Raw genomic sequence first — 55,682 nt, forward strand, 5'->3', positions numbered from 1 at the left:
CTAATGCTGAAACACGGAGAAACTGTTTTAAATGGTGAGATAAAAGATATTTACAAAGATTTTATTAGGGAATATCTTACAATTAATGGAATTAAAAATATAGATTTTTTCAAAAAATACAACGGTGTTTCTGACATTCAACAAATGAAAAATGGAAATATAAAAATGAAATTGGTCAACGAACAAGTAGGAAAAGTAATTTTTAGAGATATTGTTAAAGAATATGGTTATATCCCATTATTCAATCAATCATATCCTTCGTTAGAGGAAATCTTTAAAAGAAAAGCTATTGATTAATCAGATACATTAAGGGGAAATACTATGTTACTTGTTTTGCTTTGTGAAGATAAACCGATTCAACTAAAAGAATACTGTACGATTATTCAGAATCATATCATGATAAATGAATTCAATAGTAAGTTACAAATCGCAACGTCTAATCCAATCGATATCATTGATTTCTTAACAAGAGAAGCTATTGAAATCTTTGATAAGAATATTTTAGTATTTATTGATATTGATTTAAAAAATGAAATTACAGGCCTTGAGCTTGGAAAGTGGGTTCGAACTTCTTTTCCGCTTGCCCAAATTGTGTTTATTACCACTGACATAAAATATCTGTTCTTGGCAGTTGAAGCACGAATTTCTCCGCTTGATTATATTGTTCAAAATCATTCGAATTACAATATAAAAGGCCGAATTGAAGAAGATCTTCGATATGCGTATGACTATTATTTACAATGTTTAAATTTAAAAAAAGAATTATTCAAATTTAAACTAGGGCATGAAATCAAAATTTTGCCATTAAATGATATTCTTGCAATCGAGGCTTCGACTAATCCTCACAAAGTAATCTTATCTACTCTTAGCGAAAAAATAGAATTCTCAAGTAGCAGTAAAGATATTCATCGGCAACACATAAAGCTATTAAAAATTAACCGTGGAATCCTAGTTAATCCTGAAAATATTATTCATTTTAATGTAAGTAAAAGATTGGTTACATTAACTAATTCATGCAGATATGAAGTTTCATTTCGCCATATAAAAGATGTTAAAAGGGCAATTAAAGCTCCTTGATTAAAGGTAAAATAAAAGGGCTAAGTTCTCTTTAAAATGAAACTTAGTCCTTAATTTGTTAGATTATAACTTTTAAATTTTATTTCTTCGGTTGATAATTCAATCCAATCACCGCAATAATAATCAAAATCGAGCCAATAATTTCGGCAACACTAAGCGTTAATCCCATCAAAATAACCGAGCCAAAGGTGGCAGTAATTGGTTCAAAGGCATCCAGTAAACTCATAATTGTCGGGTTGACGTATTTCAAGGCTACCGAGAATAACAAGAACGGAATGATTGTTCCGATTAAAATTACACCAATGATTTCAATAAAGTTTATGGGCATTAAATTTACTTTTGGAACTACCGGATAAATGATCGATAACGCAATTCCAGCAATCAAAATTCCCCAACCGGTGACCGTAAGCGCGTCATATTTTTGAAGTAACTGGCGAGGACTAACAGTCGTTGTCATTACTCCGACAGCTGATAAGATTCCAAAAAGCAAAACTGCTGGTGTAATTGCAAGATGGGTAAATTTTCCGTTTGTCGCAACCGTTGCAACTCCAATAAAAGCAACGACCGCGCTGATGATTTCGATTCGGCGTGGAAGTTGATGATGAACCAACGCCATGTAAAGCATTACAAAAAATGGGCCGACAAATTGAAGAATCGTCGCAATCGACGCGTTGCCGTAATTTACCGTAATAAAATAAAACAGTTGATCAGGAATCATTCCAATCACGCCGTAAACCAAAAGTTGCAGGACCGCATGCCAGTCGCGAAAGACGGCAAAAGGGTGACAATCGCAAAGCGCAGCTAACAACACCATGATTCCTCCAGCACAAATCATTCGGATCTGAGTAAGAAACACGGGGGTCATTTGCGGAACTTCAAACAAAAACTTAGCAATGATTCCTGACAATCCCCAAAAGATCGAAGCGACCGCGCCAAAAACGATCCATCGGCGCTGATTATTAACTTGCAATCCAATTCTCCTTCTTTCCATAAAGAAAGCCGTGACGTTCAGCCACAGCTCATTCTCTTTCCACTTACGAAATTTTATTCAAAATCATCTTCAGTTGCAGTGATTTTTACAATTTTCAATCCTAAGCGATTAGCTAATTGAACTGGGTACCAACTATCATCTTTATCACCGTCAAAGTCCATAAATGGTTTGGCATCCATCCAAAAATCACTGTAAGTTACTTTTTCGTGGCCTTCTTCACCACTGACTGAACTAACGTAACCTTTTTCTTCACTTTTAAGTACGAATACACTATCTAAATTCATGGTTAAAATCTCCTTTACTACCTTTATTGTAAAAGATAATTCGTTAATATCCAAGAATTTTCATGTACTATTTTTCAGCAGTATATTCCTTTTTTCCAATCAAAATAATTAAGATAATTCCAACAAGGGTAAGAGCACCAATGTACCACCAGCGCATTGCAAGGTGGGTTCCGCCAAGATAGAAGCTGCCGATCATTGCAACTAGCAAGACACTGATCATTCCGATCCATTGCGGCTTCGTGAAGGCTTCGCCAATTGAACTGCGTTGTTCGCGTCGCGTTACGTATGGCATGATCGCACCTAAGCCAATCAAAACGATGATTGCGATGATATTGATTGCCAATTCATACCACCATGTTCCTGAGAATTGACTGACATCTTGCGGAGCAATTCCTAAAATCGTAGCAACTGCAGTAACAATCAACATCCACCAGCCAACTGCTAATGCAAATTTGCGGTTTTTAATAAAGACATATTCTGATGGAAATTGATCTTCTTTTTGACGAATTTTAATAAATGCATAGAAAATCCAGCATGTAACCCCTGGAGAAACGATGCCGTTAAGATTCAGCAACCAGTTGAAGATATCATTCATATCAGGAAGGAAAATTCCTAGTCCAATAATAAAGGCACTTAAAACGCAGGTCAAGATATAACCGTTGATCGGCAAACCATTGGCATTTGTTTTCCGTAAGAACTTCGGCATGTATTTTGAACCGGTGTCGGAAATCAAGATCCGTGTCATTGCATCCAATAAAACAGCTAACAAAGCACACATGTAAAAGACTTCCGTCCATGCAAAGCAATACATGAAAAAGTTTCCGACATGGAATTGACGGCCAAGCGCTTGGAATGCGTAGTACGAACCATTCATCTTAAGATCATTTGGCAAATGGTGAGCATTAAAGAATACTCCAAGTGAAAACGAACCAAAGATCGTTAAAAAGGCTGTCATCACGGCTAACATAATCATTGCTTTAGGAAAGTCGGACTTCGGCTTTTTCATGCGGGTTACAAACGGAGCAACCAGTTCTGCACCATTCATGGCATAAATCAACATTCCGATTGTTGCGAAATATTTAAAATTAAAAGTTGGAAGAATTGCATGTAAGTTAAATGGTTGAGTTGCAATATGCCGGCCCTCAGCTAAGGCGCCAAACGTCATAATTACAAAGAGAACCGTCATTCCAAACATTGCAACCCCGCCAATCGTACTTAAAACTTCAAGGGAGTTTTTAAAGCGTGATTGAATAAAAATAAAAATTACAAAAACTAATAAACTTAATAATGCAAATTTGGCGTTTGAAAGATGATTTTCAAGGGAATCACTGCCATTAAAACACCATCCAAGCCCAACAACAACTGAATTTGCCGTATCAACAACGTATGGAATCGACGCAGCCCAGTAAGTCCACGCAGTAAAGTAACCGAGGAATTCACCACTCGTTCCGCGGACCCATGAACTTAAACCGCCACCTTCTTTACTGAATGCCGATCCTAACTGACCGACCATTAATGAGTAGGGAATTACATAAACAAATAACATAATTACCCAACTCGAAATTACACTTAATCCTTGATTTTGAAAGTTATAAATCAAGTCATCAAAGCCAATGACGGTTACAAAATCCATTAACGCCAACACTGGCCAGGTAATATATGATTTCTTCGATTGATTAACATCCTCCATCATATTTGAATTCGCTCCTTTAATTTAAAGTATCAAATTAATTCTACCTTAAATTTGAAACAAAGAGAATAAAAAATTGATTTCACCGGCGATTTTGAAAAGTTTTCTTTATCAAAATCGAATATAAACTTCAGAATATTTTAAAAATAATTCTTATTTTAGTCTTTTTTTTCATTGATATCTTTTGGTATCATTAGTTATAAAGTGAAAATATATAATAAAGGGTGTTGCTGAATGACAAAGAAAGAAATTTTACTTGTCACCAACAAAAAAGGATTAAGCGACTCATTAGTTTCAGTATCAACTGATTTAGAGGTTTTATGGACTGGGGATCATGAACAAGCAATTGCAATTTATCAACGTGAACGTAATACCATTCAAGCAGTGATCATTGACTGGGATGATCCGGCAATTAACGCTGCCGATGTGATTGAACAAATTCAACATGAAAGTAATGTTCCGGTAATTGCAATGGTCAGCAAGGAGAACGTTGACGCCGTAGTTGGCAATCCTGCCGTTAATGACTACGTAACGAAACCATTTGGAACAGAAGAGCTATTAGCACGGACACAAGTTGTGATTCGACGGAATAAGACTAAGACAACGGTTAATGACAGTATTTATCGAATTCAGGATTTAACTTTGAATTTAAAAACTAGTCAAGTATATCGGAATGGTGAAAGTATCCGGTTAACTCACCGCGAATTTCAAATGTTACTGCTTTTGTTTGAACACCAAGGTGATGTTCTTTCACGGGAAATGCTTTTAGATCAGATTTGGGGTAAAGATTTTAAGGGACAACAAAATATCGTTGACGTATATGTCCGGCTACTGCGGCAAAAGATTCATGACGATGACAGGTCAAATCGGCTTATTCGAACAATTCGCGGTGTGGGATATGGACTAGCTACCAAGTAATTTGGTACTTTCACATATTTTTCTTAAATATCAAAAATCTTTCATAAAAAAACTAAGACTTAGTAACTGATTAACCTAATTATCCTTCTATAATTTTATTCGTTAAGTTATGGGAGGTAATTCGAATGAAGAAAAATAATAAGTTAGTTCTTTTAGGCGCTGCATTAACAATGACTGCAGGCTTAAGCATGGTAAGTGCAAGTGTTAATGCTGATCAAGTAATTAATGCAGGTCAATATACTGAAAGTGCACAACAATTACAACAAATCTTTACAAACAAGAACAAGAACTTCTCATTAAAGGAAGTTTCTGTTGAAAATCATAACGATAACAAGCAAGAACCAGTATATGAATTAGAAGGATTCAATGCTAAGAAGACTCAAAGTGCAAAGATGGTCGTTAACGCTGAAAAGACAAACGAAGTCATCAAGAACAAGACAAAGAAGATGTCTTCAAGCGATAAAAAAGACGCAAATGCATTAAACGTTAATGATGTAAAGAAGAGTCCAGTTGACGCAATCAACTTGGCTAAGAAGTACGCTAACGTAACCGGCAACCCAACATCATGGAAACTTGAAATGACAAAGGTTAACGGTAACGAAACACCAGTTTATGAAATTGAATTTAATGGTACAGCAACCGCCGCAAGCTCATCTTCAACTTCATCAGCTAAGAGCTCAAGCGTTAAGAGTACAAAAGCCAAGAAGAGTTCAAAGGCTTCATCAAAGAAAGCCATCAAGAACGCCAAGAAAGTTACCGTTAAGTTAAATGCAACAAATGGTAACAAGATTGCCGTTGAAAATGACGACTAATTATTATCACTAAAGGTTAAATTTATACGATTTAAGAAGCTATGGCTATTACGGCCGTAGCTTTTTTAGTACTTAGAAAATTAATTTCCAGTAAATTAGTATCTTTTCATATTTGATTAATGTAAAATTAAACTAAGTTTTTTAATAAAATTAGTCATTTGTTGCTTTAATTTTAGATAAATCCGAGCATTAAAAAGGAGAATAAATGAAGAAAAGGCTATTAGCATCGCGCGTATTTAACGATACGGGGGATTGGTTTTATTATTTTGTGATTGTTGTTATTATTTATACAATGTCGAGGAACCCGATCACGATGGGAATATTATCAGCTTCCTACACTTTACCAGGAATCTTGGTTAGTAAAAAATTAGCGAATATTATTAATAAGCTAAATGACCGAACATCTTTAATTATGTTTGATTTATTAAGAGTTATTGTCTTAATAGGAATTGTTCTTACGAGTAATGTATGGGTTGCACTAATCTGTGTATTCTTGGAACAAGTTTTTGCGATTGGAAGTAATCTATCTTTCCAAAGAGTAACCGTGGATGTAGTCCAAGATAAAGAGGAACTTTTAAAGTTCAACCGTCAGCTTAAAGCGTTTTCTAATATAAGTCGCTTGTTAGTTATTCCGTCCTATTTATTGCTACACCGGTTTGTTTCTAATAAGTCCGTTTTAGGATTAGATATTTTATTTACAATAGTTTCGCTTTTTGAAACTTTTAGAATTGAAACTACACATTATAAATCTTCAGTGGAAGACATAGGACCGTTAGAACTGAAAAAATTTCATTTTGGAAAAATAACAAAAATGATTTTGGCTTTTTCATTATTGAATGTTTTTAGATCATTTGTCGATGCTTACGGAATTATGTATATTGGCAAAATATCGAAAAACGTTAGTATAGGCTATACAGCACTTGTTTTTATACTAAGTATTGCTGATTTGTTGGGAAGTCTTATGTCCAAAAACGTCATTAAAATCGAAAACCTTAGTCAAAATAAAATATTAATTTGGTCATTTACTAGTATTTTGGTGTTGTTTACTATTCCTTCAGTGATCCATAATGTGTGTTGTTTTATTATAACAATCTTTTTGATTCGACTCGTATTATCGATTTTAGAGCTTTTTGCACTTTATAATATGCAATCGAGCGTGCCAGAAAAGATCCACCAGTATACTGCTTTGCAAACGATGGCAGTTGATGGTGTATCACTTGTAAATTCAATTGCAGGTGGATTTGTTATTCAGAAAATTGACATATTTAATTATATGAAAATAGTTATTTTAACCGTTTTGATTTTGGAAATCATAATAAAAAATATCAATACCTCAAACGCCACTTAAAAACTTTTAACGCAGATGCGGAAATTAATAGCTTGATTATCGTTGGATAATTTAATTAAAAAACAAAAATATAGTGAATACGGAGAACTTACTTGTCTTTCATTTTCACTATATTTTTTATTTTCATTTTTTACGAACCATTTTTAATAAATTAAGTAGTAAATCCGTAATAACTATAAATGTTAAATTTTAAAACCCTGTTTCGATACAAAATTCCAAACATTAATTCTTATATCAGGGCCATCACTGAACGTCATCCTATTTTAGTTATTGTTCGTTTATACCAAAATAAACAACTAAATAATTTATTTTTCAATTTATTTATAGAATAAATGCGTATATTTATATTTAATATAGAAATATCGTATGTTATTATTTTGAACATAAAGGAAGGAGTTGTTGTAAATGGAAAATACAGTTGAAAATGCCGTTCAATTTTTAAAGGACGGAAAGTTTATTATTTTGGCAGATAATGAATCACGCGAAAATGAAGGAGATTTAGTTGCTTTCGGCGATCGAATCACTCCTGAGGTCGTATACAAGATGTTAAATCTTGCTAATAGCTTAATGTGCGTGCCGATCAATTCAAAGATTGCCAATCGTCTTGGCTTTGAAGTAATGGTTAAAAACAGCACCGATCCAAACGGAACTCCGTTTATGGTGACAACCGACGCAACCCATGAAGCAGCTGGGGTTACGACCGGGGTATCTGCTTATGATCGGGCAGCAACCATTAAGTTAATTGCTGATCCAACTTCAAAACCGGAACAATTTAATCATCCTGGTCATATTCAACCATTGATTACCCAAGATAAAGGAATTCGGGTTCGGAAAGGGCACACTGAAGCAACTGTCGATTTAACTTATATCGCAGGGGCTGAACCCGTTACCGTAATTATCGAAGTTTTAAACCAAGACGGAAAAATGGCCCTTACACGCATTAGCCGAAAAGGAACAAATTCCGATGATCACAGTTGAACAAATCGAAAAATATCTTGATGATCATCAAATCAAATATGCGTCTGAGTTGACGAAATAGGGTAAATCAGAAATAATTAACGTCCATCGCAAATTTTGGAGGAAAGAAATTGAAAAAGAATCGAAATGTTGTTGCATTTGCAGGAGTTATGTTTCATTTAATGATCGGATCAGTTTATGCATGGAGTGTTTTCTCAAAACCAATCATTGCGCAAACCCATTGGAGTGAAGCATCCGTATCATTCGCATTTAGTTTAGCAATTTTTTGTCTAGGGATGTCAGCTGCCTTTATGGGAAAGGCCGTTGAAAAGTTCGGACCAACCGTTACCGGAACGATTTCAAGTATTTTGTTCGGTTCAGGAATTGCCTTGACCGGATTAGCAATTCATTTACATTCACTCATTTTACTTTATTTAGGTTACGGGGTGATCGGCGGAATTGGTTTAGGTGCCGGTTACGTTACCCCCGTATCAACGATTATCAAATGGTTTCCTGATCGCCGCGGATTAGCAACCGGACTTGCAATCATGGGATTTGGTTTCGCCGCATTGTTGACCAGTCCAATTGCCCAAGCTTTAATTAAGGCCGTTGGAATCGTTAAGACCTTTTATATTCTAGGATTAGTATATTTCATTGTAATGATCATTTCGGCTCAATTTATCAAGCGACCAAATGAAAATGAAATTCCAAAGGTTGAAAATGCCAAGACAACGATCAAATCAACGTTCCTTGATGGTAAACAATTTACCGCCAACGAAGCGGTTAAAACCCGTTCATTCCGGCTATTATGGTTAATGTTCTTTATCAACATTACATGCGGAATCGGCCTTGTTTCAGCTGCCTCACCAATGGCTCAATCAATGACTGGAATGTCCGTTGCCAAGGCCGCCGTTATGGTTGGAATCATCGGATTATTTAATGGTTTCGGACGTCTCGTCTGGGCAACGTTGTCAGATTACATTGGGCGGCCAAACACGTTCTCACTGATTTTCATCGTCGATATTTTAATGTTAGGTTTAATGTTGATTTTCAAATTACCATTCGTCTTTACCATTGCGCTTTGCTTATTGCTTTCATGCTATGGTGCAGGATTCTCCGTTATTCCAGCATATCTCGGCGACGTTTTTGGAACCAAGGAGCTCGGGGCAATCCACGGTTACGTGTTGACTGCCTGGGCCGTTGCCGGAATGGTTGGACCAGTGTTATTATCCGTAACGCATGAACTATTACATACATATACCGTTACGATCATTGCGTTTATTATCATTGATGTAATTGCTTTGTTCTTCTCATATCGCATTCGAAAAGACTTCGTTCGTGAAATTCGGAATTTGAAGCAAGAAGCATAAACCTTTTAAAGGTTAAATAATAAGGAGCCTGTGTCTGGAAAGATGCAGGTTTTTTCATTAATTAGAAAGATTGATAGTATATTCCAATTTTCCGTTGTTTGCCGTAACAATTAATTCCATATTCGGATCGTCGGCATTAAAATATATCTTTGAATGAGTTTGCATGCTTACTTCTTGAGTTACAGGGATAATCACACTTTTTAAAAATCCATTCTTATCATTATCTCGAATATCTTGAAGTAAAGATTGATTTTTTAAATGAACAGAATATCCATCATTAAAAGAATGAATATCAATAGACAAATTATGGTTCTGATAATCATTTACGATTTCATTCATTGTCATTTTTTGTTGCGGAGAATCCTGTTTTATTGTAAATCGATGTTCAACAGATGACGATGTTGAATGTCGATGCGTAACTACTTGTTTATTTTGAGAACACGCAGTTAATAATATTATTAAAGGTAAACAAATGAAGAATTTCTTCAAAAAAATCACACCCAGTCTTGCATGTTTACATACTTTATAGTTATTATACACTCCAAGGATAATCAATATGGTTTCATGCTGTATTTAACACTAGAAGAACAAAAAGATTTTCAACAAAATTAGGAGAGTTTTATGGATTTTAAATTTGGAAAATTCATTAGAAATATTAACCATATGGAATAATAATGAATTGATTGGTTTGATCCGTGTGATTGGAGATGGGGAGACAATTCTCTACATTCAGGATTTGCTGATAAGACCTGACTATCAAAATCAAGGATTAGGATCAATCTTACTGCAGAAAATGTGTGATCGTTATCAAAACGTTCGCCAAAAAGTGCTGATAACGGATAACACTAATAAAATTAATTCTTTTTATGAGAAAAATGGTTTTGTAAAGAGTGATTATTTAAATCTTAATTGTTATTATTTTAAACAAAAATAGCAATAAAAAATGCATAAAAAACACCCTAAATCTTGGATTTATTTTGTCCAAGATTTGGGGTGCATATCAATTGGCTCTTTTTATTTATCAAGATTTAATTCGAGTGTGCTGTAATGTAATCCAATAACTGGAACATAATTTGCTTATTTTCTTTTGGAACAGCCTTATTAATAATTCGTTCTTTACTTTGATTTAATACTGAACCATCTATGTACGGATAATCATTTACAACAATTTCTTTGACGTTATTATCTAAAGGTTCAAAGTGAAATTGTAATCCAATTACATTTTTTTGATAAAGATACCCTTGATTTTTAACGTGATCACTTGAAAACAATAATTGAGCTTTTGGAGGAATTTCAAACATATCTTCATGCCAATGTAAAACCGTTGCTTTTTCAGGAATATCAGGAATCAGGTGACTTTGTAAGTATACTGGAGCCCATCCAACTTCCTTAAATGGCGCCTTTACAATTTTGCCGCCTAAAATTTTAGCAATTAATTGAGCACCAAAGCAAACCCCTAAGATCGGAATGTTTTTGCTTAATAATGATGATACTAATTTGTACTCCTGATGAATCCATGGCAAATCATCATTGGGACTCATCGGCCCGCCTAAAATGACTAACATATCAGTATCATTGTCCGTGGGCAATTTACCGAACTGGTATGGATGATAGGTATATACATCATGATGGTGCAACTTAGCCCATTCTAAAATGGAACCGGCCTTTTCATTGGGAGTATGCTGTAAAATATTAATTTTCATGAAATTCCTTTCTACACTAAAAAAGTGAAATGATTCTCAAAATTACTTTCAACAAGGTCATTATATTATAAAAGATAAATTTAAAGATAGTATTGCTTATTCTTGAATCAACGTCTCAAATAAAAGTTCCTAAATTAAATCTCATTCATCGTAATATACTCCTTATATATTAGCTATATCGTAACTAAAACCATACAAAAAATCAATATTAGATTTTATTATATGGATATTAATCAATTACTTTGTTAATTTTTAGCCAAAAAAAGAATATCCGTTAATTTTAATGTTACAATATCTAACATAAAATCAAGAAGGAGTAATTTTATGATTAGTATGTCAAATGCCATCTTTGTTTTATTCGCAAGCATTCTCGTATTTTCAATGATCCCGGGATTAGCATTCTTTTATGGAGGATTGGTATCGGCCAAAAACGTCGTCAATACGATGATTTCAATTTTTTCGATTTGCGGAATTGGAATTTTACTGTTTATCAGCTGCGGATATGGGCTGTGCTTCAGCGGGAATCATTTTGGAATTATCGGAAATTTCCATCATCTCTTTTTATCAGGCGTTAATTTAATGAAACCATTTGGGACGACCCATATTCCGTTAGGCGTCGATATTATTTTTCAGTTGATGTTTGCTTTAGTAACACCAGCGCTGTTTGTTGGGGCAACATTTGGTCGAATGAAATTTAGTTATTTGATCACCTTCGTATGCATCTGGACCCTCGTTGTTTACTATCCGCTGGTTCATATCATATGGTCGCCAGCCGGTCTTTTAGCTCAATATGGCTTATTAGACTTTGCCGGTGGAACAGTCGTCCATATCAATGCGGGGATTACGGCTTTAGTTCTCTCAATCTTACTTGGAAAACGGAGCCGACCGTCAAAGGACGATGATCACTATAATCTTCCATGGATTTTACTTGGGACGACTTTTCTATGAATCGGTTGGTATGGTTTTAATGCTGGTTCAGCTCTTGGAATTAACAATGTTGCTCTTCAAGCCTTTATGACAACCACGATTGCGACTGCATCCGCAATGGTCAGCTGGATGGTTTTGGAAACCATTCACGGCAATCACCCTGATATGGTTGGAATCTGTACCAGTGCTTTATGCGGGCTTGTTGGGATCACTCCAGCAGCGAGGTATGTTACCCATGTTGGAGCATTCATGATTGGAATTTTATGTTCACTTGTCAGCTTTATTTACATTACGTTCATTAAACCGCATTTAAAATATGATGATCCGCTTGATGCGTTTGGTTGCCACGATGTATCTGGGATCATCAGCTCAATTTTAGTTGGATTTTTTGCAACCGCGAAGGTGAATTCTAATATTCATGAAAATGGACTATTTTATGGCGGCGGATGGCACTTATTAGGAATCCAACTTGGGGGAACCTTATTTACAATTGTTTTTGTCGCAATCATGACTTGGGGTGTGCGAAATTGATTACCTTAATCATTCCAATGCGGGTTAGCAAACAGGCCGAAGATGTGGGACTTGATCAAAGTGAACACGGCGAAAGTGTTGACTACACGGTCCGAAACATTCGCGACCTTGAGCTGTATCGAAATGAATTCAAAGGACAGTTGAGTCATCTATATCATGACCGGAAATAACAATAAAGTTATTCCTAAATAAATCAAGATATATCGTGCAAAACATTTGTTTTCAAATTAACTTGCAGATATAATAAACATGAGGTGAGATTTATGAATTATATTGATAAAGAAATTGATGACTTTAAAGTTAAAGCCTTTCAAAATGGCGAAACAATCGACGTTACAAAAGAAGATATGTTAGGCCACTGGAGCATTCTCTTGTTCTATCCAGCAGATTTTTCATTTATCTGCCCAACTGAATTGGAAGCTCTTCAAGGCATATATGACCAATTCAAGAATGCCGGTGCTGAAATTTACTCATGTTCAGAAGATACTGAATTTGTACATAAAGCATGGACGGATGCATCTCCTGAAATTGCAAAGATCCAATACCCAATGTTAGCTGATCCAGCCGGAAAGTTAGCCCGGGCATTTGATGTTCTTGATGAAGAATCAGGCCAAGCATACCGCGGCGTCTTCATCATTGATCCAGATGGAGTAATTCAATCATACACGATCAACAACATGTCAATTGGTCGGAGTGCGAATGAAATGTTGCGGACTCTTGAAGCCGCTCAATTCGTTCGTGAACACGGTGATCAAGTTTGCCCTGTAAACTGGAAACCAGGCGACAAGACATTAAAACCAGGAATGGATCTTGTTGGTAAACTTTAAAATTGAATTTTGATATAGAGAAGGAGATCTTCACGATAGTGTGAGGATCTCTTTTTATTTTGAAATGAATATTGAATTTGCTAAAAAAATTGAGATATAATAAAAACATTATATTGAGAGAAGCGAGTTCAATGCGGGCAAAAATTCCGGGATGGAAGAAGAATCTATATATCTTATGGGTATGCGACTTCATTATGGGAATGGGATTCCAGTTAAGCATGCCGTTTATGTCGCTGTACATTAAAACGCTTGGTCATTTTGACCGCTTTCAGCTTAATATGTGGAGTGGATTGGCATTTTCAGCGACCTATTTGATTTCATCATGGATGGCGCCAATTTGGGGAAAAATTGCTGACCGTCACGGACGCAAGAAAGTTATGCTGATCTCAACCATTGGTGATGGCGCAATGGTTTTATGCATGGCCTTTGTCCAATATGCTTATCAGTTGGCATTGTTCCGTTTGCTTCAAGGATTTTTTGCCGGATATGTCGCAAATACTTCAGCATTGATCGCATCCGAAGTTCCAACCAAACATAGCGGGAAAGCATTGAGTACCTTATCAACGGGAACGACCGGCGGAATGTTAGTCGGCCCGCTGTTTGGTGGGGTAATTGCGAGTCTTTGCGGTTACCGGTTAACGTTTTTCCTTACTGGATTAGCGTATTTGATTGTTTTTGCGTTAACGATTTTCTTTGTTAAAGAGCATAATTTCACGCCAGTTCCTAAAAGTCAGACACTTTCAGCCCGCAAACTTTTCCGACAACTTGAGTATCCGCAAGTCGTTTTAGGAATGCTTGTTACCACACTGATTATCCAGGCGGGGAATAATTCGATTGCACCGGTCATTAGTCTTTACGTTCAACAACTGCTGCATGGAAAAGGGCAGGTTGACTTAATGAGCGGATTGATTGCGGCTTTACCAGGAATCGCCACGATCATCATTGCCTCGATCTTTGGCGAATGGGGCGATCGAATCGGAACACAGAAAATTTTAATTGGTGGATTGATTTTTGCAATCCTCGTTTACATTCCGCAAGCCTTTGTTACGAATGTTTGGCAGTTAGCGGTCCTGCGATTCTTAGTCGGAATTTCAGATGCCGCGTTATTGCCGCAAGTTCAATCCTTACTTGCGAAGTATTCACCAAATGAATATTCTGGGCGCATCTTCAGTTATAACCAATCAGCCCAATTCCTCGGAAACATTTTTGGTCCGCTGATTGGATCAACGATTTCCGGAATTTTCGGTTATGGCGGCGTATTTTTGTCAACGGCGTGCCTGGTTGGCGGAAATTTAATTTGGGTAAGATCAAGTACCCGGAAAATTCGGTAAATTTAAACAAAAGTCAAATTTTAAAGATAATTTTCAATTAAAAAATTCGGATTTTTAGCGGTCACTTTTGCGGTGATCGCTATTTTGTTATATCATATAAGTGTTTCGATTTATTATAAGGAGAGATTGACTATTATGAATAACATTATTCCCATTTTTTATGGAATCGATGATTACTATGCGCCATTATTATCAGTTAGTTTGGGGTCAATGATCAAAAATGCAAGTAGAGACTACCACTACCAAATCGTCGTTCTTTACCAAACCCTTTCAGATGAAAATCAAGCAAAGATCAAAGCTCTTGAAAACGAAAACTTTTCAATTTCATTTGAACCAATCGATAAAAACTTCAAAGAACGTTTCGGCAACGATAATAATTCCCTTCGGTGCGATTACTTCACGTTGACGATTTACTATCGGTTATTTATCGCCGATATGTTCCCGCAATATGATAAGGGAATCTACTTGGATGCTGATACAGTTGTTCCAGGTGACATTTCAAAACTTTATCAAATTGATTTAAAGGATAATTTAGTTGCTGGATGTTCGGATACCTTCGTTGAAAGTGACCCGGTTTTAGTTAACTACGCCGAAAAGTGTTCGGGAGTTCCCGTTGAAACGTATATCAATTCCGGCGTGTTATTGATGAACTTAAAGCAATTCCGTGATTTGAAATTTACTAAGCGGTTCTTAGACATCTTGAACACTTACCATCCAAAAACGGTTGCGCCTGATCAAGATTACTTAAACGCAATCGCAAATAACCACGTATTAAAGATTTCTCAAAACTGGAATGCCATGCCGGCAAAGAAGGAAAATGATCCGCAAATCATTCACTATAACCTTTACCTTAAGCCATGGCATTATGAGAATGTATTATACGGCGATGTCTTCTGGAATTATGCGAAGGAATCAAATTACTACGATAAATTAGTAAACATTCAAAAGAATTACTCTGACAAAGATAAACAAACCGATAAGGAAAAGATGGACACCTTGATGGAACAGGTGCAAGAAATTCCTGCTAAGGAACTTACATTGTACAAACTTAACCAAGAAGGAAAACAAATCCGACTTTAGTTGACTTAAGCCCTCGTTGCTGAAAAGCAGCGGGGATTTTTTATGCTGCAAGAGTCGGTAAATCTTGATAGAATAAGGGTAATTAATTGGAGAATGAGGAGCAAAAATGACTAAAATTTTTGTAATCGAAGATGATAAGGCAATTACAGGAGAAATCATCCAAACACTAAATAAGTGGAATTACAACGCAAAAACAGTAAGTGACTGGCAAAATATTCAAACAGAGGTATCCAAGTTTCAGCCTGATTTGATTACAATGGATATTTCCTTACCAACTTTTGACGGCTTCTATTGGATCGAACAAATTCGCCAAATCACAAATGCACCAATTATTTTTTTAACGGCTCAAAGTATTAATAATGATGGCGTTCGCGCATTAGCTGCTGGGGCAAATGATTTTATCGAAAAACCATTTGCAATGGATTATCTGATTGCTAAGATCCAATTATTGCTTAAAGAAAATCCCGCTTCATCAACATCGATCACAGTAGATGATTTTCAGTTAAATTCATTAACAAATACTGTAAAACATAAAGATACTTCTATCCGATTGACCCCAACCGAAGCCATTATCTTGAAAATTCTTTTTAGAAGTCCTCATGAAGTTGTTTCCAAAAAGAAATTTATAAAATTTTTGTGGGAAAATGATCAATTTATCAACGAAAATATTCTTGAAGTCAACATTAGTCGGTTACGCCAAAAATTATCACAACTTGATGACCGAAAACACATTATGACTATTCGCGGAAAGGGATATCAATGGATAAATTAATAGAAGCTGTCAAAGTCAGTATTCCATATATAATCACGTACTTAGTCCTTATTTTAGTCTTTGCTTTCTTTGTTTATCTTTATAATCTAAAGTTAGCTTTGATTTTGGCGTTCATTCAATTTACATGGCCTTTTGGAGTAGCAATTGTTCTCATTGCTGAATACAGATATTTTTATGTTAGAAAAAAATTACAACACCATGATTACCGGCAATCAGATGTTTTCATGTATGATCAACTTTATTTAAAAGAACTCCAAAGCTTAAAGCAAAAAGTAAATGATGAACGAAATCAAGAGTTGCTTACACAAAAAGAACGTGAAGATTACATTCGTTTATGGTCCCACGAAATCAAAACTCCATTGACGCGCATGAAACTGATGCTTGATGATGATCATCAAAATTCAAACAATAAATTGCAAAAACAGGTTAAAATTATTCAAAGTCAACTGGACTTGCTTCTAACGTATGAACGGATCAAAAGTTTCAATAGTGATATTCATTTTAAAGAGGTCAATTTGAGAGAGGAATGTAATCACTGCTTGAAAAATTTAATGGAAATGGCAATTGATAAAAATTTAATAGTTCAAAATAATCTTCCAAATGTAACTTATCTCACTGATGAAAAATGGTTGAAAATTGTAATTGAGCAACTGTTAATGAATGCAATTAAATACTCAAATGATAATGGTCAAATTAAAATTGAACTTCAAAAAAACGTTTTAAAAATCTCCGACAACGGAATTGGCATTTATGCCGAAGATCTGCCGGAAATCTTTAAAGCAGGATACATTGGGAAAAATACCCGCCAAAATGAAAATGCTAGTGGTTTAGGATTGTACATCGTTAATCAAATTTGCCAAAAGCTTAATATTGGAATTAATGTTCAATCAGTTGAAAATCATGGAACGACGGTTAATTTATCGCTCGTTTCCAAACTAATTCAAAAATAACAAATTGTAAGGTTCTTGCTAAAACTGTAAGTACAAAGTTGGCAAGAACCTTTTTATAATAATTAATGAAATCAGGGTAGAAATGAGGTTTTAAAATGAATCTTTTAAAAATCAATCATCTTCAGAAAGTTTTTAATGAAAATCAACCTAACCAAGTTGAGGCGCTAAAAGATATTAGTTTAAATGTTGAAAAGGGCGACTTTATTGCAATTATGGGTGAATCAGGTGCAGGGAAGTCAACTCTTTTAAATATTATTGCTACCTTAGAAAAAGCCACAAGCGGACAAATTGTCCTAAATGGAACTGATTTAATGACTCTCAAAGAAAAGAAGCGTGCCCAATTTCGGCGGGAACATCTTGGATTTATTTTCCAACAATTCAATTTACTAGATACCTTGACTAATAAAGATAATATTTTCTTACCGCTTGTTTTATCTAAGGTTAAGTATTCTGAAATGGAGAAGCGAATTACTCCAATTGCGCAGCAGCTTGGCATTACCAAGTTACTTGATCGCTATCCTTATGAAATCTCTGGCGGACAAAAACAGCGAATTGCGGTCGCACGCGCATTAATTACTAATCCGGAATTAATTTTGGCGGATGAACCAACCGGGGCTTTAGACTCAAGTAATTCAGAACGGCTTCTCCGACTTTTTCAAACGATCAATCAAAATGGTCAAACAATTATGATGGTAACGCATAGCGCATTAGCTGCAAGCTATTCCAAAAAGGTAATTTTCATTAAAGACGGAATTGTATTTCATGAATTAAATCACGGTCAAAATTCTGAAAACCAATTTTTAAGTCAAATATCACAAGCAGCATTGGCAATTCAAGAAGGGGATTACAATGACTTACATTAAACTCGCAACGGATGGAATTTGGAAAAATAAGAAATATTACTTTCCATACATTATCGCAACATCCATTCTGTTCGCATCCAACTACATTTTATTTTCGATTTTACAAAATCAAAGTATCAAAAATTCAATGTTTGGCAGTCAGCTACAAGGATTAATCAAATTAACACTTTGCTTATTAATTTCAATATCCGTTATCTTTATGATTTATGTTGATCATATTTTGTCAAAATCTGAAACACGTGAATTAGGGTTGTACAACATTTTAGGATTTACAAACCAAAACTTGAAAGTCGTCATCACAATTCGATTGATTGCTAATTACTTAATCTCCGCCGTCATCGGATTAATTCTTGGAATCAATTTTAACCGTTTTTCGTTTATGACATTACAGCGGATGCTTAATATTAAAGAATTCAAGTACTCTTCAGTAACTGGGGCTACTCAAATTACGCTCATAATGTTCTTCGTAATTTTTCTGTTACTCTTATTTATTCGCTTTTCTCAATTAAAAAAGGTTAATCCGCTTGATCTTTGGAAAGCCGCTTCAAATCAAGAAAAGGCGATTAAAGCTCCCGTGTTTTCAGGAATTCTTGGGGTTATTATTCTAGGAAGTGGATATTATTTAGCCGTAACAACGCAACCAACCATGATGGCAATTGCTAAATTTATGATGGCCGTTTTTCTGGTTGTTTTTGGAACTTATCTAGTATTTAGTTCTTTCAGCATTTTATTGCTTAAATTACTTCAAAAGAACAAGCACTTTTATTATCAATCGCGGCATTTAATTTCAGTTTCAGGAATGCTTCATCGGATGAAATCAAATGGAATTAGTTTAGCTTCAATTTGTTTATTGTGTTCTGCAATCGTCGTTGCTTTAATCGGTAGTGTCAGCATGGAAGTCGGAAAAGAAAGAATCGTTAAATTGTGGTGTCCAAGTGACATTACGCTTACAACAAGTCGTCCATTAACGCCAAACCAAAAGGAAATAATTACAGAATGTTCAAAAACATACCACGTTCAAGCTCATGTCGCCCATCAAGCCGAAATGACAACTCCAATTTGGGGAAACTTAAAGGGAAGTCAATTTGAACAAGGGAATATTCAGTCTGCAAAATATCAGTTAACGTTTGTTTCACTTGCGGATTATAACAAAGCACAACATACCAATATCAAATTGAATAAAAATGAGGCGTTATTCTATTGTCCGGATTTAAAAGCTAAACCGACAGCTTTAAATATTGGTGGGCAACATTTGAAATTGCAATCAATAAAATCATTTAATTTATTTGCAAATTATGACCATAGTATTGTACAATCAGCATTTATCATCGTTAATAATATTGATAATTTTCAAAAATTGACGAAAGAGCCATTTATCTATCTGACTTTCCTTAATACAAAAGGAACGACTCGTGAGAACCTCCGCTTTGCTTCGATTCTTCAAACTAAACTTGGTTTATCAAATACTGAATACACCTCAAAATATTTGACTGAAACTCAACTTATACCAATTTTTGGTAGTTTCTTATTCCTGGGAGTGATTATTAGTATTATTCTGCTTATTATTACGACCATGATGATTTACTATAAACAAATCGCTGAAGGGCTTGAAGATCGACAGAATTTTCAAACAATGCAGCAAATTGGGTTAAGTCAAAGGGAAACGAGCCAAACAATTCATAGCCAAATTTTGATGGTTTTTGGATTCCCAATTTTAGGAGCAATCATAAATGCTTGCTTTGCATTTCCAGCAATCCGCAGTATTTTAAAGCTTCTTTCAATTTACAATTTCACAATGGTACTTGCCGTAAGCAGCGGCGTGATCGTCTCAATGATTGTCTTCTATTTGTTGATCTATCTCTTAACAACCCGGATTTATCGGCAAATTATTAATCAACGAATTTACTAAATCAAACAAAGGAGCTTTAAAGTTCCTTTGTTTTTTGTTTTAATAAGAATAAAGATAAGGGGAGGCTAACCATGAATTACGATTTAACCGAAATCAAAACCTTTGCGAAAAATTGTTTAGACGGCGATATTACCGGTCACGATTATTTTCACGTCGATCGGGTCGCTCAGATTGCAGCCCGTTTATATTCAGTTGATCATCCTGAAAGGGATGCTCATACAGTTTTTATTATTCAAATTGCATCATATTTGCATGACACGATCGATGAAAAAATTACTGATAATGTTGAACAACGCCTAGCAAAAATTCATCATCTTGCAACGATCCAAGCATTGTCTGATGAAGATCAAAATAATATTTTTGACACGATTCAGAACATGTCATTTTCAAAAAACATTGAACATCATCATCAATTATCACTTGAAGGACAGTATGTTCAAGATGCCGACCGAATCGAAGCGCTGGGAGCGATTGGAATTGCCCGAGCATTTGCATACGGCGGGAAACATGATAACCCAATTTACGATCCGCGGATTCCGGTTACCAAACTTACTTCACATGATCAATACCGGACAAAGCAGGAAACAACGATCAATCATTTTTATGAAAAACTCTTTACCCTTGAAGATTTGATGAATACGCCAAGCGGTAAAGCGATGGCTCACAAACGAACCCAAGTAATGCGAAATTTTGTAGATGAATTTTTAGCGGAATGGAATTTAGAAGATTAAAAAAATGCGACTGTAATGTCGCATTTTTTAGTCTCGATCAATATCAAACATTTTTTCATTGATTCCGCGCTGGCATTCCGCTTGAATCGTAACGTGCGAGATATGATATTTGTCTTGAAGTAACTTACTGATTTGACGATAAATCGGTTCAACTTCACTTAACTTAATGTCTTCACAGTTAATGTGCGCTGAAAACATTGTATGATGTTCGTCAACGAGCCAAGCATGCACGTGGTGGACCGAGTTCACCTGCGGAATACTCGTAATGTCCTTTTTGATTGCATCATAATCGATATCTGGAGCAGCCTGCATCAAAATATTGATCGTTTTTTGAATGATTGGCAGGGCTTCATATGCAATGTAAAGGGCAACCAGAACTGACACAACTGGATCAAGCCATTTAACATGCCAGAAAATCAAAATAATCCCGGTAATTACGACTCCAATTGATGACAGTCCATCTGCCAAAATATGAAGATAGGTCGCTTTAATGTTTAAACTGTGGCGGCTTCCCGCATGCAACAAACCCGCTGAAATAAAGTTGGCTAATAGGCCGACAACCGCAACGACTGTCATAATATCACCGTTAACGTGATCCGGATGCATAAATCGTTTGACTGCTTCGATTACGATAAAAAGGGCAATTACGATCAATAACCCCGCATTTAGGAGCGCTGATAGGATCTCAGCCCGGCGGTAACCAAACGTTCGCTGGGGCGTTTCAGGTTTAATCGCAATTCGTTGTGCAATATAACTAATTACGATCGAGGCTGAATCACTTAAATTATGAAATGCATCAGAAAGCAAAGCTAAACTTCCTGAAAGAAGCCCACCTAAAATTTCAACAACGGTAATCAAAACGTTTAAAAACGTTACCCAGAAGAAACGAACTGTACTTACATTTTCAGTTTCCATTCAGATCCTCCTTTTCTTTAAGTTTCTAATTCCATAATACAGGCAGGATCAAAGCTAATCAATTAATGTTGATTGTTTCATAACAGTTTCTTTAATTGGCAAAAAGTTATAAAAAGTTATAAAATTAAATTAAAGTTATAAAAAGTTATAAAAGGAGGTCCGCGATGAATCCGTTTAATCCAAACTTTGGAAAGGTACCGCAACTTTTCCTTGATCGCAATCAAATTGTTAACGAATATATTAGTGAACTTGATTCAAATCTCGATTCTCCATTACAAACATCCGTCATTTACGGTGTTCGCGGTTCTGGAAAAACATCATTGTTGACAGACATTAGTAATCAACTTCGTGAAAAAGGCCACTGGATCGTCATCGATTTAACAACTAATCAGAATTTGATTCCAACCCTTACGTATAGTCTTTATCAAGAAGCAACTTCGAAGTTTCAGCAATTGATTGGTAAGTTAAAGGGCTTCAAAGTTTCAGGATTTGAATTTCAATTACAAAATGATGTTCCGCAAAGCATCCAATACCAAATGATGCTGAAGCAAATTTTAAAGCAACTTGCTGAAAAACATATTAAAGTTTTAGTTACCCTTGATGAAGTGAAGGCAACAAAAGAAGTCCGCGAATTTGCCTCATTATACCAATTACTAATTCGTGAAAATTTACCAATCGCACTGATTATGACCGGACTACCGGAAAATATTTCTGAATTACAGAATAACAGTGTTTTGACTTTTCTTTTAAGAAGCAATCGCATTGAGCTTAGTCCGTTAAGTCATGAAGCGATAATTAAGGCGTTCGCTGAAAAATTCAATGACGGGAATAGAAAAGCAACTCCCTCAATACTGCACCGACTTACACTTTTAACCCGTGGATATGCCTATGCCTTTCAATTACTCGGGTATCTTGTATGGAAAAATGGTACTGAAGGCGATGTAATTGACGACCAGCTAATTGACCGATTACTGCCTGAATATCAATTAGCCCTTAGTCGAAACGCATATACGAAAATTTACCAAGATCTGTCATACCAAGATCGTGAATTCGTCCGGGCAATGGCGAACAGCGCCGACGATAAGGTTAAAATGAAATATATCGGTGAACAGATGGAAAAACCAAGCAATTACATTGCAAACTACCGTCAACGCTTACTTGATAGCCAACTGATCCGAGTCGCCGGTTATGGCTACGTTTCATTTACGTTGCCGTTGTTCAAAGATTTTGTTCAATGGTATGCTCAATATGACGATGCTGGGTTTTAATCATCTCCATCTGTGCTACAATCAAGTTAAACATCAAAGGAGGAATCTTTTATGATCGATCGGATTGAAAAATCGGCCTGTACATCTGTCATGGTTGGGAAAAAAGCGTCATTAAACGGCTCAACATTTATTGCCCGCAATGAAGATCGGCTCGTTGCCATCTATCCGAAACGCTTTTTGATTCAACCAGCAGTCAGCGGTCGCAAAGAAGTTTACAAATCAACTTATAACAAGCTTGAAGTGCCGTTACCCGAATCTGGTTATCGGTATTCTTCAACTCCAAACGTCACAATGGAAGACGGACTCAATGAAGAAGACGGCTTTAACGAAAAGGGCGTTGGCGAGTCTGCAACCGAAAGTGTTTATGCCAATGAACGCGTGTTAGCATGCGATCCATACAACAAGGATGGGTTGGCTGAAGATTCAATGACAACACTTGTTTTACCGTTCATTAATTCTGCTCGTGAAGGAGTTCAATATTTAGGCAAATTAATTGCCAAATACGGCGCCGCTGAAGGAAACGGCGTTCAATTCAACGACCGCGATGAAGTTTGGTACATGGAAATCGCAACTGGTCATCACTGGGTTGCCATTCGCATTCCCGATGACTGCTATGCCGTTGCGGCTAACCAAATCGCAATTGAAGAAATTGATTTTAATGATCCGGACAACTTTATGTGGTCTGGCGGTATCCAAGAATTCGTTGAACAAAACCACTTAAATCCGGATGAAGGTCACTTCAATTTCCGGCATATTTTTGGAACGGATACTGAAAAAGACCACCATTACAACACGCCACGGGTATGGTTTGCTCAGCGGTATTTGAATCCTGAGGTTGATCAGGACCCTGAATCACCAAATATGCCGTTTATCCGCAAGCCAAGCCGGAAACTTTCGCTTGAAGATATTCAGTATATTTTAAAATCACACTACAACGAAACAAAGTATGATCCGCTTGGAAACGGTGATCTTCGTGACCGGAAGAAATACCGGGCAATTTCACTTTCGCGGACTGCCAACTCACACATTCTCGAAATGCAGTCAAATGGTGAAGGGGTTCAATGGCTTTCGTTGGGTGTGCCGGCATTTTGTCCGCACATTCCATTCTTTACGAATGCTAACGACACTGATCCCTCATACAGCAATACACCCGTAAAAATGGATCTGCAAACGGACAGTGCTTACTGGTTGTATGAAACATTAGCAATGGTCGTTGAAAGTCACTATGCTGACTTTATCCAAGATGATTTAGATTTTCAAAAGAAACTTTCACAATGGAGTCATGCTAAAGTTAACGAAGTCAATGATTACGTTGCTGCGCATGACTTAAAAGGCGAGGCTTTAACTAAATTCTTAACCGATCAAAATCATGAGATCGTTGCCCATTGCAACCAACGGACAAAGGAGTTTATCGCGGAATTGATTACCCGTGGAACTGAACTGTCTGGGTTAACATTCAAGATGGACCCAAACTTATAATAAAGAAACAAATAACCGCATGAAATCAATGCTCATGCGGTTTTATAATGCTCAAAATATTTAAATGGTTGCGAAATGGTCGCAATGCTTTACAAATTATCCAATTCACTAATTAATTTTCGCTTGGCTTTTTTAGTAACATGAAGATATATTTTTTCGGTTACGTTGGAAGAATGACCAACTCGTTCTTTAATAACATACAACGGCACTCCAAGTTCTGCAAGTTTAGAGATATGCGTATGGCGGAAAATATGCGTTGTTAGGTGTTTATTCAAACCGAGTTTGCTTTCGACACGTTTCAAGTATTGATTGATATTAACGGGGTGGTAGGGCGTTCCGTTCTGCGTTTCAAAAATAAAGCTGCTTTTATGCGGCGTTTTCTTTTCAAAATTTAAAATTTCGATTGCCCGTTTTGAAAGTTCAATATCCCGGACCGATTTTTTAGTTTTAGGAGAATTTGATTTGCTTCTGCTTTTCGATGAAACATCTAGATAGTTGAGTGTCCCGGTAACACTTGCAAAGTATGCCCCGTCAATATTTTTAATATCATCAAATTTTAAAGAAGCAGCTTCTCCAAAACGCATTCCTGTAAGGTATAACCATTCAATCAGCGCGGCGTATGGTTTGTTTTCGTTCCAAGTATAATCAAGAATAGCTTGCATTTCGTCATCTTCAAGAAATTTATTCTCAATATTAGGCGCTTCTTCTCTTTTCCAAACAATTTCGACTTCTTTCATCGGGTTCTTATCTATGTATTCTGATTGCTTAGCCCATTTAAAAAACGTATTCAGGCGATAATACATATTCTTAACGGTGTTCACTCTCAAACCTGAATTATATTGAATATAGTCAATTTTCTTTTCGATAAAGTGGGGTGTAATGTTTCGCAAAAGCGTATCTTCATCAAAATATTTATTAATTTGACTTTGGAAAGTGCATTTTAAGGAAATATAAGTTGAACGTTTGGTGTTATTTTTCCGAAACTCTAACCATTTATCAATGGCGTCGCATAGCCTAATATTTTTCTGAACAGGGGAAAGAGTGCTTTTCTCTACTGCTTTTTCAATGCGTTCTGTTAAGATTATCCGAGCCTGTTTCTGTGCTGCTCTTGATTTGGAATTTAGGGTGCAGGACACTGTTTTGCGTTTTTCGGTCAGCGGGTCTTTGTAATCTTGAAAATATCTAAATTTCCCATTTCTTTCTTTGATATACAACTCCAGTTCTCCTTTCTAGAATGTACGTTCGGCATAAGTGCTAAATAAAAGCCCCGAAAGTGGGGGCTAAAATAATTGCATATTAGTCTTTATTTAAACTTTTTGAAACAGCTATTTGAGCCACTGCTTCTTTTTCCACTTCTTCTTCATTCTGGTGTACCCATTTTTGAATAAAGAAAGCGTCAATTAATGCCCAGGGGCCTGAAATGATAGCGCCAAAAAATGTCAATGTTAGAATAAGCATTACAACTGCGGAACCTGTTTTCTTTAAATAAAAACGATGTGCGCCAAATGCACCTAAGAAAAGCCATAGCAACCATGCTACAACTGATTTCTTTGCTTTATTAGCAACTTGACTATCAACTAAAATTTTTTCTTGTGCATTTAGTTGATTATATGCAATTGAATGATTCATTAAGAATCCCTCCTAAATATATAATCCTTAGCTTTTTATGTCTTCAAGGTTTGGACAGTTAAGCAATTCCTTTAATAATCTTTTTAATCTCATCGCAAAGATAGGACAGCTTATTTTTTTGAAGAAAGTTCATGAAATTAATATCTTCAACATCGCAGCCAGTGCAACTTGCGTATTCTTGTGCCAGTTCCTTAATCATAAAAGAATTAGCGTTCCATTCTTCTTTGCAATGGCTACTGAATGTAGAATTGTAAATTTCACAACCGTCTTCGCCGTTGATTGCATGCCCTAGTTCGTGAAGAATAATCATCTCTTGCTCTTGCTCCGAAAGATTGTTATTTATGACTATGTGTTTTATTCTTTGTATATAGTATCCTTTGTGATCTAAATTATTATTAAATATAATATGTATGTTGTTTCTCTTAAGAAGGTCTTTAATTTTTTTATTCACAAAACCAACTCACTTTTTTAATTTAGGAAGGAGACTTCAATATGAATAAGATGCTTGATTTACCAGAAGTAATTGAAACCCCAAAACACTTTTTCTATGGACCAGTTGATATACACTTTGGTACAACAGAAAAGGCCAAAGTCGAAAAACTTGCAGACGGAATGGTGAAGATTACTAAATCATTTATTGCAAAAGATTACACATATCAAGAGAGTATGGACCCATTCGAAGGTTTTGGAAGTACGTCATCAGAAAAATAGTTTAATAAACTGATTTAAAGCCGTTCGTGGAGTAAGCGGAATGCCGTTTTCATGAAGGCTTTTTTTGATTCTCTTCCAAATTTCAGGAGTATTGGCAGCTGATAGATAGTCGTGTCCTTGTGTTGTTAACCCGTCAATTTTGAATAGGTATCCATCTTTAGTCTGTTGAACTGTTCCACGTACCAATCCATCATCAATTAAATTCAGGACAATCTGATTAATTTCAAAAATTATCTTATTACCAGGTATCTTATTTTTAGTAACTAATTTTTCTAACTTACTATTTTGCCGAAGATTATCTAACAGTTCATCATTTCTAACGGGGTACAAGTCATTAATCTGATTAAGTACAATGTTATAAAATTCCGTATAAACCTTGTTATTCATTATTTCTCCCTATTAGACCTTATTTTTTCTTTTCCATATAAGCTCTGATAATGCCTTCGATGATTTCTCTATCATTATCAGTCATAGGCTTACCATCAAAGCTCATGACGGAGTTGAGCGCTTCTTGCACAGTGAAATCATCTTTATTTTTCTTTCGTTGTTCACTTCTGCCTAAAAGATAATCGGTTGTAACACCGAAATAATTTGCAATGTTTCCGAGAGTATCAGCACCGGGCACAATTCTTTCTGTTTCCCATGCACCGATAGTCTGCTGAGATACATTTAACTTTTCAGCCAATTCACGTTGGCTCATTTTTCTTTCTTTTCGTAATTCTCTAATGCGTGAACCTAACATGATAAAAACTTCCTTTAAAATATTTAATTAACTTACTATAAAAAATAGTATATTACTATTTATAGTAGTTAGCATTAAGAAAATGTATTTTACTAATTAAAATAGAAAAATATTAAAAAAAGTATTGACTTACTATTTAGAGTAGTATATTATAATAAACGTAATGAGTTAGGAGGTGTTAATTTGAAAACAAAACTCAAGGTTTTAAGAGCAGAAAGAAACATCACGCAAGAACAGCTTGCGGAAGCGTTGGGAGTGAAGCAAAACGTTGTTTCAACTTGGGAACGTGGCACAGCAACTCCTAAAGCTCAAATGATGCAAAAGATTGAAGATTATTTCAATGTACCAAAGGAAGATATTTTTTTTACAGCTTTTGACTATTATAAGTAGTTAAATTTATTCAAAATCGATTAATTTACTACTTAAACTAGAAAGGACATATAAGATGAACGAATTACAAAACTTTAATTTTAACGGTGCTCAGGTACGAGCATTAACGATTGATAATGAACCTTACTTTGTGGGTAAGGACGTTGCCGAAATTCTTGGATATAAGAATTCGAGAAAAGCATTGAAAGATCATGTTGATGATGAAGATAAGGGGGTAACAAAATGTGACACCCTTGGAGGAAAGCAAAATTTGACTGTCATCAACGAATCAGGTCTTTACTCATTGATCATCAGTTCCAAACTTCCAAGTGCAAAGCAATTCAAGCACTGGATTACAAGTGAAGTTCTTCCAGAAATCCGTAAGCATGGTGCTTACATGACAGACCAGAAAGCGGAAGCAATTGTAACTGACAAGAACGCTTTGGCAGACTTACTTCAACAAGCAAGCGACCAGCTTAAAGCAAAAGACATTCAGATTGAAGAAATGAAACCTAAAGCATTGTTCGCGGACGCTGTTTCAGCAAGTAAGCAAACCGTTTTAATCGGAGAACTTGCCAAGATTATGAAAGGCAACGGAATTGAGATTGGTCAAAATCGTTTGTTTGCTTGGTTAAGAAAGCATGGATATTTAATCAGCCGAAAGGGAACTGATTACAATATGCCGACACAAAAGGCAATGAATTTAGGTTTGTTCAAAATCAAGGAAACAACAATCACACACAGCGACGGTCATATTTCAGTAAACAAAACGCCGAAGGTTACCGGCAAAGGTCAACAGTATTTTGTGAACAAGTTCTTGAAAATGCAAGAGATTGCTTAGAAAGGAAACCTAAAAATTGAATAAAAGAATCAAAAAGAAGCTTACTAAAGTAATTTATAATTCTCGAAAAACTTTAGCAGAAAGAATAAGAGCCGCAAAGCGACTCATGAAATCCTAGCCTAGCGTTGATGTTTATTCAAAATAAAATCTGTAAATTTAACAATTAATTGTCCATCTTTTGATGATTCTGATATGCGTTCCTGCTTTAAAAACTCTTGAGTTATTGAAAGTAAATTAGTTGCAAATTTAGCCTCTGCTGGAGTCATGATTTTATTTTTCAAAATTACACCTCCCTTCAGAAGGAAATAAACAAATTATAGCAGAAAGGAAGATTCAAATGAGCTTGGAATTAATCACAGAAGAAGAGTTCATCAGGAAATATATTCCTGTTGAAACGAAAGAAAAGAAACAGGCTTTCGCTCGTAAGAAGCAAGATTGCTTGGATATGGGTTACACGGACGTATTTATCAAACCGTATCACAATCAAATCTTTGTTAACGAAAGACGGTATCAAGATTTCTTGATTGAGAAATCACGGCGGAATTTTGAAGAAAGAAAAGCTGCTGCATTAAACGCAGCTAAATTTTAGGAGGTCATCGAAATGAAGGTAAATTGGTTAGTCGTTGATACAGGGTTATGGGTCTACATCATCACGAGTTTGTTAAATGCTTCACTTGTTGCTTCTTGGGTAATGTGGTTAGCGATGATTTTACCGCTAATTCACGTTTGTAAGAAGAGCAACGATGAAATCAAAGAAAGGAAGATGTTGAATGATCGCACAAAAAAAGCCCGGTAATACCGAGCCAAATATTATGACAAATGATTTTAACAGTTCTAATTATTTCAAAAAAGTACACCAAATTCAAGTGTTTCGTAGAGAATTGCCATTAATTTTAGAACGTAATCCGTTAGAACAACGCATTGAGTTGTTAGAAAAGATGATACCTAAGATTGAAATTGAGCAAATGGCAATCTTTGCAAGACAACTTCAAGACGCATATATCGCAGTTTGGTATTCAGAGAATGCGGGAGGAAATCTATGGAAACGGAAGAAGTTATCCAAAAAGCGAATCGAATCGCATTAAAACTTTATGGCTGGTATGAAGACGTTGTTATGATCCCGTTTCAAAAGAACTTACATAGCAGCGAAGAAACGATAACAATTGCTATGCAGCATAAAAGAAAAGAATTTATTTATCAAAAGCGACGTGAAGATGAGATAAATAAATTCTTTGATGATTTGAAAAAGTATTGTAATAGGTCTCCGCAAGTTAGTTATTCATTTGCACAATTCGGAACAACGCATTGTGGGACTGATACTAATACGATTTTAGTTGGTTTTCATATCGATGTTTGAAATAAACCAAAAATTGCGTGGAAACATCGATTCTTTACCGTAGGAATCTTTAACTATGTAGTTTTTAATTTCTTGCGAAATTAAATCATTTGATTCGATTAGATCGTAACCACTAAAAATTTTTTCAGAACCATCGTGATAGATACACGATAATGATTCGACATTATCCACGATTTTAGTGATTCCTCCATGTACAGATTGAAAACATAAAGTTAACATTTTTTCACCTCCTTTCAAAAGGAGATAGCTCAATTATACAAGAAAGGACAGAGTAAAAACTATGACAAATGAATTGACAGAAACAACAATCAACGTTGAGATGGGAACACCGGAAATTAAAATCACAAACAAAGAAAAACTTGACGCATTAGTTAACGCAGTAGTGAAGAAATATTCCGGAATTGTTGTCACGAAAGACACATTAAAAGAGTGCAAGAAAACATTGACCGAGCTTCGTAAATTAAGCAAGGAATTAAACGCTAAGCGCCTTGAAAAACAACGTGAATATGAAACTCCAGTCAAGAAATTTAAATCGCAAATTGACGCTTATATCAACCAAATCAACGATGTTATTTCAGACATCAAGCAAGGTACAGACGAATTTGAAGAAAAGCGCAAAGTTGAAAAACAAACCGCAATTCAGAATTTGATTAACGAAATGGCTGTTAATTATGGCGTTGACCCTGAAACGATTGAAATTGATAAAAAGTGGCTTAACAAATCAATCACGATGAAGAAAGTTGCGGAAGAAATCAGCAACAAGATGAAAGAACAGCAACGCCTTGATGATGATTGGAAAATCATTAAGAAATACGCACAAGACAAAGGAATGTTGGCAGATCATTACCAAACTTATATTGGTGTTTTTTCGGCGTTTGAAATCGAAAAGATGATTGATGAAGACGCCGACAAGAAAGCGGCACAGGAACGTGAAGCAGTTAAGGAAAAGCAACTCGATTCCACTATTGATAAAGAAACCGGCGAAATTAAACAAGCCATTCAGCAAGTTACTTTCACGATTAAAGGAACGGAAGAACAGCTTAATGAAGTTGCTTCTTATCTTAAAAATAGCGGTGTTGAAATTGTATCAGCTTCGAACCGCGAAACAGTGATTGGAGGTTAAGGACATGACCGAAACAAAATCGAAGCGTGCAGAAATTTTTGAAAAACTATCGGCGGTTGATGTTGCACCACTAATTAAGAAGAAAAACGGACTTGATTATTTAAGTTGGGCGAATGCATGGGCGGTGTTAATGGAATATTATCCGAACTCAACTTATCAAATTAAGGAATTTGACGAAGTTCAATTCGATAAGCAAACCGGGACATAGCAACCAACTGGACGGAAACTTGACTATCTCAAAACAGACGCCGGCGTTGAAGTGGAAGTTGAAGTCAATATTGACGGCGAAACATTCGGACAGAAGCTTTATGCAATGGACTTTCGGAACAAAGCAATCAAAGAACCAACGTACGTTGAAATCAACAAAGCACAGCAACGTTGCTTGGTCAAAGCAATCGCAATGGCTGGTTTAGGCTTGAACCTGTATCAAGGCGAAGACCTACCGACAGGGGAAACAATCAAGCGAAATGGTATCAGCAAAGAACAGCAAGAAGAACGTCAGAAATTAGGTGTTAAGAAAGCCGCTTATTTCTCACTTCTAGCGCAAGTTTCCAAAGCCACGGGAAAAACACCGGACGAGCTTAAAAAACTCGCTGGCGAACGTGTCAACGCCGAATACGCCGGTTCTCAATTAAGTGTGTTGGAAACATACGAATATGGCATTAAAGCTCTCCAAGATATTCTTGCAGAAAGTAAGGCTGGATAATGTTTGGACGTTTGCTAAAAGTACAAGGAAACAAAGTTGAGATTGAACTCGATGATGAATTTGATTTCAACAAGGTTGAACGGTTTGCCAATGGTAAGCAACCAGTGGTGGAGCTCAACGTCAATGACGGAAGAACAATCACGCCTGACCAACGAAAGAAGGTTTGGGCTTTACTCAATGATTTCTGCCGGTACACAGGTTATTCACTTGATGAAGCTGAAATCTTGTTCAAGTCATTAACTCGCAGCAAGTACAACATTGAACCATTCAGCTTGTCTGATTGTTCAGTAACAACGGGCTGTCTGATGATTGAAGCCATTCTTGAGTTCTTGTTTGATAACGATATTCCATTTCAAACGAAGACTTGGGACGCTATTCCGAGCTGGTTTAAAAAACAGTCGCTTTGTTTAAAGAAAAGAATTTGCGTAATCTGTGGAAAGCCTGCAGATAGAGCACACGTTCACGCCGTTGGAATTGGTCGTAATCGTTCAAAAATTAGTAATAAAGGAAATTACGTAATGTCATTATGCCGAGTTCATCATCTAGAACAACATTCACTTGGACTAAAAACTTTTATAGAAAAGTATCACATTAAACCTATCAAGGTAACGAGAGATATAGCGAAAGAAATCGGGTGGAAATATGAATGAAAAGTGGAAAGATATTCCAGGCTTTGAAGGGGTTTACCAAGCGTCAAACTTAGGACGTGTAAAGAGTTTTCCTCACAAAATAAATATTCCGAATAAACATTGCAACAACACAGCTTATTCAAGAGAAAAAATTCTTAAACAAAGGCAGACGCAAGACGGATATAAGCAAATTAGTCTAAAAGGGAAAACGTATAAAGTTCATAGATTAGTGTTATCAGCTTTCTCAGGCAAACCGCTTGACTATCCGCTGCAGGTTAATCATAAGGACGAAAACGTGCAAAACAACAACATCGAAAATTTAGAATGGTGCACTCCAAGCTATAACGTAAATTACGGAAATAGGAATAAGAAAGTATCTGAAAAGTTAGGAGTAAGGGTTAAAGCAGTTTCGAGTAAAGGGGAAATTCGTTATTTCAAAAGTCAATCCGAAGCAGGAAGAGTTCTTGGACTTAGGCGTAACCACATATCAGAAATTGTAAACGGAAAAAGAGAAACATGTAATGGCTGGCATTTTGAAAAGGTGGTAAGCGAATGAGCAACGTAAAACGTTATGAGAAAAATAATTTCACAATCACTGACAATAAGCTAATCAAAGATGACCGCTTAAGCTGGAAAGCTCGGGGAATTTTTCAATACTTATGGGCAATGCCTAGCGATTGGAATTTTTACGTTGATGAAGTTGCTAAGCATTCCAAAAACAGCGTTGGAGCTTTACAAAGTGGACTTTCAGAACTCGAAAAGTTTGGATATTTAAAACGGATAAGGCTTCACGGAAAAGACGGTCATTTCAGCAGAATGGCTTGGGAACTTAGTGATACCGGCGATTTCACCATCAACCCGGAAAACCATTCAATGGAAAACACCATCAATGGGAAAAACCATCGAATGGGAAATCGCCCACTACTAAATACTAATAATACAAATAAAAAAGAAACACTAAATAAAAAGAATACTAAAGATATATTGTCGAGTTCACACTCGACCGCAGTTCCTGAAATCATTGATTATCTCAATTCCAAGATTGGAACTCATTATCGAGCAACTACTCGGAAAACTCAATCGCTGATTAAAGCTCGTATGAATGAGGGCTTTACTGTTGATGATTTCAAAATCGTTATCGATAACAAGGCAGCTGAATGGAGTAAGGACGAACGTATGAGTAAGTATCTAAGACCTGAAACATTGTTTGGTACAAAGTTTGAAAGTTATCTGAACCAACAAAGCAGAGTTGGAAAAGCCGAACCGGTTAATGATTTCAACTTTGACTAGGAAGGAGTAAACATGCAGAATGCTTTTGATAACTTAGCAGGAAAAAAGATTGTTGACCCGAAAACAGGGAATGAATATCAGATACCTATTTTAACAAGAGAACAAGGGCTTGCTGCTTCCAAAGCAAAAGAACAGGAGCAGGTTAATAGGTATCTTAAACGACTGCCTGAACAGTTCGTCAGGGAAAATTCAATGCTTAATGAGTATGACGTATTAGAACGCAGTTTCGGAAAACTTGAAAGAGTATCTGATGAATTTGTTGAAATCACAAAGCAAGTTAAACAAATTGCGGAAGATTTCAAAGCCGGCAAACGATACAACGTGTTATTTCAAGGAAAACAAGGGCGAGGGAAAACAACCCTTGCAGCGTGTTTGATTAATGACGTTGTTCACAACAGTAAAAAGCCAACGATGTGCGCCATTGTAAACGCAACGAAAATTGGAAACTTAGTTAATACCTATGATGACGCTAGGGCAGAAAAAGAACGTAAGAAATCAGATTTTGAAGTATTTATTAAACGTTTCAAAGAAAAATGCGACATCTTAGTGATTGATGATTTAGGGAAAGAAGCTAATTTGCAAACCGAAGAACGGGAAGCAAATAACTTAATTCAAAGCGCATGGTACAGAATTGCGGATATTTCGTTGAGAAAAAACAAGGCTGTGGTAATCACAAGCAATTTTTCAACCGCTGAATTAAATCACATGTATAATTCAGCAACCTTAAGTCGTTTGTTTATGGGAGCAAGAAATCACAGTATCACATTTAATGGAGAACGCATTGGAGATTACAGACAGAGGACTGAGGCATAAGACATGATAGAAGATTTTGATAAATGGGCTAGTATCTCGGAAAACAGAGACTTGTTGTACGAAATCTTAGATAAAGAATACCCAGAATTAAAGGAGGAGTAAACATGATAGGACTTGAACAACAACTTGAAATCCTTGACAGTGCTTTGGAAGAAGCTAACACACAAGATCAATTTGTTCAGTTAATTCAAACTGCAACAATGACGCTTCAAAAAGCGATTGACGTTTCAAAGTTTGAATTCGTTGACGGAACTGACGAAAAGCATTTTGAAAGTCATCTTTCGCCAATCATTAAGCAAATTGATGATATGTACGATTGGGCGATTGGAAAAATGAAACCTTAAATGGAGATGAGACGATGAAAGCCGAAGATCGAAAGCAAATCATGCTTTTTAAAAAGAATATTGATGAACATATGCAAGATTTTGAACAAGACATTGATTCACCGGTTAATGCGTATGATGACGCTTGTAAAGCAAGAATGGCAATTAACGAAATGATTCATCTATTCAAAATTCAAGGATATGTTGAAGATTAATCTAGGACAGTTTAGGCGGTGCAACTCCGCCACTAGATGTTGCCGCATTCTGTCAGAGCGGCTAAAAGAACTTTAGTCCTATTTCTCCTCTTAATTGGTTTTAGAAAAGATATATATGCACGTTTAATTAATCTGACAGAGTCCTGTATGGTTTCCGAAGTTCGAGTCTTCGGCAGGGCTTTGCAGCCTTTGAGATACGGGCTGCCAAATTTAAATTTAGGAGATGAAAAATCTCCATAAAAAGTCTTTGCTGTATCTCAACTCAAAAAATTTATACTCCTGACTTAACGACTGTCAAAGGTCGTTGAGCCTTTGCAGGTTTTAAGGTGTACCTGCTAAAAAAATACACCGGTCTAATACATGTGGTTAGGGAATGCAACCACAACCAAAATTTATACAGAAGAGAGATGAAAAATCTCCTTTAAGTGCTTATTCTTATCGCATTCCACAACGGATATTGAGTCATCAACTTTTAAGCCGGCGGATCGCTTAGGAAGTGCAAGCGAACCGTAAGAAATGAAATCAAAACATGAAAGTGAAGTGAGAAAGCAACTCTCAATCAATATTAATCAGCGCTTCAACCAAAATTGAATATTTACAACCTAAAAAATTTTCCAATATCGAGAGTCTGCTAGTTGTCAGAGGCTAGCAGGTTATTCCGGGAAGTGATTCTCGGAACTATTCATACTAACCTATTTGTCTTTTTCGACTTGTCAGCTTTCATCGGCTGGCAAGCCTTTGCGGGAAACCGCAAAAAAATATAACACAAGAGGGTTATCTCCCTTCAAACTCTCTTAACAAGCAGGCTTGCTGATTGTCAAAGGTCAGTAAGTCATTCAGCGAGAAACAAAGTGAGCTGATTAGTTTCAAGCTGATACCAATTCAAAAAGAAAGAAGGGAAACTTTCTTTCCGTTAATTTCGTAAACAACATCAGCTCACATATTCTGACACGCTGTTTTTTGTTCTGTGGTCGAAATTAATGCCGTAGAACGGTTTTAAAAGAAAAGAGGTGGAATTATACCGAAAGAAACTAAAAACGCTTAGAAGCGAAAATACAGCATAAGAGATTTTAATTTGTACTTTGAAAAATGAATAACGCAAAACTCACAACTTACCTTATGATTTTCCGCTATTCGCTTTTCAAAATTTCCTTTTATAGAAAATTTATAAACTTCCAGGCTTAGCAGTTTTCGCAGGCTGCTAAGTCATTGCTCCTCGGACTTGGGAGCACAGGTATTACATTTTTTGCAATCTCAAAGTGATTGGGAAACGCAAATCAAGTTCAAATCGACCAACGAAAAGAGTAGCCGCATTGGTTTATCACGGTTCGACCCCGTGAGCGGCTGTTATCCGGATAAACAATTTTAAATTATGGAGTGAATTAAAAATGGCTAGATTTGTTAAAGTCGGAAAACGTGGCTCAATGATTAATGTTGAGCAAATTACGGCTATCTATCCGAATGAAAAATCGGATAAATATACAGTTTGCATAACCAGTGGGAGTGAATATTACGTGACTTACGATGAATTTCTTGAAATCACAGGGCAACGACAACGCCAAGTAAGTGACAAAAAGTATGCTATCAAAGTCTTTTGTGGAGATTATCCGGTTTACTTTTTGGATAAATACTTAGCGTTCAACCGTGAAACCGGTGCTCCCGTGATTACCACCAACGATGATGACAGCGGACGGCAAGCTCATTTCACAGAAAAGGAAATCGAAGAACTGAAAAAGTGCGATGACATAGCGATTGATTGGAACAAAGTAGAACTGGAGGAAGTGGACGATGGCGAATAAGAGAAAACTAGAGGACAATCTTAACAAAGTTTTTGATTGCAAAGATATTCACGTTCATGAAGTGCGAGACGTTGACGGTGCAAAATTAACTCAATTATTAATTACAAATTCAAATTTTAGTTTGAGAATGCAATTCGTAAAAAAGAACGGAGACGTTTTTACGCCGATTATGACTTTTCCAAAGATTAGCATGTCTAATTTTGGAAAGGCTATTGATTACGTCAAGGAATATTTTGACGAAAGGGGTTAAGCAACAAATGAACAATCGTTGGAGAAGACGTTATCGATTAGAAACGAGACATAAACTTAATACCTTTACAAAACAAATGGTGATATTGGATAGGAAATTTCAAGATTACTGGTGTAACCCACCTATGCCAAGTTTCAGGAAAGGGAAGAAATATTATGCAAAATAGATTTAAATTTAGAGCGTGGGACAGTATCGCAAAAGAGTATATTTTTGATTCGTATGCTTTATATGAATTGTTCGTAAACGATATAGATAATAGTTATCAAGTTGAGCAATGTACCGGCTTAAAAGATAAAAACGGAAAGCTGATTTATGAAGGAGATATTGTTGAAGTTACTTCACCAGAAAATTGGAACATCTTTGATGAGTATTCCAATTCTGAAATCTTAGGGAAGGGTGTTGTTGTCACAAAGCCAGGATGTGCATTTATTAAAAAGAATGATATTGATGGAGAAGAGAAGAAATATTATTTTGCTTTATATTCAGTAGTTGAAGACGCCAGTGTAGAAGTCATCGGTAACATTCACGAAAACTCGGAACTATTGGAGGGTAACAAATGACAACAATCAAAATTAACGACACATACCGTGTTGAAATTCATAATTATGATTTCGTTTTAATCAAACACAATGATAAATATGATGCCACTCTTGGGTATTTTCCAAGTCTGAAACATGCTTTATCGTGGCTGAAACGTGAAGAAGCTAAATCATTAGGGACGTTAACCATTGATGAATATATCAATGAATTACGGAAATTAGAAAGCTGGACGGGAGAGATTTTAAATGAGCAAAAGAATTAAATATTTTATTTATGGTTTTGTAGCAGTGTTAGTTATGATTTTGGCAGGTTGTGGGATCCATTGGTATTTCACTTCAACCGCAAGTGGAATAAGAACAGCCGTTAATTTCAAATCAAACGTTAATAACGGCATGGAACGTGAAATTACAGTATATAACGCTGACGGTAAAGTAATCATGCACATGAAAGGCAAGTTCGATATTCAACATTCAAATAGATCATTGCAATATATCGACCAAAACCACATGAAACACAATATTTACTTTGGAGATAACACAACAGTGACAGTTAATGAGGTGAAGAAATAGATGAGTAAGCGAAACAAAAAGCGTAGCGTATTGAAGAAACGCAAGCGGAGAATGAACTACAACGGTATTAAACCGGGCAACTTAGTTCAATGGCAAGGCATGAAATACAAAGTTGTTGCTTTGCTAAAACATGGCTGTTTGTTACTTGATAACGGAGCAAAACTGCAAGCAAAGGAGTGTGAACGTCTTTCTCAATAAAGAGAGGAGAATAACAATGAAAATGCCAAAAGCAAAAATTGAAGTTTCTCTTACTGGAAAACAGATAATGGAAATTGCTTCATCGACAATAGGTAGATCATTAGATGAACCGTTACGAACGATTGCTTTTATGGGTTTAGATAATCGTTGGCATTTATTCGGGAAGAATGACAGAGATTTAATGTTTAAGAATCCAGCAAAAAATAAGTACGAAATCATTTTGAATGGTGAAGCAATCGCAGTCAGTAAAGATACTTGGGATGAATTTAGACATGTAACCGCAGGACTAGAAAGGACGGAAAAATAATGGACGAATTAATTGAAAAAGTAAAAGCATGGGCAAAGGAACGCGGAATTGATAAGCAACCAGCAGACGCAGGCTATCGGAAAACCGTTGAAGAACTGGGTGAACTCTCATCAGCTTATTCACGACAAAACAAAGCAATGATGATTGATAGTCTAGGCGATACAGCAGTTTGCTTAATCAATCTAGCAACTCAAATGGGCTTAGATTTCAACGAATGCTTGGAACATGCTTACAACGAAATTAAAGACCGCAAAGGCAAGACAGTCAACGGTGTATTTGTCAAAGAAGCAGACTTAAAGAACGGAAAGGATAATCAATAATGTTCGGGAACAATAAACAAGAAACAATCACACGAATTAATGAATTAACCAATGAAGCAGAAAAGCTGCACCGCAAGATTTTTAAGTTAAGAACTTTCGTTGAAAGTACAAATTGCAAAAAGCTGACTGCCGATGAAGGAACTTACATCAAAGCATGCTGGCTTCAACTCGACAACATGGAAAGCTATTACGAAAACTTGCAAGAACGAGCTATTCAGCTCCAAGGAACGTTGGAAAAATAGTCATGGAATTGGTCGCAAGTATCATCTTTGAAATGGTGTTATTCGTTTTGATTATTGCTTTGAAAAAATAAAAAAAGCGCCGTTCAGGCACTCCGCTAAAAATTCATTCAACTAATTATATCATAAGGAAGTGGAATGCATGGACGGGTCAGAATTGACAGCACTATTCGAATATGACGATGAACAAACCGCAAAGAACGTGAGTGAATTTTTCAAGAATTTCAAGCGTATCAGTCGCATGGCAGGAGAAGACCCGGCAGCGCTGAAATCGCCAGTGATTTCTGATATTCCAGTCAGTCATGACGGCGGGAATCATAATGAAGATAGATTGGTCGAACATGCTAACGCCACCGACCTTGCGCCGAAGATAATGAATGACGTTCGCTTTGCTTTGAGCCATATTTCGAAACGGTCGAAATCAATCATCATTGGAGTGTACATTGATGAACTCACTCAAGAGTCAATGGCTGATAGAATACTTTGCAGCAAGACATCATTCAAGGCTTACAAGAAGATTGCACTGAATGAATTTGCTGACTCGTTAAGTTCGCCAAAGACGTTGTTAAGAATTGATTTACACGAAAACAACGGGAAAGGGCTAGTTGTTGGCTAGCTCTTTTTGTACTATAAAAAGTACAAAAATATGTACAAATTATCAAAAGGGTTATATAATATAAACGTAGGTTAGATAATCTACAACACAGAACAAAGAGATAGATAGGTAAGTTAAGAAGGAGAGACGAACTACAATGGAAAATGTAATCGCAACAAGTTCAAACGAATTCCGTAAGAACTTTAAGAAATATACAGACGATGTTGTCGATTACCAAGACGCAGTAATCGTTACTCGTCCAAAAAACAGAAACGTTGTTGTCATTTCAGAAGATGAGTACAACTCTCTGAAAGAAACAGCATATTTGTTGAAAGATAAAGAGAACAGAGAATTTTTACGTGAATCAATGAATCAACTTAAAGGAGGTGATGTCAAAGTGCTAACTCCTGATGATTGGGAGAATTTAAAGAAAGGAGAATAAAAATGGTGTATGAAACTGAATGTCACATTCACTACTAACGCATGGAATCAAATGACCGAAGTTATCCGGACTGATAAAAGAATGGCGAAGCAGGTTATTAAATTAATTGATGACACTGTGCGAAACCCTTTCAGTGGTTTAGGAAAACCCGAACCGTTAAAAATGGAACTACAAGGCTTTTGGTCGAAACGTGTAGATAAGAAAAATAGAATGGTCTATCGTGTTACGTCAGAAGCAATCGAAATCATCGCCATTAAAGGTCATTATGAGTAAAAAAAGTCCTAGTCAGTAAATTGGACTAGGAATAATGATATGAGCTATAAGCTATTTTCAGTTTATAGCTCATTTTTTTATTTTTCAAGCGAACGGCTGTTCAAAACTGACCAAAAGTTGACCTTTTTCTGACCTAATTCTATCCAAAGTCTGACCACATGTTGACCCGTTTAGGCGTTAAGATGATATTGTCGAAAGATGAGGCGAAGCGAATGAGAAATACGAAACGTTTCGGCAAAGTTAGGACGAGCGAAGAGTATCTCATGCTTTGCCGGTTAGAAAAAGAGATTAAACTCAACAAACAAAGGAATAGAAAACATAGGCGATACACGGAAGATGTACCGCCTATTTGTTTACACAAAGGAGGTGAGTAGAATGTCATGAAACTAACGCATAAGCAACGAATGTTTGCTGATGAGTATTTAAAGTGCGGTAATGCAACAGAAGCAGCAATAAAAGCTGGATATTCAAAGAAAACTGCACGGGCAATTGGCAACGAAAACCTAACAAAACCTTACATTAAGGCTTATGTAGCTGAAAAGCAGAAAGAAATTGAATCACATAAGATCGCAGACGCCAAAGAAGTTATGGAGTTCTACTCTGCCGTACTTCGAGGAGAGAAAAAAGAGACGGTTGTTATTGCAACCCCTGCTGGTATGGAAACAACGACCAAGGAAGCAGACTTGAAAACAAGAATTTCTGCTGCCAAGGAATTGATGAAACGTTATCCGCTTAGCGATGATGATCCTATGCAAAAACAGGCTTACCGAAAGGCTAAAGCTGAGGCGGATATTCTTGAAGCTAAAGCAAGTTTATTAGCAGGTAATACAAATGATACCGAAAGCATGTTGCAAGGCTTCTTAGAGAAATTGGAGGGCGGAATAGATGAGTCTGAACGACCTGTACACACCGAAACAGATAGAAATTCTGAAAACAGTCCGGAGTAGACCATGGCATATTTTGATAAATCATGGTGCTGTTCGTACTGGAAAAACCGTTCTCGATAATGATCTCTTTTTAATGGCTTTGATAAGAGTTAGGAAACTGGCTGATGAAGAAGGAGAAAGGGAGCCAAAATACATTCTTGCTGGCGTTTCGTCAAAGACAATCACAAACAACGTGCTGTCGGAATTGCGAAACAGATACGGATTGAATTTCAAGTTTGATAGGCAAGGAGATTTTACTTTATTTGGAGTGAAAGTAGTTCTTGCTTATACAGGATCAATTAGTGGTCTTGGCCGTATTCGTGGTATGACGGCTTATGGTGCTTACGTCAATGAAGCGTCGCTTGCTGTTAAGGAAGTGTTTGCCGAAATCGTCAACCGGTGTTCCAAGCCAAACGCTCAAATAATCTGCGATACCAACCCGGACAGCCCGGAACACTGGTTGAAGAAAGATTATATTGACAAGGCGGGAACAGAGAAAGGCAAGGACATTCTAGAGTTTAAGTTTGAACTTGATGACAATACGTTCTTACCTGACGACTACCGAGAGCATATCAAGAACGATACACCAAGCGGAATGCTTTACGACCGCAACATCAACGGTCTTTGGGTTGCTGGTGAAGGCATGGTATATCCAGACTTTGACCGCAAGACAATGTCAATCAGTGAACAGGAAATGAAAGAGCTGCACTTCGACAGAATTGTCTGTGGTGTTGACTGGGGCTGGGAACACTGGGGCTCGATTGTCGTTGTTGGTATTGATGACGGGCAGGACGTTGAACATAGCAATTATTACGTTATTCGAGAATATGCTCATCAACATTACGATATTAACGACTGGGTTTCAGTTGCAAAGGACATTGTTTCAGAATTTGGCAATGTTCCGTTCTATTGCGACTCCGCTCGACCTGAACACGTTGCAAGGTTCGTCAATGAAGGACTGAACGCAATCAACGCCAATAAGTCAATCATGCCGGGAATCGAAACGGTGGCAAAGGCGATGAAGCAAGGACGGTTCAAAATTGACTATGAACACGCACCGCGTTTCAGAGAAGAAATTTTCACGTATGTTTGGAACGAGCAAACCGGAATGCCGAACAAACAAATGGACGATACGCAAGACGCCATTCGTTACGCAATATATAGCGACTTGCAAGTCCAAGAACAACGTAATCAATCAAACATCAATGACAGATTAGCAGCATTAAAGAATTTTGGTTTCTAAGGAAGTGAGAAAATGGCAGACACTAACAACAAGACAAACGACTTTGAGCTTGATCTTGATACGCCAACAACAAGTGAGTTCATGACGTATTACAGTGAAAAAGCAAACATGGTCTACAAGTACCAAGACGCTGACAGTTTGCTTGAACACCCTGAAATCTTGGTTAGCATGATTAATCATCATCGACAAAACCAAGTGCCACGGTTGCATTCGTTAGATCATTATTACAAAGCTCAAAATGATACAATTATGAATCGGCCAGCACGAAAAGAAGCGGGCAAAGCTGATTATCGTATCGCAAATAATTTTGGAAAGGTCATTAGTTCGTTTATGGTTGGATATATGGGCGGCAACCCCATTCAAGTTCAAGATAAGAAAGACGACAAGGTTCAGAACGTTATCACGGAAGCCAATGACACCAACAACGCAGATGAAGAAAACAGCAATCTGCTGCTTGATTTGTCTAAGTATGGTCGGGCTTATGAAATCTTATGGCGTGACGAACAAGACAATAATCGTTTTGCTTTGTCTAGCGTGTTTGATACGTTCGTCATCTATGACACAACGATTGAAGAAAAACCAATCATGGCAGTTCGCTATCCAAGTTTAGGTTTTGAAACAGACGGGCGGACAATGTGCCAGCCAATCGTATACACGGCTGACAAGGTTATCACTTATAGCCCTTGCAGTTCGTCAGAAATTAGCTTAATCAACCCGCAAGAAGAGCTTCATAGCTTTGGCGATGTGCCGGTTATCGAATTCAAGAACAACCGTTTCCGCCGTGGAGATTACGAAGACGTTATTCCTTTAATTGACGCTTACGACGCCGCCGAAAGTGATACATCAAACTATATGTATGATTTCAACGACGCTATGCTTTGGATAAACGGCGACTGGACGATGAACGGAATGAGTGCCGATGATATGATTCGCTTGAAGAAAGCGAACATCTTGGCAACCACGGACGCAACATCGCCACAAGGGACACGCTATCCAACAACAGCGCAATATCTCTACAAGCAATATGACGTTAACGGGACAGAAGCACACAAGAAGCGGCTGGTTGATGACATTCACAAGATTAGCTGCGTGCCAGATTTGACTGATGAAAACTTTGCTGGAACTCAAAGCGGCGAAAGCTTGAAATACAAACTCTTAGGCTTAGACCAAGTTGTCGGTATCAAGTCAAGAATGTTTGAAAAGGGCTTATTACGGCGATACAAGCTCATTCTTTCGCTCTCTAACACCGTTCAAGAGTTATCGCAGGTTGATAGCTCGAACATCGAAATTACATTCAATTACAACTTACCGAAAGCAATCAACGACGACTTGACCGCATACATTGGCGCAGGTGGTCGCATTTCAGAGCAAACATTAATGGCTCTATTCCCTGAACTGATTGCCAACCCTGACGCTGAAATGAAAGCTGTTAAGGACGAAGAACCGGCTATGAATTTCATGAGCCAAGAACAAGCAACACAGCAACAAGAAGAGAGCAAGGCCGAGAAAGAAATGACACAAGATGATTAATTTCGATTATTGGCAACAACGTGAAAGAGAACGAGAACGATACTTGGATAGCTCAATCGACCGGGCTAACAAGATTATCATTCAGCAACTTGAAGAAGCTAAAAAAGAGATCCAGAATCTAATCAATAGTTTTTGGGTCAAGTACGCTGACAAGAACGGAATTACCGTTAATCAAGCGTACCAAATGGCTGACAGAATGGACGTGCAAGCATTTGCTAAACAAGCGCAGAAATATGTTGAAGAACATAACATGAGCGCCACAGCAAACCGACAAATGAGCCTGTACAACCTGAAAATGAAAGTCAGTCGGTATCAGCTTTTGTTGAACCAAATCAATTTAGAGTTGGCAAAGCTCTGTGACAACAACATTGACACCATGAAGGACACGCTGACGGACAATGCTAAGCAAGATTTGCAGACAATGCAGCAGGCTTTGGGTTTATCAAACTCATACCTAGTCAAAGCATTGCCCGGAATTGTTTATGCTAACCACGACAACGCAACATTCATGGATAGGTGGTACAACACTGGGAACAACATTTACAGCGCCTTAGACAAGACGTTGCGGGCGGCTATTATTAACGGCGACAACCCGACAAAGTTTGCTGGTAAACTTGCCAAAGCGTTCGAGGTTGCACCGTATGAAGCTCGGCGGTTGCTGATAACCGAAAGCTCATTCGCTCATCAAAAGATACAGCAGAAATGCTATGACAAAGCCAACGTTGATGAATACGTTTATGTTGCCGAAAGTACAGCTTGTGACACTTGCAAACTTCTCAACCGTAAGCATTTCAAAGTATCAGAAATGGAGCCGGGAGAGAATGCTCAACCAATGCACCCGAATTGCCGTTGTAGCACTGCTCCTTATGACCCGTCACAAGAAGATGACGCATTCCAAAAGCAACTTGAAGAAGCACGGAAATTCAAGGAAGCAAACAAGCACCTCGGGAAGCCGTCTGACGAAAACTAACAACACTTGACCAATTGCCGTGACGTCGTTAAAAGCACCGGCTTAATTCAACACTGAACGGGAAATTTGAACAAGGAACACTGGCGAACTGGTCGCAAACCGGGGCGCTATTTTTTTACTCAAAATTTACTGCTCGGGAAAGGAGAAAACCATATATGGCAGAAGAAGATATTCAAAACCAATCAGTTAATGGTGGCGAAGAACAACCAAAAGAAAACACGGAAGGCTTACCGCAAAGCCAATCAGAACTAGACTCAATCATTGGCAAAGCGATTGATAAAGCTTTGAAAAACAATGACAAGAAATGGGCTGAAAAGACGGAACAGGCAGTAGCAGACGCTAAGAAAGAAGCGGAAAGCTACGCTAAGATGACGCAAGCTCAACGCAAAAACGCTGAAATCGAAAAGCGTGAAAAAGCATTAGACGAACGGGAAGCAAAACTCAATCACAAAGCATTGATTGCGGACATTCAAGCTGATTTGACTGAAAAAGGTTTGCCAACCGTGTTTGCTGAAGTTCTTTCATTGTTGAAAGACAACGAAGCAATCGCAAGCGCCACACAAGAAATCAAAGACGCTTGGGATAAGTCGGTTAATGACCGGCTCAAAGCCAACGCTCGGCAAAAGACACCGGGAACGAGTGCTGAAAGTATTCATGTTGGCTCATCATTAGCAGATTTTGCTAGAAAAAACCGTATCATCAAATAAATTAAGGAGGAACAAAATTTATGGTTTTAACTCGCGAAACATTTACACCAGAAAACGTCATGATGAGAGAAGCAAAGGACGGCACAGTCCCTGCTAAATATCAAGAACTCATCTTGAAAGACGTCATGCAAAACTCAAAAATCATGCAATTATCACAATTCGTTGAAATGGACGACTTAGCTAAGACTTTCCAAGTGTTCTTAGACGGACCAGGCGCATACTGGGTCGACGAAGGTAATCGCATTCAAACATCAGCTCCAAGCTACAAGAACATCACAATTCAAGCTCACAAGTTAGCTGTTATCTTGCCAGTTTCAAACGAATATTTGAAATATCAAGCAGGCGACTTCTTCAATGTTATGCAACCACGCATTGCAGAAGCATTCTACAAGAAATTTGATGAAGCAGCTATCTTAGGTGTAGACAACCCATTCAAGTTCTCATTAGCTCAATCATCAACAGCTGCAGGCGATGACATGCAAGGCGACATCACTTACCAAAACATTCTCGCCCTTGAAGACAAGATTACAGACAACGACAACGAACCAAACGCTTTCGTTTCAAAAGCTCAAAACAACACGCTCTTACGGAATGCACAATTAGTTCAAAACGGCGTTGTTCAATCATTATATGACCGTCAAAACGGCGAAATTGACGGCTTGGCAACAGTCAACCTTAAGTCAACAAACATGAAGAAAGGCGAATTGTTTGCTGGGGACTTCGATTATGCTTACTACGGAATTCCAGGAACAATCGAATACACAATTTCAAACGATGCTCAACTTTCAACAATCACAGCAGCAGACGGCAAGCCTGTAAACTTGTTTGAACAAGACATGTCAGCATTGCGTGCAACAATGACAGTTGGCTTCATGATTGTTAAGGACGGTGCATTCTCACACTTAACACCAAAAGCAGCAGCTGCTTCAACAAGCGCAAGTTCATCAACAGGAAAGTAGAGGAATAACTAATGGCGGATAATCAAATCTCTGAAACTGCTCAACAGGTCAAGACAATGATAAGCGGGACGACTGATGAAAAGCTCGCCGTCATTGAAACGTTGACCCGCCAACGATTAGCCCGCTTGCTACATCTTACAGACACAACACAAATTCCGGTCAGCTTCAACGACATCGTTCAAGACGTTATGCTGAAACGGTTCAACCGTATCGGCAACGAGGGATATAAGAGCTATTCAGAAGCAGGCGAAGCCCTGACATTCCCGGATAGCGACTTTGACGAATACCAAAACGAAATTGACGACTACCTGAACACAACAGGCAACGGCAAGGAACAACACGCAAGGTTCTATATCTATTGAGATATGAACACAGTGCGGTATTCGTAAAGAACACCAACCCGAATGATTACCAAGGCAAGACATACGCAGCCAATATTACGCAAATGAGTCCCGACCAAGCTATCCCGATTTTCGGGGACGCAAAGCGGCGCTCATATATCGTGAGAATTGGCGAAAGTCTGCCGGTCACTTCGGGATATATCCAAGTTGACGGAGAGTTGAACCTTGAGATCAGTCAAGTAATTCAGCACCGCCACGCAACGGCAATTTATTGTTTGAAATATGTGGGGCGGCTATGAGTTACGAATTTGACGGCTTGGACGCATTAGAACGGAAGCTGGAAGAAATGAAGAGCCTTGAAGCCGTGAAGCAATGTGTTGCTAAGAACACAAAGAACATGGGTTCATTGGCTCAAACCACAGTACCGGTCAGAACTGGGAACTTGAAGAACTCAATGACAACGCAAGTCAGCGATTTTGAAGGCGAAATCAGTTTTGATGGTTGCAACTATGCAAAATATGTTGAATACGGTACTCGTAAGATGTACGGACGCTTTTACCTGAAAAAGGCGTTTGATATGACAAAAGAGCAGTTTAAAAACGACATGGAGGGCTTAGTTCGATGAATAACCCGTACGAAGAAATCTATCAAAAGATTATGGAGTTATCCCAAGCCAAAGGGTACGCAACCTTTGACTATCTCCCCGATGACGAACAAGGCTATCCATTTGTATTCGTCGGGGAGCAAGATAATACAGACCAATATACCAAAGGCAGAGTGCTTGGTAGCACTGATATTCAGGTTCATGTTTACGCCGAATTCGACCACCGAAGCGACGTCACAGCAATCATGAATGACTTACTGGCAACGGTAGCAAGCAATCATGAAACGCCGCATTTTCGGTATCAGGTAGTAAACTCAACCTCGAAAATGTTAGGCGATCAAAGCACAGGCATTGACCTTTGGCATGGCCTATTAACACTCACAATTCAATATCTATAAGGAGGAATTTAACAATGGAACAACCAATCGAAGGTATCGACCGCGTTTTAATGTTTCGGTTGAAAGAAAACGCAGATAAGGAAAACGCAAAGCGTTTAGCATTGCAAACAACACATACAGTTAAGGAAAGTGCTAAGGTGGCAACCACCGCCACAAAAGACGGTACAATCGTTGCACCGGGTACATTGACAACTACTATTGAAATCGAAGCTTTAGGTTCTGACACTGTGGTAAACGATATGCTCCACTATGCAGCCAAGCAACAAAAGGTTGTTGAAGTTTGGGAAATCGACTTTAGCAAACCAGCCGGCGAAAACCAATACATGGCTCAATACGGATATGGCTACTTATCAAGCTGGGAAACACCAGCTAAAGTCGGGACAGACGCAACAATCAAGACAACTCTTACTCTTAACGGTCAACTTGTTAAGGGTAAAGCAACAGTTAGTGCAGAAGACGCTGCAACAGTGAATAACTTCTTCCGTGACACTATCCAAGGCTCAAAGGACACAGCAGCAATTCCTGATTATGTAGCTGGCGAAACATCAACGGGAACTGTTTCAAATGATTCAAGTTCAGCAAGCACTTCAACACCAAACTCTGCTAGCTCAACAACTTCAAGCACTTCAGGAAAATAGACGATGGATTAATTGGTCAGTGATGATTTAACATAGAAACAGAGACGAGTAGGCAAGAGCCGAGCTGAGACGATATTAGAAAGGAAAATGCTATATGACAAAAATTAAATTAAATGACAAAAAATATGAATTAACAATGCACATTAAAGATTTGAAAGAATTAGGTTTAGTGCCTAATGATTCACAAGGCAATATCGAAAAAATGTCAGGTATTATGAGCGGCTTAATGACTGGTGATGTGTTCACTTTAACTGATGTATTAACCAGTTTATTAAAAGGCCAATTAAAGCGTGGAGAAATCGAAGATGCTTTATCTAAAGATGAAGATATTGATAAACTTTTTGATAAAGTTGAAGCTTTTTTCGAGACTTCTCCATTAACGAAGAAAATGGCAACAATGATCGCTCAACCGGCCAAGGAAGCATTAGCGAACCTTTAACATACGAGCGATTAATCACTGATATTTTCGCTGCATATCCGACTTTGACGTTGGAATACATTGAAAATATGACTATAGAAGAATACAGGTGGCGTATGAAAGCGCACGGTTTAAAAACTGTGTACGATGAGCGTCTCCTGTATTTTTTTGCATTCATTCAGCGAGCAACGGAAGCTGTTGAAGATGACGGCAAGCATTATAAGTTTACGAGCTTGAATGAAATTATTGATTTAGACGCAGTAGAAGCGCGTTTGAAAGGCTGGAAACATACACCGACTGAGTCTGCAGCAATGAAGAAAATTAATAAATACAAAGCACTATCTGAACGTGCTAAGAGAGCGGCCGAAATGGCTAAGCAACAACTTGCAGGAAAGGAGGAGAAGTAAATGGCAGAAGATTATAGCGTTACTGCTAAATTAACCGCTAACGGTTCGGACTTTATTAATACGATTGACAAAATGATCAGTTCAATCAACAGTTTAAAGCAGACGATGAACTCATTAGGCGATAACGTTAGAGAAGCCACCAGTGCAATTAAGCAAGCATTCTTGAACTCGCAAGAAAGCATTGAGCAATTAGGCGACAAAGCTAAGCAAACTGGTAGCAAAGTCGATGAAATGGCTAAGAACGCTCAAGAAGCAGGCTCTCAAGTGGCAAACAGCTTTGAAAAACCAAAAGCCAGTGCCGAACAGCTTGGAAATACTGCTAAAAACACCGGTTCTGACATCAAGGAAATGGGTTCGGAAGCCAAGAGTGCCACTGACGGTGTAAGCACCGAATTCAACCAAGCCAAACAGTCAGTTTCGCAATTAGGAAACGAAGCTAACAAGACCGGCAAGGATATGACCGAACTTGGTCAAGAAAGTAAGAATGCTACAAACGGCGTAAAAGGGTCAGCAGATACTGCAAAACAAGCTGTAAGTGAATTAGGCACAGCGGCCAATAAAACGGGTTCAGACGCTCAAAAAATGGGCAATGAAGCCAAGTCAGCTCTTAGCGGTGTTGACGGTTCGACAGATAAGGCGAAAGCGTCTGTTGAACAATTAGGTAGCCAAGCCAATAGCACTGGCTCTGATATGCAAAAAATGGGCAGCGAAGCCAAAAGCTCATTGAACGGGGTTGATAGCTCCACAGGCCAAGCAAAAGAAGCCGTTGGGGAATTAGGTTCAAAGGCAAAACAAACTGGTTCTGACATGCAAGAAATGGGTCAAGAAGCCAAGTCTGCAACGAATGGCGTTGACTCATCAGCACAACGAGCAGGGGAAGCAATCACTGAATTGGGTTCAAACGCTTCACGTGCTGGCTCGAAAATGGAAGAAATGGGCGAAGAAGCCCGTAGCGCAACTCGTGACATTGACTCATCAGCAGAAGAAGCAGCCAGCGGAATTAAACAGCTTGGTAGTGCTTCAACCAGTGCCGGCGAAAAAGCTGAAGAAATGGGCAATGAAGCCAAAGAAGCCACACGGGGAATTGAAAGCTCTGCGGAAGAAGCGTCAAGCGCAACTAGGCGCCTTGGTTCAGCAGCGGAAGAAAGCGGCTCGCATTTCACGTCATTGAGTGAACGAGTTGCAAGCTTCAAAAGCCGTGTTGCCTCGGTTGCTTCTGGTGTTGGCGTGTTCAACTTAGTAAATTCCGCAGTAAATGGGTTGAAAAATACCATTGGTGACGCTGTAAGTCGTGTTGATACATTAAATAATGCCAGTCGAGTATTCCAAAATATGGGCTTTAGCGCTAACGATACTAAAGCAATGATGGACAATTTGAACAAATCTATTATGGGTTTGCCTACAAGTCTTGATTCGGCGGTACAAGGCGTTCAAATGATGGCTGCAACAACCAACGGTGACTTAGGACAAGCACAGAAAGTATGGAGTTCTCTTAATGACGCTGTTATTGGCTTTGGTGGTACAGCCGATCAAGCCAAAGAAGCAACCATTCAGTTATCACAAGCATTCGCTAATGGTAAAGTCGATGCTCAAACGTGGAACTCATTAATGAATGACGGTTTAGGACCAGCTTTAGACGCATTGGCAAAGAATATGCACATGACATCGGCTCAATTAAAGTCTGACTTATCATCAGGTAAGGTTTCTGTAAAGCAATTCCAAGATGCCATGATTGAAATGGACCAAAAGGGCGGCGGCGGTATGCAATCATTCAGCAAGATTGCTCATGACGCTACATCAGGTATCAAAACATCATTCACAAACATGCAGACAGCAATCAAGCGTGGAATGGGGGAAATGATTAAGTCATTTTCAAGTGCGTTGGAAACTATCACCGGCAGCAATCTTTCTCAGCTTATTACTAAGTTTGGTGCAACGGTTAGCAAAATTCTTACAAAAGCAGCTAGCGACCTAACGAGCTTGGCTGAAAAGATTAAGCCGTTCGTTGACGTCATTAAAAATTCTTTCCAACAAATGGCGCCACCTGTTAAAGCAGCTCTTACAGCCGTGATTGACGCCGTTAAGAACTTATACTCAAACGCTTCAAACACTGGCGCTCTTAACACGTTCAAGTCAGTGATGAGTAGCATTGTCGGAGTAGTCACTCAAGTAAGCAACTTCATTCGGCAAAATGCTTCTGCGATTGCTGCACTTGTTCCGGTGGTCGTTAAGGCAACCGAAGCTTGGATAGCTTACAAGGTTGTATCAACCATTCTTAGCACAGTCGGAAATGCAATTAACAAAGTCAAAGGCTTTATGACTGCATTCTCAACTGCTAACCAAAAAGCAACGCAAGCTTTGAACAAGTTCTCAAGTAAAGAAAAGGAAGCTCAACGAACAACCGAAGAGCTCGGCAAGTCTGAACAACAGGCAAGCCGGGACACTGACAAGATGTCAGAGTCGCTGGATAAGTCCGGGCAGAAATCGCAACAAGCCGGAGAAAAAATCAAAGACAGTGGTAACAAGTCAAAGACTGCTGGAGAAAACTTCAAAGGTGCTGGCGAAAAAGCTCAAGGCGCAGGCAAAGGGCTCGGAGAAATGGAAAAAGGAGCTGAAAAAGCCGCCGAAGGAGCAGCTAAAACCGGTTCAAAAGCAACAGAATTAGGTTCTAAGCTAGGCAATCTTAACGCAGCCATTCGCCACCCGATTGAAACATTCCGAGCATTTGACAGTAAGATGTCCGAGTCATCAAGCATTCTTGGTAAGTTAGCAAGTGCAATTCTCCACCCGATTTCTTCATTAGGGCAATTAGGTTCTGCGGTTGCTTCAAAGGCTGCCGGAATTATTGGCAAGTTCAAGGAATTAAGGGCTGGAAGCAATGTATTCAAAGCTGGTTTAACAATGGCTTTTCAAGGTGTAGGTTCTGCGTTCAGAGCTTTAGGAGCAGCCATTGTTGACAACCCGATTGGCGCAGCGATCGCAGCCATTGCAGTTGTTGTAGCTGGTTTCTGTTCAGCATGGAAATCAAACTTCATGAATATCCGAAACGTTACGAGTGAAGTATTCGGAGCATTAGGTCGAGCACTCTCAAGCTGCTTGCAATTCTTCAAGCCGTTGTTGAGCGTAGTTGATGACGCAACCAGTTCATTCGGTGGCTTGGGCAACATTGTCAAGACTATTGGCGTTGGTGCATTCGTTGCGATTGCTCGTGGTGTTGCGATTGCAGTCACAGCCTTGCAATTATTATGTGCAGGCGTTTCAGACGCCGTGATTGCAATCAAAATGTTGATTGACGTATTGGGCGGCGTTGGTAGCATTCTTCGTGACGTTGTTACTGGCAACTTCAAACGTGCAGCAGAAGACGCACACAGCATGTCACAGAAAATCGGTCAAGGTGCTAAAGACATTGGCAAGAACTGGGACAATTTGAAGAATAACAATGCTTTGAAATTGGTAAACAAGAGTTTGAAAGACTTAGGCAAGTCATCAGACGAAACCAAGAGCAAGTCTAAGAGCATGTCAACGAGTGTTCAGGACGACTACAAGGCAATGCAAAATTCGGCTCAAAGTACGACAAAGAGCTTGCAGAATGTCGGAAATGAAATGACTAAGGTATTCAACACTGGGCCAATGCAACAATACGCACAGAATTCGTTGAATATCTCAAAGAGCTACTCACAAAAGCAAGAACAAATTGCTAGAGAAGCCGGTAAGCTTATCCTTAACGCTCGTAATCAAAGCGCAACACAACAACGGCAAGCACAAATCAAAGCTGACAACTTAATGCTTCAAGACCAAAGCCAAAGCAATAACCAAATGCTTGATATCATGAAGCAAAACAGCGAAATGTTGAAGAACAACAAGACCAAAGAGGGTCAACAGTTGAATGACGTTCAACGTAAAGCATTGCAAGACCAAAACACGGCAATGCAAAACGCATTGAACAAGCAAATCAACATGCAAGTGAAAGCCGCTCAAGACAAGATTAAGAACGGTCAGAAGTTATCACAACAGGAAACGCAAACCGTTGTCAAAGACCTTGACATGCGTAACCAAATGGAGCAACAGAAAATTCAGCAAAACAATGCTAAAATTCAACAGCTCAAACAACAGGAAGCGCAAGCGTCAAGCCAAGCTGACAAGAAGAAATATCAGCAACAAATTACTGATTTAACAACGGCAAACAACAAGGAAATTCAGGAAATCAACAAGACTTCCTTGCAAAAGCTCCAAATGTACGCTCAAAGCGGAAAACTGACGAACGACCAAGTTCAACAATCACTTTCTCAAATGAACAACATTACCAAGACACAAATGCAACAGATTATGGCAACGTTGCAAAAGAACAATGCGACGACACAAACGCAAACTCTTGCAATGGCTCAAATCATGAAGCAAAACGGTGTCAAAGGGGCTCAAAACCTTGTCAATGCTATTAAGTCAGGAAACTACAAAGCAACGGCGAACGCTGTTACAGCGGACGTTCAAAGCGGAATTAAGAAATTGCCGCCTGGAATGTTCAAACATGGTAATGACGGTAAGACCAAATTCATTAATGCTTTGAAGAGCGGAAACTATAACGCCGCAGGTAAGTACGTTGCCGACCAAACCGGACACGGTACTGATACAGCTAAGAATAAGACTAAGAGGTCAGGTCAAGACGCCGGCAATAGTTATAATGCTGGTGTTCGTTCTAAGAGCAAAGACGCTGAAAGTGCCGGAAAACAACTTGCTTCAAGCACTAACAGCGGAGCAAAGGGCAAGACCGGCACTATTCAAGATACCGGGAATACGTTGGGCTATCACTTTGTTAGCGGTGTTCGTTCACGTCAAGGAGACGCTCGCAGTGCTGGGGACACCTTAGGCAATGCAGCAGTTTCCGGAGCTCGTGGACGTACCGGAGCAATGCAAGATGAAGGAGATACTCTCGGGTATCATTTCGCTAGCGGTGTACGAAATAGACGTGGTTCAGCTCAAGACGCTGGGGACACGTTAGGATATGCCGCAACGGCTGGAGCTCGTGGCAGAACCGGTCAAATGCAAGACGAAGGAGATACTCTCGGGTATCACTTAGCAAGCGGAGTTCGTGGACGCCGTGGAGAAGCAAGAGACGCTGGAGATACGCTCGGTTGGGCTGCTGCTCAAGGTGCCGAAGGCGAAGAAGGCAACATGCAGACAATCGGCTACAACCTGGCAATGGGTATCGCCAATGGTATTGCTTCCGGTAGTGGTGCGGTTGCTGCCGCTGCTGCTAATGCGGTAAGTAATGCGGTTGCTGCTGCTCAAGCCGCCGGGGATATTCACTCGCCGTCACGGAAAATGCGTGATATGGTCGGGCGCTGGATTCCAGCCGGTATCGCCGTTGGTATTCAAGACTATGAAAGTGAAGCCACAGGCGCAGCAAAGCAAGTCATGGACGATGTGAATAGCACAATGGCAGACGCAACACACGCCAGCTATATGAACGGGTCTTATAAGGCTCAAATCGACCATTCACTTGAAACGTCAATGAAAGCCACACCTATTCA

Annotated in this window: 71 protein-coding genes and 2 pseudogenes (2 of these 73 only partly in view); 61 read left to right on the forward strand and 12 right to left on the reverse strand. The window is 38.1% G+C overall.

Annotation, left to right across the window (positions count from 1 at the left end):
• The 3 genes in view from FC33_RS04720 to FC33_RS04725 are tightly spaced (at most 24 nt apart) and all read left to right on the forward strand, a layout consistent with a single transcriptional unit that may run on beyond the window.
• Nucleotides 1-4: the 3' portion of an ABC transporter ATP-binding protein gene (locus FC33_RS04720; RefSeq protein ID WP_235803891.1), read on the forward strand. 587 nt of this gene lie to the left of the window's left edge; only the last 4 of its 591 coding nucleotides appear in the window; its start codon lies beyond the left edge, outside the window; the stop codon is at nucleotides 2-4.
• Nucleotides 4-297 (forward strand): ATP-binding protein DrrA1-3 family domain-containing protein, encoded by a 294-nt coding sequence (locus FC33_RS08460; protein WP_235803892.1) that lies wholly within the window; start codon nucleotides 4-6, stop codon nucleotides 295-297. The genes FC33_RS04720 and FC33_RS08460 overlap by 1 nt, the downstream gene beginning before the upstream one ends.
• A gap of 24 nt (nucleotides 298-321) precedes the next feature.
• Nucleotides 322-1,077 (forward strand): response regulator transcription factor, encoded by a 756-nt coding sequence (locus FC33_RS04725; RefSeq protein ID WP_057827467.1) that lies wholly within the window; start codon nucleotides 322-324, stop codon nucleotides 1,075-1,077.
• Between the two features lie 79 nt (nucleotides 1,078-1,156).
• Here FC33_RS04725 and FC33_RS04730 read toward each other — a convergent pair whose 3' ends face one another.
• From FC33_RS04730 to FC33_RS04740, 3 genes are all read right to left on the reverse strand, one after another.
• On the reverse strand, nucleotides 1,157-2,068 hold the full coding sequence (locus tag FC33_RS04730; protein WP_057827468.1) for a DMT family transporter: 912 nt from the start codon (nucleotides 2,066-2,068) through the stop codon (nucleotides 1,157-1,159).
• 53 nt (nucleotides 2,069-2,121) lie between these two features.
• The gene (locus tag FC33_RS04735) at nucleotides 2,122-2,352 is read right to left on the reverse strand and encodes a hypothetical protein (protein ID WP_057827469.1); all 231 of its coding nucleotides are present in this window, start codon (nucleotides 2,350-2,352) and stop codon (nucleotides 2,122-2,124) included.
• Between the two features lie 67 nt (nucleotides 2,353-2,419).
• On the reverse strand, nucleotides 2,420-4,042 hold the full coding sequence (locus FC33_RS04740) for an APC family permease (RefSeq protein ID WP_057827547.1): 1,623 nt from the start codon (nucleotides 4,040-4,042) through the stop codon (nucleotides 2,420-2,422).
• Between the two features lie 234 nt (nucleotides 4,043-4,276).
• Here FC33_RS04740 and FC33_RS04745 point away from each other — a divergent pair, with 234 nt between their 5' ends.
• The 5 genes from FC33_RS04745 (at nucleotide 4,277) to FC33_RS04765 (ending at nucleotide 9,447) form a co-directional block, all read left to right on the forward strand.
• Complete coding sequence (locus FC33_RS04745; protein WP_057827470.1) at nucleotides 4,277-4,960, forward strand: winged helix-turn-helix domain-containing protein; 684 nt, start codon at nucleotides 4,277-4,279, stop codon at nucleotides 4,958-4,960.
• A 125-nt stretch (nucleotides 4,961-5,085) separates the two neighbouring features.
• Nucleotides 5,086-5,772 carry a PepSY domain-containing protein gene (locus FC33_RS04750; protein WP_057827471.1) on the forward strand — a complete coding sequence of 229 codons (687 nt, stop codon included), beginning with the start codon at nucleotides 5,086-5,088 and terminating at the stop codon, nucleotides 5,770-5,772.
• A gap of 205 nt (nucleotides 5,773-5,977) precedes the next feature.
• Complete coding sequence (locus tag FC33_RS04755) at nucleotides 5,978-7,120, forward strand: MFS transporter (protein ID WP_057827472.1); 1,143 nt, start codon at nucleotides 5,978-5,980, stop codon at nucleotides 7,118-7,120.
• Between the two features lie 405 nt (nucleotides 7,121-7,525).
• A complete protein-coding gene (locus FC33_RS04760; RefSeq protein WP_057827473.1) occupies nucleotides 7,526-8,098 on the forward strand; it encodes a 3,4-dihydroxy-2-butanone-4-phosphate synthase in 573 nt (190 codons plus the stop codon).
• 110 nt (nucleotides 8,099-8,208) lie between these two features.
• Nucleotides 8,209-9,447 (forward strand): L-lactate MFS transporter, encoded by a 1,239-nt coding sequence (locus FC33_RS04765; protein WP_057827474.1) that lies wholly within the window; start codon nucleotides 8,209-8,211, stop codon nucleotides 9,445-9,447.
• Nucleotides 9,448-9,504: 57 nt separating this feature from the next.
• On the opposite strand, the gene FC33_RS04770 is transcribed toward FC33_RS04765, so the two are convergent.
• Nucleotides 9,505-9,786, reverse strand: a complete 282-nt coding sequence (locus tag FC33_RS04770) for a hypothetical protein (protein ID WP_162257620.1) — start codon at nucleotides 9,784-9,786, stop codon at nucleotides 9,505-9,507.
• 295 nt (nucleotides 9,787-10,081) lie between these two features.
• Between FC33_RS04770 and FC33_RS04775 the strand changes: the two genes are divergently transcribed.
• Nucleotides 10,082-10,381: a GNAT family N-acetyltransferase gene (locus FC33_RS04775; RefSeq protein ID WP_235803893.1), complete on the forward strand. Its 300-nt coding sequence runs from the start codon at nucleotides 10,082-10,084 to the stop codon at nucleotides 10,379-10,381.
• Between the two features lie 94 nt (nucleotides 10,382-10,475).
• Here the strand turns inward: FC33_RS04775 and FC33_RS04780 are convergent, their stop codons facing one another.
• Nucleotides 10,476-11,150: a type 1 glutamine amidotransferase gene (locus FC33_RS04780; protein WP_057827477.1), complete on the reverse strand. Its 675-nt coding sequence runs from the start codon at nucleotides 11,148-11,150 to the stop codon at nucleotides 10,476-10,478.
• A 324-nt stretch (nucleotides 11,151-11,474) separates the two neighbouring features.
• On the opposite strand from FC33_RS04780, the pseudogene FC33_RS04785 reads away from it, so the two are divergent.
• The 9 genes and pseudogenes from FC33_RS04785 (at nucleotide 11,475) to FC33_RS04825 (ending at nucleotide 21,071) form a co-directional block, all read left to right on the forward strand.
• Nucleotides 11,475-12,778: pseudogene (locus FC33_RS04785) on the forward strand (ammonium transporter).
• Between the two features lie 93 nt (nucleotides 12,779-12,871).
• Nucleotides 12,872-13,435 carry a redoxin domain-containing protein gene (locus FC33_RS04790; protein WP_057827478.1) on the forward strand — a complete coding sequence of 188 codons (564 nt, stop codon included), beginning with the start codon at nucleotides 12,872-12,874 and terminating at the stop codon, nucleotides 13,433-13,435.
• 131 nt (nucleotides 13,436-13,566) lie between these two features.
• Nucleotides 13,567-14,766, forward strand: a complete 1,200-nt coding sequence (locus tag FC33_RS04795; RefSeq protein ID WP_146993423.1) for an MFS transporter — start codon at nucleotides 13,567-13,569, stop codon at nucleotides 14,764-14,766.
• Between the two features lie 135 nt (nucleotides 14,767-14,901).
• Nucleotides 14,902-15,846 (forward strand): glycosyltransferase family 8 protein, encoded by a 945-nt coding sequence (locus FC33_RS04800; protein WP_057827479.1) that lies wholly within the window; start codon nucleotides 14,902-14,904, stop codon nucleotides 15,844-15,846.
• A gap of 106 nt (nucleotides 15,847-15,952) precedes the next feature.
• A complete protein-coding gene (locus FC33_RS04805) occupies nucleotides 15,953-16,618 on the forward strand; it encodes a response regulator transcription factor (protein WP_057827480.1) in 666 nt (221 codons plus the stop codon).
• On the forward strand, nucleotides 16,606-17,568 hold the full coding sequence (locus tag FC33_RS04810) for a sensor histidine kinase (protein WP_057827481.1): 963 nt from the start codon (nucleotides 16,606-16,608) through the stop codon (nucleotides 17,566-17,568). Before FC33_RS04805 ends, FC33_RS04810 begins: the two co-directional genes overlap by 13 nt.
• Before the next feature lie 95 nt (nucleotides 17,569-17,663).
• On the forward strand, nucleotides 17,664-18,431 hold the full coding sequence (locus FC33_RS04815) for an ABC transporter ATP-binding protein (RefSeq protein ID WP_057827482.1): 768 nt from the start codon (nucleotides 17,664-17,666) through the stop codon (nucleotides 18,429-18,431).
• Nucleotides 18,418-20,340, forward strand: a complete 1,923-nt coding sequence (locus FC33_RS04820; RefSeq protein ID WP_057827483.1) for an FtsX-like permease family protein — start codon at nucleotides 18,418-18,420, stop codon at nucleotides 20,338-20,340. Before FC33_RS04815 ends, FC33_RS04820 begins: the two co-directional genes overlap by 14 nt.
• Nucleotides 20,341-20,411: 71 nt before the next feature.
• A complete protein-coding gene (locus FC33_RS04825) occupies nucleotides 20,412-21,071 on the forward strand; it encodes an HD domain-containing protein (RefSeq protein WP_057827484.1) in 660 nt (219 codons plus the stop codon).
• A 27-nt stretch (nucleotides 21,072-21,098) separates the two neighbouring features.
• Here FC33_RS04825 and FC33_RS04830 read toward each other — a convergent pair whose 3' ends face one another.
• Entirely contained in the window at nucleotides 21,099-21,986 is an 888-nt protein-coding gene (locus FC33_RS04830; protein ID WP_057827485.1) for a cation diffusion facilitator family transporter, read from the reverse strand.
• Between the two features lie 164 nt (nucleotides 21,987-22,150).
• On the opposite strand from FC33_RS04830, the gene FC33_RS04835 reads away from it, so the two are divergent.
• On the forward strand, nucleotides 22,151-23,254 hold the full coding sequence (locus FC33_RS04835) for an ATP-binding protein (protein ID WP_057827486.1): 1,104 nt from the start codon (nucleotides 22,151-22,153) through the stop codon (nucleotides 23,252-23,254).
• Nucleotides 23,255-23,305: 51 nt separating this feature from the next.
• Nucleotides 23,306-24,733: a C69 family dipeptidase gene (locus FC33_RS04840; protein WP_057827487.1), complete on the forward strand. Its 1,428-nt coding sequence runs from the start codon at nucleotides 23,306-23,308 to the stop codon at nucleotides 24,731-24,733.
• Nucleotides 24,734-24,822: 89 nt separating this feature from the next.
• Here the strand turns inward: FC33_RS04840 and FC33_RS04845 are convergent, their stop codons facing one another.
• The 3 genes from FC33_RS04845 to FC33_RS04855 all read right to left on the reverse strand — a co-directional run bounded on the left by FC33_RS04845 (nucleotide 24,823) and on the right by FC33_RS04855 (nucleotide 26,813).
• Complete coding sequence (locus FC33_RS04845; protein WP_057827488.1) at nucleotides 24,823-25,947, reverse strand: tyrosine-type recombinase/integrase; 1,125 nt, start codon at nucleotides 25,945-25,947, stop codon at nucleotides 24,823-24,825.
• 82 nt (nucleotides 25,948-26,029) lie between these two features.
• A complete protein-coding gene (locus tag FC33_RS04850) occupies nucleotides 26,030-26,362 on the reverse strand; it encodes a TM2 domain-containing protein (protein ID WP_057827489.1) in 333 nt (110 codons plus the stop codon).
• 58 nt (nucleotides 26,363-26,420) lie between these two features.
• Nucleotides 26,421-26,813 (reverse strand): ImmA/IrrE family metallo-endopeptidase, encoded by a 393-nt coding sequence (locus FC33_RS04855; protein ID WP_057827490.1) that lies wholly within the window; start codon nucleotides 26,811-26,813, stop codon nucleotides 26,421-26,423.
• Between the two features lie 41 nt (nucleotides 26,814-26,854).
• Between FC33_RS04855 and FC33_RS04860 the strand changes: the two genes are divergently transcribed.
• A complete protein-coding gene (locus FC33_RS04860) occupies nucleotides 26,855-27,073 on the forward strand; it encodes a hypothetical protein (RefSeq protein WP_057827491.1) in 219 nt (72 codons plus the stop codon).
• On the opposite strand, the gene FC33_RS04865 is transcribed toward FC33_RS04860, so the two are convergent.
• Both FC33_RS04865 and FC33_RS04870 read right to left on the reverse strand, forming a co-directional pair.
• The gene (locus FC33_RS04865) at nucleotides 27,062-27,460 is read right to left on the reverse strand and encodes a DUF2513 domain-containing protein (protein ID WP_057827492.1); all 399 of its coding nucleotides are present in this window, start codon (nucleotides 27,458-27,460) and stop codon (nucleotides 27,062-27,064) included. The genes FC33_RS04860 and FC33_RS04865 overlap by 12 nt on opposite strands.
• Before the next feature lie 19 nt (nucleotides 27,461-27,479).
• Complete coding sequence (locus FC33_RS04870; RefSeq protein ID WP_057827493.1) at nucleotides 27,480-27,815, reverse strand: helix-turn-helix domain-containing protein; 336 nt, start codon at nucleotides 27,813-27,815, stop codon at nucleotides 27,480-27,482.
• A gap of 183 nt (nucleotides 27,816-27,998) precedes the next feature.
• Between FC33_RS04870 and FC33_RS04875 the strand changes: the two genes are divergently transcribed.
• A complete protein-coding gene (locus tag FC33_RS04875; RefSeq protein ID WP_057827494.1) occupies nucleotides 27,999-28,205 on the forward strand; it encodes a helix-turn-helix transcriptional regulator in 207 nt (68 codons plus the stop codon).
• Between the two features lie 55 nt (nucleotides 28,206-28,260).
• Nucleotides 28,261-29,025, forward strand: a complete 765-nt coding sequence (locus FC33_RS04880) for a phage antirepressor (protein WP_057827495.1) — start codon at nucleotides 28,261-28,263, stop codon at nucleotides 29,023-29,025.
• Nucleotides 29,026-29,144: 119 nt separating this feature from the next.
• Here the strand turns inward: FC33_RS04880 and FC33_RS08300 are convergent, their stop codons facing one another.
• Entirely contained in the window at nucleotides 29,145-29,306 is a 162-nt protein-coding gene (locus FC33_RS08300) for a hypothetical protein (RefSeq protein WP_155519395.1), read from the reverse strand.
• A 56-nt stretch (nucleotides 29,307-29,362) separates the two neighbouring features.
• On the opposite strand from FC33_RS08300, the gene FC33_RS04885 reads away from it, so the two are divergent.
• The 38 genes and pseudogenes from FC33_RS04885 to FC33_RS05080 all read left to right on the forward strand — a co-directional run.
• The gene (locus FC33_RS04885; protein WP_057827496.1) at nucleotides 29,363-29,614 is read left to right on the forward strand and encodes a hypothetical protein; all 252 of its coding nucleotides are present in this window, start codon (nucleotides 29,363-29,365) and stop codon (nucleotides 29,612-29,614) included.
• A gap of 12 nt (nucleotides 29,615-29,626) precedes the next feature.
• Nucleotides 29,627-29,821 carry a hypothetical protein gene (locus tag FC33_RS04890; protein ID WP_057827497.1) on the forward strand — a complete coding sequence of 65 codons (195 nt, stop codon included), beginning with the start codon at nucleotides 29,627-29,629 and terminating at the stop codon, nucleotides 29,819-29,821.
• The gene (locus FC33_RS04895; RefSeq protein WP_057827498.1) at nucleotides 29,796-30,110 is read left to right on the forward strand and encodes a hypothetical protein; all 315 of its coding nucleotides are present in this window, start codon (nucleotides 29,796-29,798) and stop codon (nucleotides 30,108-30,110) included. Before FC33_RS04890 ends, FC33_RS04895 begins: the two co-directional genes overlap by 26 nt.
• Nucleotides 30,065-30,382 carry a hypothetical protein gene (locus tag FC33_RS04900; RefSeq protein ID WP_057827499.1) on the forward strand — a complete coding sequence of 106 codons (318 nt, stop codon included), beginning with the start codon at nucleotides 30,065-30,067 and terminating at the stop codon, nucleotides 30,380-30,382. Before FC33_RS04895 ends, FC33_RS04900 begins: the two co-directional genes overlap by 46 nt.
• Nucleotides 30,383-30,662: 280 nt before the next feature.
• On the forward strand, nucleotides 30,663-31,505 hold the full coding sequence (locus FC33_RS04910) for a DUF1351 domain-containing protein (protein WP_057827501.1): 843 nt from the start codon (nucleotides 30,663-30,665) through the stop codon (nucleotides 31,503-31,505).
• A 4-nt stretch (nucleotides 31,506-31,509) separates the two neighbouring features.
• Nucleotides 31,510-32,211, forward strand: a pseudogene (locus FC33_RS08465) (Sak single strand annealing protein).
• On the forward strand, nucleotides 32,211-32,861 hold the full coding sequence (locus FC33_RS04925) for a putative HNHc nuclease (RefSeq protein ID WP_057827504.1): 651 nt from the start codon (nucleotides 32,211-32,213) through the stop codon (nucleotides 32,859-32,861). The pseudogene FC33_RS08465 and the gene FC33_RS04925 overlap by 1 nt, the downstream one beginning before the upstream one ends.
• The gene (locus tag FC33_RS04930) at nucleotides 32,854-33,396 is read left to right on the forward strand and encodes an NUMOD4 domain-containing protein (protein WP_057827505.1); all 543 of its coding nucleotides are present in this window, start codon (nucleotides 32,854-32,856) and stop codon (nucleotides 33,394-33,396) included. The genes FC33_RS04925 and FC33_RS04930 overlap by 8 nt, the downstream gene beginning before the upstream one ends.
• Nucleotides 33,393-34,130 carry a conserved phage C-terminal domain-containing protein gene (locus tag FC33_RS04935; protein WP_057827506.1) on the forward strand — a complete coding sequence of 246 codons (738 nt, stop codon included), beginning with the start codon at nucleotides 33,393-33,395 and terminating at the stop codon, nucleotides 34,128-34,130. Before FC33_RS04930 ends, FC33_RS04935 begins: the two co-directional genes overlap by 4 nt.
• 12 nt (nucleotides 34,131-34,142) lie before the next feature.
• The gene (locus FC33_RS04940; RefSeq protein ID WP_057827507.1) at nucleotides 34,143-34,943 is read left to right on the forward strand and encodes a DnaA ATPase domain-containing protein; all 801 of its coding nucleotides are present in this window, start codon (nucleotides 34,143-34,145) and stop codon (nucleotides 34,941-34,943) included.
• 104 nt (nucleotides 34,944-35,047) lie between these two features.
• Complete coding sequence (locus FC33_RS04945) at nucleotides 35,048-35,287, forward strand: hypothetical protein (protein WP_057827508.1); 240 nt, start codon at nucleotides 35,048-35,050, stop codon at nucleotides 35,285-35,287.
• A 14-nt stretch (nucleotides 35,288-35,301) separates the two neighbouring features.
• Nucleotides 35,302-35,481, forward strand: a complete 180-nt coding sequence (locus FC33_RS04950) for a hypothetical protein (protein WP_057827509.1) — start codon at nucleotides 35,302-35,304, stop codon at nucleotides 35,479-35,481.
• A 1,388-nt stretch (nucleotides 35,482-36,869) separates the two neighbouring features.
• Nucleotides 36,870-37,280: a hypothetical protein gene (locus tag FC33_RS04955; RefSeq protein ID WP_057827510.1), complete on the forward strand. Its 411-nt coding sequence runs from the start codon at nucleotides 36,870-36,872 to the stop codon at nucleotides 37,278-37,280.
• Nucleotides 37,270-37,530, forward strand: coding sequence for a hypothetical protein (locus tag FC33_RS04960; protein WP_057827511.1), 261 nt, complete (start codon nucleotides 37,270-37,272; stop codon nucleotides 37,528-37,530). The genes FC33_RS04955 and FC33_RS04960 overlap by 11 nt, the downstream gene beginning before the upstream one ends.
• Nucleotides 37,531-37,685: 155 nt before the next feature.
• A complete protein-coding gene (locus FC33_RS04965; protein ID WP_057827512.1) occupies nucleotides 37,686-38,090 on the forward strand; it encodes a YopX family protein in 405 nt (134 codons plus the stop codon).
• On the forward strand, nucleotides 38,087-38,332 hold the full coding sequence (locus FC33_RS04970; RefSeq protein WP_057827513.1) for a hypothetical protein: 246 nt from the start codon (nucleotides 38,087-38,089) through the stop codon (nucleotides 38,330-38,332). Before FC33_RS04965 ends, FC33_RS04970 begins: the two co-directional genes overlap by 4 nt.
• Nucleotides 38,316-38,639: a beta-sandwich lipoprotein gene (locus tag FC33_RS04975; RefSeq protein ID WP_057827514.1), complete on the forward strand. Its 324-nt coding sequence runs from the start codon at nucleotides 38,316-38,318 to the stop codon at nucleotides 38,637-38,639. Before FC33_RS04970 ends, FC33_RS04975 begins: the two co-directional genes overlap by 17 nt.
• Before the next feature lie 30 nt (nucleotides 38,640-38,669).
• On the forward strand, nucleotides 38,670-38,837 hold the full coding sequence (locus FC33_RS04980; protein WP_235803894.1) for a hypothetical protein: 168 nt from the start codon (nucleotides 38,670-38,672) through the stop codon (nucleotides 38,835-38,837).
• Between the two features lie 16 nt (nucleotides 38,838-38,853).
• Entirely contained in the window at nucleotides 38,854-39,144 is a 291-nt protein-coding gene (locus tag FC33_RS04985) for a hypothetical protein (RefSeq protein WP_057827516.1), read from the forward strand.
• Nucleotides 39,144-39,464, forward strand: a complete 321-nt coding sequence (locus tag FC33_RS04990) for a MazG-like family protein (RefSeq protein ID WP_057827517.1) — start codon at nucleotides 39,144-39,146, stop codon at nucleotides 39,462-39,464. The genes FC33_RS04985 and FC33_RS04990 overlap by 1 nt, the downstream gene beginning before the upstream one ends.
• The gene (locus FC33_RS04995; protein ID WP_057827518.1) at nucleotides 39,464-39,706 is read left to right on the forward strand and encodes a crAss001_48 related protein; all 243 of its coding nucleotides are present in this window, start codon (nucleotides 39,464-39,466) and stop codon (nucleotides 39,704-39,706) included. Before FC33_RS04990 ends, FC33_RS04995 begins: the two co-directional genes overlap by 1 nt.
• 139 nt (nucleotides 39,707-39,845) lie before the next feature.
• Nucleotides 39,846-40,319 carry an ArpU family phage packaging/lysis transcriptional regulator gene (locus tag FC33_RS05000; protein WP_057827519.1) on the forward strand — a complete coding sequence of 158 codons (474 nt, stop codon included), beginning with the start codon at nucleotides 39,846-39,848 and terminating at the stop codon, nucleotides 40,317-40,319.
• A 136-nt stretch (nucleotides 40,320-40,455) separates the two neighbouring features.
• Complete coding sequence (locus FC33_RS05005) at nucleotides 40,456-40,740, forward strand: type II toxin-antitoxin system Phd/YefM family antitoxin (protein ID WP_057827520.1); 285 nt, start codon at nucleotides 40,456-40,458, stop codon at nucleotides 40,738-40,740.
• A gap of 9 nt (nucleotides 40,741-40,749) precedes the next feature.
• Entirely contained in the window at nucleotides 40,750-41,013 is a 264-nt protein-coding gene (locus FC33_RS05010; RefSeq protein WP_081037058.1) for a Txe/YoeB family addiction module toxin, read from the forward strand.
• Nucleotides 41,014-41,393: 380 nt separating this feature from the next.
• Complete coding sequence (locus FC33_RS05015) at nucleotides 41,394-41,960, forward strand: terminase small subunit (RefSeq protein ID WP_057827521.1); 567 nt, start codon at nucleotides 41,394-41,396, stop codon at nucleotides 41,958-41,960.
• Nucleotides 41,899-43,182, forward strand: a complete 1,284-nt coding sequence (locus FC33_RS05020; RefSeq protein WP_057827522.1) for a PBSX family phage terminase large subunit — start codon at nucleotides 41,899-41,901, stop codon at nucleotides 43,180-43,182. Before FC33_RS05015 ends, FC33_RS05020 begins: the two co-directional genes overlap by 62 nt.
• A gap of 12 nt (nucleotides 43,183-43,194) precedes the next feature.
• Entirely contained in the window at nucleotides 43,195-44,712 is a 1,518-nt protein-coding gene (locus FC33_RS05025) for a phage portal protein (RefSeq protein WP_057827523.1), read from the forward strand.
• A complete protein-coding gene (locus FC33_RS05030; protein ID WP_057827524.1) occupies nucleotides 44,705-45,682 on the forward strand; it encodes a minor capsid protein in 978 nt (325 codons plus the stop codon). The genes FC33_RS05025 and FC33_RS05030 overlap by 8 nt, the downstream gene beginning before the upstream one ends.
• Nucleotides 45,683-45,837: 155 nt before the next feature.
• A complete protein-coding gene (locus FC33_RS05035; protein ID WP_057827525.1) occupies nucleotides 45,838-46,389 on the forward strand; it encodes a DUF4355 domain-containing protein in 552 nt (183 codons plus the stop codon).
• A gap of 20 nt (nucleotides 46,390-46,409) precedes the next feature.
• Nucleotides 46,410-47,348, forward strand: a complete 939-nt coding sequence (locus tag FC33_RS05040; protein ID WP_057827526.1) for a phage major capsid protein — start codon at nucleotides 46,410-46,412, stop codon at nucleotides 47,346-47,348.
• 11 nt (nucleotides 47,349-47,359) lie between these two features.
• The gene (locus FC33_RS05045) at nucleotides 47,360-47,710 is read left to right on the forward strand and encodes a phage head-tail connector protein (protein WP_057827527.1); all 351 of its coding nucleotides are present in this window, start codon (nucleotides 47,360-47,362) and stop codon (nucleotides 47,708-47,710) included.
• Nucleotides 47,707-47,988, forward strand: coding sequence for a hypothetical protein (locus FC33_RS05050; protein ID WP_057827528.1), 282 nt, complete (start codon nucleotides 47,707-47,709; stop codon nucleotides 47,986-47,988). The genes FC33_RS05045 and FC33_RS05050 overlap by 4 nt, the downstream gene beginning before the upstream one ends.
• Nucleotides 47,985-48,314, forward strand: coding sequence for an HK97-gp10 family putative phage morphogenesis protein (locus FC33_RS05055; protein WP_057827529.1), 330 nt, complete (start codon nucleotides 47,985-47,987; stop codon nucleotides 48,312-48,314). The genes FC33_RS05050 and FC33_RS05055 overlap by 4 nt, the downstream gene beginning before the upstream one ends.
• Nucleotides 48,311-48,691 carry a DUF3168 domain-containing protein gene (locus FC33_RS05060; protein WP_057827530.1) on the forward strand — a complete coding sequence of 127 codons (381 nt, stop codon included), beginning with the start codon at nucleotides 48,311-48,313 and terminating at the stop codon, nucleotides 48,689-48,691. The genes FC33_RS05055 and FC33_RS05060 overlap by 4 nt, the downstream gene beginning before the upstream one ends.
• 14 nt (nucleotides 48,692-48,705) lie before the next feature.
• Nucleotides 48,706-49,329 carry a phage major tail protein, TP901-1 family gene (locus tag FC33_RS05065; RefSeq protein WP_081037059.1) on the forward strand — a complete coding sequence of 208 codons (624 nt, stop codon included), beginning with the start codon at nucleotides 48,706-48,708 and terminating at the stop codon, nucleotides 49,327-49,329.
• 94 nt (nucleotides 49,330-49,423) lie between these two features.
• On the forward strand, nucleotides 49,424-49,768 hold the full coding sequence (locus FC33_RS05070; protein ID WP_057827531.1) for a tail assembly chaperone: 345 nt from the start codon (nucleotides 49,424-49,426) through the stop codon (nucleotides 49,766-49,768).
• Nucleotides 49,769-49,818: 50 nt separating this feature from the next.
• Nucleotides 49,819-50,154, forward strand: coding sequence for a hypothetical protein (locus FC33_RS05075; protein WP_162257621.1), 336 nt, complete (start codon nucleotides 49,819-49,821; stop codon nucleotides 50,152-50,154).
• Nucleotides 50,155-55,682, forward strand: partial view of a tape measure protein gene (locus tag FC33_RS05080; protein ID WP_057827533.1) — the 5' portion only. The gene runs 100 nt beyond the window's last position; the window shows 5,528 of its 5,628 coding nt (coding positions 1-5,528); its start codon is at nucleotides 50,155-50,157; its stop codon lies beyond the right edge, outside the window.

Origin of the sequence: Ligilactobacillus aviarius subsp. aviarius DSM 20655 (assembly GCF_001436315.1) — a bacterium.
Classification (GTDB): Bacteria; Bacillota; Bacilli; order Lactobacillales; family Lactobacillaceae; genus Ligilactobacillus; species Ligilactobacillus aviarius.

Bases quoted from the DNA above. Each gene is read 5' to 3' on its own strand.
- FC33_RS08460 (WP_235803892.1), top strand. From the start codon at position 4: ATGCTGAAACACGGAGAAACTGTTTTAAATGGTGAGATAAAAGATATT.
- FC33_RS04725 (WP_057827467.1), top strand. From the start codon at position 322: ATGTTACTTGTTTTGCTTTGTGAAGATAAACCGATTCAACTAAAAGAA.
- FC33_RS04730 (WP_057827468.1), bottom strand. From the start codon at position 2,068: ATGGAAAGAAGGAGAATTGGATTGCAAGTTAATAATCAGCGCCGATGG.
- FC33_RS04735 (WP_057827469.1), bottom strand. From the start codon at position 2,352: ATGAATTTAGATAGTGTATTCGTACTTAAAAGTGAAGAAAAAGGTTAC.
- FC33_RS04740 (WP_057827547.1), bottom strand. From the start codon at position 4,042: ATGGAGGATGTTAATCAATCGAAGAAATCATATATTACCTGGCCAGTG.
- FC33_RS04745 (WP_057827470.1), top strand. From the start codon at position 4,277: ATGACAAAGAAAGAAATTTTACTTGTCACCAACAAAAAAGGATTAAGC.
- FC33_RS04750 (WP_057827471.1), top strand. From the start codon at position 5,086: ATGAAGAAAAATAATAAGTTAGTTCTTTTAGGCGCTGCATTAACAATG.
- FC33_RS04755 (WP_057827472.1), top strand. From the start codon at position 5,978: ATGAAGAAAAGGCTATTAGCATCGCGCGTATTTAACGATACGGGGGAT.
- FC33_RS04760 (WP_057827473.1), top strand. From the start codon at position 7,526: ATGGAAAATACAGTTGAAAATGCCGTTCAATTTTTAAAGGACGGAAAG.
- FC33_RS04770 (WP_162257620.1), bottom strand. From the start codon at position 9,786: ATGAATGAAATCGTAAATGATTATCAGAACCATAATTTGTCTATTGAT.
- FC33_RS04780 (WP_057827477.1), bottom strand. From the start codon at position 11,150: ATGAAAATTAATATTTTACAGCATACTCCCAATGAAAAGGCCGGTTCC.
- FC33_RS04790 (WP_057827478.1), top strand. From the start codon at position 12,872: ATGAATTATATTGATAAAGAAATTGATGACTTTAAAGTTAAAGCCTTT.
- FC33_RS04795 (WP_146993423.1), top strand. From the start codon at position 13,567: ATGCGGGCAAAAATTCCGGGATGGAAGAAGAATCTATATATCTTATGG.
- FC33_RS04800 (WP_057827479.1), top strand. From the start codon at position 14,902: ATGAATAACATTATTCCCATTTTTTATGGAATCGATGATTACTATGCG.
- FC33_RS04805 (WP_057827480.1), top strand. From the start codon at position 15,953: ATGACTAAAATTTTTGTAATCGAAGATGATAAGGCAATTACAGGAGAA.
- FC33_RS04810 (WP_057827481.1), top strand. From the start codon at position 16,606: ATGGATAAATTAATAGAAGCTGTCAAAGTCAGTATTCCATATATAATC.
- FC33_RS04815 (WP_057827482.1), top strand. From the start codon at position 17,664: ATGAATCTTTTAAAAATCAATCATCTTCAGAAAGTTTTTAATGAAAAT.
- FC33_RS04820 (WP_057827483.1), top strand. From the start codon at position 18,418: ATGACTTACATTAAACTCGCAACGGATGGAATTTGGAAAAATAAGAAA.
- FC33_RS04825 (WP_057827484.1), top strand. From the start codon at position 20,412: ATGAATTACGATTTAACCGAAATCAAAACCTTTGCGAAAAATTGTTTA.
- FC33_RS04830 (WP_057827485.1), bottom strand. From the start codon at position 21,986: ATGGAAACTGAAAATGTAAGTACAGTTCGTTTCTTCTGGGTAACGTTT.
- FC33_RS04835 (WP_057827486.1), top strand. From the start codon at position 22,151: ATGAATCCGTTTAATCCAAACTTTGGAAAGGTACCGCAACTTTTCCTT.
- FC33_RS04840 (WP_057827487.1), top strand. From the start codon at position 23,306: ATGATCGATCGGATTGAAAAATCGGCCTGTACATCTGTCATGGTTGGG.
- FC33_RS04850 (WP_057827489.1), bottom strand. From the start codon at position 26,362: ATGAATCATTCAATTGCATATAATCAACTAAATGCACAAGAAAAAATT.
- FC33_RS04860 (WP_057827491.1), top strand. From the start codon at position 26,855: ATGAATAAGATGCTTGATTTACCAGAAGTAATTGAAACCCCAAAACAC.
- FC33_RS04865 (WP_057827492.1), bottom strand. From the start codon at position 27,460: ATGAATAACAAGGTTTATACGGAATTTTATAACATTGTACTTAATCAG.
- FC33_RS04870 (WP_057827493.1), bottom strand. From the start codon at position 27,815: ATGTTAGGTTCACGCATTAGAGAATTACGAAAAGAAAGAAAAATGAGC.
- FC33_RS04880 (WP_057827495.1), top strand. From the start codon at position 28,261: ATGAACGAATTACAAAACTTTAATTTTAACGGTGCTCAGGTACGAGCA.
- FC33_RS04885 (WP_057827496.1), top strand. From the start codon at position 29,363: ATGAGCTTGGAATTAATCACAGAAGAAGAGTTCATCAGGAAATATATT.
- FC33_RS04890 (WP_057827497.1), top strand. From the start codon at position 29,627: ATGAAGGTAAATTGGTTAGTCGTTGATACAGGGTTATGGGTCTACATC.
- FC33_RS04895 (WP_057827498.1), top strand. From the start codon at position 29,796: ATGATCGCACAAAAAAAGCCCGGTAATACCGAGCCAAATATTATGACA.
- FC33_RS04900 (WP_057827499.1), top strand. From the start codon at position 30,065: ATGGAAACGGAAGAAGTTATCCAAAAAGCGAATCGAATCGCATTAAAA.
- FC33_RS04910 (WP_057827501.1), top strand. From the start codon at position 30,663: ATGACAAATGAATTGACAGAAACAACAATCAACGTTGAGATGGGAACA.
- FC33_RS04925 (WP_057827504.1), top strand. From the start codon at position 32,211: ATGTTTGGACGTTTGCTAAAAGTACAAGGAAACAAAGTTGAGATTGAA.
- FC33_RS04930 (WP_057827505.1), top strand. From the start codon at position 32,854: ATGAATGAAAAGTGGAAAGATATTCCAGGCTTTGAAGGGGTTTACCAA.
- FC33_RS04935 (WP_057827506.1), top strand. From the start codon at position 33,393: ATGAGCAACGTAAAACGTTATGAGAAAAATAATTTCACAATCACTGAC.
- FC33_RS04940 (WP_057827507.1), top strand. From the start codon at position 34,143: ATGCAGAATGCTTTTGATAACTTAGCAGGAAAAAAGATTGTTGACCCG.
- FC33_RS04945 (WP_057827508.1), top strand. From the start codon at position 35,048: ATGATAGGACTTGAACAACAACTTGAAATCCTTGACAGTGCTTTGGAA.
- FC33_RS04950 (WP_057827509.1), top strand. From the start codon at position 35,302: ATGAAAGCCGAAGATCGAAAGCAAATCATGCTTTTTAAAAAGAATATT.
- FC33_RS04955 (WP_057827510.1), top strand. From the start codon at position 36,870: ATGGCTAGATTTGTTAAAGTCGGAAAACGTGGCTCAATGATTAATGTT.
- FC33_RS04960 (WP_057827511.1), top strand. From the start codon at position 37,270: ATGGCGAATAAGAGAAAACTAGAGGACAATCTTAACAAAGTTTTTGAT.
- FC33_RS04965 (WP_057827512.1), top strand. From the start codon at position 37,686: ATGCAAAATAGATTTAAATTTAGAGCGTGGGACAGTATCGCAAAAGAG.
- FC33_RS04970 (WP_057827513.1), top strand. From the start codon at position 38,087: ATGACAACAATCAAAATTAACGACACATACCGTGTTGAAATTCATAAT.
- FC33_RS04975 (WP_057827514.1), top strand. From the start codon at position 38,316: ATGAGCAAAAGAATTAAATATTTTATTTATGGTTTTGTAGCAGTGTTA.
- FC33_RS04985 (WP_057827516.1), top strand. From the start codon at position 38,854: ATGAAAATGCCAAAAGCAAAAATTGAAGTTTCTCTTACTGGAAAACAG.
- FC33_RS04990 (WP_057827517.1), top strand. From the start codon at position 39,144: ATGGACGAATTAATTGAAAAAGTAAAAGCATGGGCAAAGGAACGCGGA.
- FC33_RS04995 (WP_057827518.1), top strand. From the start codon at position 39,464: ATGTTCGGGAACAATAAACAAGAAACAATCACACGAATTAATGAATTA.
- FC33_RS05000 (WP_057827519.1), top strand. From the start codon at position 39,846: ATGGACGGGTCAGAATTGACAGCACTATTCGAATATGACGATGAACAA.
- FC33_RS05005 (WP_057827520.1), top strand. From the start codon at position 40,456: ATGGAAAATGTAATCGCAACAAGTTCAAACGAATTCCGTAAGAACTTT.
- FC33_RS05010 (WP_081037058.1), top strand. From the start codon at position 40,750: ATGAAACTGAATGTCACATTCACTACTAACGCATGGAATCAAATGACC.
- FC33_RS05015 (WP_057827521.1), top strand. From the start codon at position 41,394: ATGAAACTAACGCATAAGCAACGAATGTTTGCTGATGAGTATTTAAAG.
- FC33_RS05020 (WP_057827522.1), top strand. From the start codon at position 41,899: ATGAGTCTGAACGACCTGTACACACCGAAACAGATAGAAATTCTGAAA.
- FC33_RS05025 (WP_057827523.1), top strand. From the start codon at position 43,195: ATGGCAGACACTAACAACAAGACAAACGACTTTGAGCTTGATCTTGAT.
- FC33_RS05030 (WP_057827524.1), top strand. From the start codon at position 44,705: ATGATTAATTTCGATTATTGGCAACAACGTGAAAGAGAACGAGAACGA.
- FC33_RS05035 (WP_057827525.1), top strand. From the start codon at position 45,838: ATGGCAGAAGAAGATATTCAAAACCAATCAGTTAATGGTGGCGAAGAA.
- FC33_RS05040 (WP_057827526.1), top strand. From the start codon at position 46,410: ATGGTTTTAACTCGCGAAACATTTACACCAGAAAACGTCATGATGAGA.
- FC33_RS05045 (WP_057827527.1), top strand. From the start codon at position 47,360: ATGGCGGATAATCAAATCTCTGAAACTGCTCAACAGGTCAAGACAATG.
- FC33_RS05055 (WP_057827529.1), top strand. From the start codon at position 47,985: ATGAGTTACGAATTTGACGGCTTGGACGCATTAGAACGGAAGCTGGAA.
- FC33_RS05060 (WP_057827530.1), top strand. From the start codon at position 48,311: ATGAATAACCCGTACGAAGAAATCTATCAAAAGATTATGGAGTTATCC.
- FC33_RS05065 (WP_081037059.1), top strand. From the start codon at position 48,706: ATGGAACAACCAATCGAAGGTATCGACCGCGTTTTAATGTTTCGGTTG.
- FC33_RS05070 (WP_057827531.1), top strand. From the start codon at position 49,424: ATGACAAAAATTAAATTAAATGACAAAAAATATGAATTAACAATGCAC.